Origin of the sequence: Actinospica acidithermotolerans, assembly GCF_018139625.1 — a bacterium.
GTDB lineage: Bacteria > Actinomycetota > Actinomycetes > Streptomycetales > Catenulisporaceae > Actinospica > Actinospica acidithermotolerans.
In genome coordinates this window covers 1-57,671 of record NZ_JAGSOH010000009.1, presented here as the reverse complement: position 1 = coordinate 57,671, position 57,671 = coordinate 1, and the positions used below count along the sequence as shown (strand labels likewise).

The window sequence follows — 57,671 nt, the reverse complement described above, 5'->3', positions numbered from 1 at the left end:
TGCCTGGCCTCCCTCGCCCTGCCGGTCTTCGCCACCCACATCGACACCGAACATCTCACGCCGCCACAAATCGCTGCAGCAGTCATCACGCTGGCTGGTTTAGCCGATCCGGAAGGCCGGTTGATATAGATGACGGTGTGTTGATACTTCTGCCTCCACCCTCAATGCGGAGTGCGGATGGTCGGCTTGCCGCGAGTCCTAAGGTTGACTACCCGACCGGTCCACTGCTCTGCCGCGAATGCAGCGTAAGTCCACACATGGTCGGCCTAACACCTATCTAATAGGCTTGAGCGTACCTCCGGCGATGCCGCCGGTTTCACTACAGCGGACGGGCATGATGTGACCCAAGTTCGAGCGCTGTGCGAGCGCAGGCGGCACTGGGAGCCCGTGCGAGCGGCTATCCTCTGTGTATCTCGGCGATCAACATCTACTGGAGGCGTGACGTGGCTGGCGTGAAGCAAGGCGATTGGGTGGCCGTCGCAGCGGACCAGGTCATCGCCGAAGGCAAACGCCGCGGGCCGGACACACCCCTCGTCTGCGCCTCAGGGATCAGCCCGTCAGGGCCGATTCACCTGGGCAATCTACGGGAGATCATGGTTCCCCATTTCGTCGCGGACGAACTGCAGCGGCGGGGCCTGGAGTGCAAGCACATCCTGTCGTGGGACGACTACGATCGCTTACGCAAGGTGCCCGCGGGCCAGCCGAGCTCTTTCGCTGAGCACATCGGTCGACCGCTGACATCGGTGCCAGACCCATGTGGCGAGCACCCGAACTGGGCCGAACACTTCAAGGAGCCCTTCCGCGCCGCACTCCTGCAGCTCGGAGTAGAGGTGGTCGAGGTCAGCCAAACCCAGATGTACACCTCCGGTGCGTATCGCGACCAGATCCTCCACGCGATGCGGAATCGTGCTCAGATCGACTCTGTCCTCGGCCGCTACCGCACTGCGAAGAAGGCCGGCGACGAGCCCGAGGGCGACGACGACGAAGCCGAGGGTGCTGGCGCGGGCATCGAGTACTACCCGTACAAGCCGTACTGCTCGACCTGCGGACGCGACACGACAGCTATCACTGCCTTCGACGAGAGTTCGACCTACATCGAGTACACCTGCCAGTGCGGTCACGCGGACGGATTCGCGCTCAATCGGGTGAACGGGGGCAAGCTCGTCTGGAAGGTCGACTGGCCCATGCGGTGGGCGTACGAGCGAGTCACCTTCGAAGCCGGCGGCGTCGACCACTCCTCCCCAGGATCCAGTTTCACCGTCGGCTCGCAGCTCGTAAGAGAGGTCTTCAACGGGCGGCCACCCTCCTATCTCGGCTATTCCTTCGTCGGAACGAGCGGCGGCTCGGCCAAGATGAGTGGCTCGGTCGGCGGCGCCCCAACACCGACCAATGCACTTCAGATCATCGAGGCCCCGCTGCTGCGCTGGCTCTACGCCCGTCGCAAGCCCAACCAGGCGATCACAGTTGCATTCGATCAGGAAGTCAGCCGCCTGTACGACGAGTGGGACGCCCTCGGCCGAAAGATCGATGCTGGCACGGCTGAAGCAGGGGACCTGGCGGTGCGCGCTAGGTCGATTGGCTCTGCGACGCGAACTCTACCGACCACCGCGAGGGCGCTGCCCTTCCGGACTCTGGCTTCTGTCGTCGACATCACGACAGGCGACGATCAGCAGACTCTACGGATTTTGAAAGACCTCACGGTCGATGACCCGCTTCAGACGCTGGATCAGGCACGCCCGCGCCTTGACTGCGCACAGGCATGGATCAGTAACTACGTCCCCGCCGACGAACGGACCCAGGTCCGCTCAGAACCAGACGCTGCCCAGCTTGACCGACTGACCCGCGCACAGCGCGAATCTCTCAAGCTCCTGCTCGACGGTCTCGATGAGCACTGGTCACTTCCTGGGCTCACCGCCCTCGTCTACGGGGTTCCGAAGCTCCAGGCGGGGCTGGCCTTGGATGCCGAGCCCACCCCGGAGCTGAAGGCCGAACAACGCGCACTGTTTTCATTGCTCTACATGCTGCTCGTCGGGCGCGACACGGGACCCCGACTGCCCACACTCCTCCTGGCACTCGGAATCGAACGTATCCAGAAGCTCCTCACTGTGCCGTAAGGCGGCCACGATACCTGCCTGAATGCCATCGGCGCGTCATGCGAGTGTGCCACGGACGAGGAGAAGAGCCGACGTGAGCGAACGCCTCGGAGCACAGCTTCCGCGGACTCGACGAGGTTTCACTGGCCAGGTGATCTCAGCATCCGCGACGGCTTTCGAAGCGCTTTTGCGCTCTGGAGCCATCAATCTACCCCAGCAAGTCTCGATCGTCGTTGAACCTCATCTTTGGGCTAGCGCAAGAGCCGACATTGGAGGTGAGTGGCACGCCATCGGCCGAGCGCTCGTGCTGGGGCTGCTCAGCGACACCATCGAAGTTCATATCTGGTGCTCCAGCACTGACAGCAAGGTCCCCCTTGACACGGAAGCCGAGGCGGAATTTGTCCTTGCCTACGTAATGGATGAACTAGTCCCGCTCCTCGGCGGATCCAGCGTCAACGCAGCGGTCGCCGACCTCTCTATTGACCTGGGACCTCCGATCGGCCCGTTCGGGGAGTGCTGCCTCTAGGCGCCACAAGACTGTGGCCGGGTCCAGTTGGACCTTCCGCTGATTCCGCCAGGCCTTCGTTCGACCTTCGCCGGTGGCACTCTTGGCTTGAGGAAACGGCGGCCGTGCTCGGGCGATGGCCTGGATGGAGAAGCAGACAGTAGTCTGTGATACTGACGACCTGAACCGGGGCCTTAGGTCGAGGACGAGCAGGGAAGGGTGCGGCGAGTTCGACAGATGATCAAGCCGCGCAGAACCAGGCTCGCCCGCCGACGACGCACTGTCGGCCTGTCCCAGCAGGACCTTGCAGATCGCCTGCGGGTGGATGTCCGGTCCGTCGGCCGCTGGGAGGCAGGCACTGGCGAGCCCCAGCCCTGGTTGCGCATCAGCCTGGCACGTGCGTTGGAAATCACGGTCGGCGAGCTCGACCAACTGCTCAGCGAGAGCCAGCATGTAGTGCCGGAGCTCGTTGCCGCACAGCCGATCGAACTCTCCCTTAACACCGATCACAACACGCGCAACCCGATCGGCACGACAACCACGGGGGGCGGACTGGCCGAACTCCGGATAGCGCTCGCGAACTCAGTATCCGGTGGTTCGCTCTCGAACGCTCTGCTCTCCGATCTCGAGGAGACCGTTCGGCGGTATGGACTGGTCGCCAGGGGCCAGCCCGCCAGTGTGCTGTTTGCAGATCTTACGGCTGACCTTGCCGAAATCCAGGAGCTCTTCGCTCGGCCCCGTCCCCTTTCAACAGCTGCCACTCTAACCAGAGTCGCGGCACAGATGTCAGGACTACTGTGCCTCACACTGATTAAGCTGGATAGGCGCAGCGACTTCCGAAGCTGGGCCCGCGTAGCTAGGAATGCCGCGGTCGAAGCCGGCGAGCCGGAGACCCTCTCCTGGGTCCTGGCCCAGGAGGCCTACGGGCACTACTACAGCGGCGATCTCGGCGAAGCCCTGATAGTTGCCCGCGGTTCCCAGGACGCGGCGGGCGCAACGGCCAGGGTCGGCTCTGTGCTCTCGGTGGCCCTCGAAGCGAGGATTCTCGCCGCCCGGGGCGACGTACATGGCTGCGAGCGCGCTCTCGGAAACGCCGAAGACGCTCTGAGCAGGTTGGCGCCGGAGTTCGTCAACGACTCCGCGTTCGGCTACGACGAGGGCCAGTTGCGCTTCCACCAGGGAAACGCCTACACCCATCTCGGCGACACGGCCAACGCGTGGCGCGCATCAGAACAAGCTCTCGCGCTGTGCAGCCCGGACGACTACATGGACCGCACCTTCGCCCAACTCGACCACGCGTCCTGCCTAATCCGCGCGGGTGACGCAGGATCGGGCCTCGCGTACGCTGTCGAGGTCATGAGTGGCTTGAGTGACGCTCAACGCGCGGGGATCATCAACCTTCGTGGTCGGCAGTTGCTCGAGGCTATTCCCTTGGCGCGCCGCCACGCACTGCCCGCTGCTGCGGAACTTCGAGACCGACTGATGACCCCCGATGAGAACGAGGTGTTCGAACCATGATCACTTTGACCGCAGCCAGTCCTGAGGACGCCGCGCAACTCGCTGGTCTCATGGACGAACTTGAGCAGTTCTATGGCGGAACACCCACAGAGTCGCTGGACGAGAAGGTGGCACAGATCTCCGAGGCGCTGTTCGCGGATCGGCCGGCGGCCGAGGCGATGCTTGCTTGGGACGGCGACAAGCTGGCCGGATTCGCCTCATATTCGTTCCACTGGCCGGCCTCCGGCTTCACGACCTCGCTCTTCCTCAAGGAGCTGTATGTGGCCCAGGCATACCGACGCACCGGCATCGGCAAGCAACTGATGGCCGCCCTGGAGCAGGTTGCAAGGGCCAAGCGATGCAGCCGCTTCGAGTGGGGAACCGATAGTGACAACGAAGCGGCGCAGCGGTTCTACGAGTCACTCGGAGCTATCCCGAGCACCGGCAAGATCTCGTATCGTGTGACTCTCTAAGGGCCAAGTCCTTAGCCACTAACCGGTGAACCAGCTTGACGCTCGCTAGTTGCCTTGCTGGGTCTGGGATGCGCGGGCACGGTACGTCCTCAACCGGCACAGAGGGCGAAGACGATCCCTGCGACCACGCCGCACGTAGCCCCCGCCCATACCTGCCCCACAGTATGATCGCGGACGCGTACGCGCGACCAGCTAATCCAGACCGGCAGAATGAAGGCTAGGAGCACCCCGCGGCCACCGAGTCCGAGTGCCCACCAGATCAATACGGCGCCAGACGCTACGGCCGCGTGCACGCTCGCTTTCCACCGGAAGATCCCGGTCACCAAACCGGTGAGTAGGAGCGTGAGTATCATCACCGCCGCGAGCAGTGCCATCGCGCCTTGCCGGCAGGCTGCCGCCGCCGCGCAGTAGGCCAGGACGGGCAAGATCGTCACCGCGTATTCGAACCGGCGGTCGACTCCGCGCGCGTGGCGGTCGCCGAAGCCGCGGTGGGCGACGATGAGCGACTGGGGCAGCACGGAGGCGACCAGCGCGAGCGCAGCGCCCCACCAGGGATGGTGGGCGAGGAATCCGGCGGGGACGGCGACGAGGATCACCAGAACCCATGGGGCTCCTAGCTCGGTGCCGATGCGGGCCAGGACGGCGAGGGTCTTGTTCATGGCGTGAGGGCTTCCGTCGGCTCGGTGGTCAGTGCGTCGGCGACCAGCGCCAGGCGCTTCGGATCGGCGAACCAGGCCGGCAGAGACCATCCGGTGTGCACCTGCGGCTTGCCCTGCAGGCGGGCGTGTGCGGCGTTCGCCAGTGTTCGCGCGACCTCGGCCTCGGTGGCCTCGGTGGTTGCACCGTCGCACCACGGGAGCAGCAGACGCGCGGCGTCGCGCAGTTCTACCAGCCGTGCCGTCACGTGTTCCTGGGTCGGAAGCAGCGGTGCGGACTCCGACGCGTCGAGCATGCGGGCGAGAGGGGCGAGCTGCTTGATCTGCTGGCGCCTTTCGGGCGCGCGCACGGCGGTCTCGAGCCCGATCCCGGCGACCGGGGTGAGGATGCCGGCGACGAGGAGGAGTCCGGCCACGAGCGTGGAGTAGGTGCCCACCGCGATGATCCAGGGGGTCGCGGGGTGGAAGCGGTCGATGACGAGGTTCGCGAGGACTGCGAGGACGTAGACCAGCGCGAACCAGGCCGCCGCCTTGATCATGCGGAGCCCGGCCCTGACCGAGGGGCGTGCGGCGATCTTGACGGCTCGGACGCTCAGGGCGCGGATGTCCCACAGGGCGACCAGGAAGTATCCCTCGTAGATCGCGCTGTAGAGGAGGAAGACGCCGTCCTGGCCCCACCTGCTGGCGTAGTCGACGGCGAAGGGCTTGCCGGCGAACTCGATCAGGAACGTCGCCGTCATGGCGATGAGCACCGCGGGCAGCAGCGCGGTGCGCCACCGGGCGGCGGCGGCTCGTTCTTCGGATCTGTACGCCGCTGCGAGGATCAGCATCTGGACGCACCACGCGAGGATCATCCCGGCGCAGTCGCGCAGAAGGACCTCGATGTTCTGCTCGGACGGGACGGCGTGGCGCAGTGCGGCGTCCACGCTGTTGTCCAGCAGCAGGAAGCACGTGCCCAGAACGGTCATGACCGCGAACATCAGGCCGGAGCCGGGCCGGCCGTGGCGCCACCATCTGGCTGGGCCGGCGAGCGCTGCGGCCCAGGCGATTGCGGCCACTGTCAGGGTGAGTATGTCCACCGTTGTCCTCCCCGTTCGGATTGCTGCTATTCGATGCCGAAGGCGCGACGACGCGTTCGGCGAGTTCCTGCGCGTCCTGGCCCGCGTCCGCAACGGCGTGGGGGCGTCGGGCCAGGGCGATCCGGACGGCGAGCCGGCGGGCGAAGGCCTCGGCCTCCTCTTCCTGGGCGCTGTCGCAGGCAACGCATCCGCGCAGGAACGAGCCCTCGGTCTCGAGGGCCCTGTCGAGCACGTCCTGCCCGTAGATGGAGGCGAGGATCGGATGGCTGGTGGCGTCGGGCCCGGCCTGGGGGATCTCGACGTGGCCGAGCACCAGGTGTGCCACCTCGTGCAGAGCGATGTGCTCCTGGTGCGCGACGTCGGCGTCCTCTGGAACCTGCACCAGGTCCAGGGCCTCGCCGTCGATCAGCATCCGGTCCACGCGGCCTGAGGGGCCGCGTGGATCCATCGGCACCGGCGCCATCATCGTCAGTCGCCCGGTGAGCTGCTCGGTCTGCTCGACGATGTGCTGCAGAGCCAGGCCGGCGTCCGGGGGAAGCGGGAAGCGGTCGGCGGCCAGGCGGACGCGCCTGCGGTGATACCAGTCAGGAATCCGCATCGTCGTCCCGGCCATCGTGCGGGGCCGGATGTCGGCGATTGGCCAGCAGACGCCGGCCGATGCGGCCGGCCTGCTCGAGCTGCCGGATCATCTCCTGCTTGACCTCGGCGTCGGGCTCTTGGTCGTAGCGCATGGCGAAGGCCAGGAAGTGGGCGCCGCTCCTGCGCTGGGCGAGGAGCTCCTGCAGTTCGAGATCGAAGTCCTTGCCGAGGTCGGTGTCGCTGGTCAGCACCTCCTCCGGCGCGCCGAACAGGCGCGCGATGGCGCGCAGGTCCTCCTCGGTCACGGCGTCGGTCTCAGGCTCGGTTTGCGCGTCCTGGGCCGCGATCGCCTTGCGGTCGGCTTCCGTGCCCACCATGAGGTAGTCGCCGGGGGCGGCCGGGAACAGCCCGTGTATGGCGCGTGCGTGTTTGAGCGTGGGCTCAGTCTCGCCCCGGCGGGCGTTCGTGATCGTGTTGCGGTGGATGGGTGTGCCCATCGCCGCGATGCGTGCGGCCGCCTGTTCGTTGGTGTAGGGCAGGCCGGTCTCCGGGTTCGGGAAGAATTCGAACAACCTGTTGAGACGGTCCTTGACGGTGTCGCTGTTGAGCCGTGGCGGCTGTCCGCCTGGAGGCGCTGTCACCTGCCCCTCCACCCCCCATCGCTTATCAGAAATCTGACATACAGTCAGTGTCCAGATTTTGACACAACCCGCTGTTGACTGTGGCGCACGGTGACGAACTATAGTACTAATGTGTCGTGGGCACAAAAAGTTGTGCTCGGGGAGGGGCGCGACGCATGCGCTCTTTCACGACGCCTGTTTTCCCGCGGTGGGTGGGGCAGATGCGTAGATTTGCCGCGTCCACACGTGGTCGGGGAGCACCATGGAGAGAGGGCGAACGTGCACGTAGAGGCAGACGACATCCGGCGGGCGTTGGAACGGGGTAGCGGTGTTTGGCCGGTGAGCTCGCGGCAGGCGGCGGCGGTGGCTGAGGCGCTCGCGGCGAGGACGACGGTGTCCGGGCCCGCCGCGCCCGAAAAGCTTCCCGCATCAGAGGCGGCCGAATTCGCTCTGGCAGGCTGCTAGCGGACGTGCCGGTGATCGGGATTCGCGACTCGACCTCCAGCGCACCACGCTGAATGAGCACCACATGCGCATCGCCCGCTCCGTCTCGCCGGAGCGGGCGATGCGCATTGTGATACCTGAGATAGACGGTGATCACGGCTGTCCCGGCACCGTTCACCGCACGCTGCGTGCCGCAAGACCCGCGGACGGCGGGGCCGGTTGCCACGGAGCACGGTGAAGACAGAGCAGGAAGAAACCCCTGAGGGTCGCATTCGGCGACGCGCGTCCAGCCGCGGCCGAAGGCGAGCCGTCGAACGCCCGTCCGCGCCGGCGCACAGTTGATCGCCGTGGCGCTACCCGGACGCCAAGCCGACGGCGGGCGCGGATTTCTGTACCTAGATTAGTACATTGTTGGCCCCTATGTGAGTGGGCGGGGTACCCGGGACCAGCGGGTCCCGCCCACTCGTGGACTGCCCCCCGGGCGGGGTAAGCGCTGCCGAAGGAGCGACCCAAGGCTTCACCGTAGCAGGGTGCACCTGACCGCGTCTGCTCCGTTACGGCGTGCTTGCGAGCCCAGCATGCTGCCGCCCGCCTCAGACCACGAAGTGCGCCGAGGTGCGTGGCGAACGGGACGCGGGCCACGGGGCCGCGCAACCGCCACGGCCGGTCGCCGCGGCGGGGGCATCCGCGCGACTCGAGTTCGCCGCGCCGCTGGCGGTGGATCGGCACCCGCGTCGGCGCGGCGATCGCGGCTTCCCGTCTGGCCGATTCGGTGGCTGCGCAAGGTCTACGCGGCCGCCGTCGGTTCGCCGCGGATGGCGTCTCGGTCGGCTCTTCCACATCTCCCCTGCCCTGTGGCCAGGGATTCTGCACTGGGGACTTGTCATAGGTACCAGCAATGCATTGTACTGTGCACCTGGAGGTGGAGCCGTGATCCATCCAATGCCCGAGCGCGCATCCGTGGCCCCATGGCCGAGCGGGTTCGATTGCCGGCCACGCCGGTACCCGCAGTGGGGCGTGGTGACGAGCCGTAGAACCCTGCACAGCAACTGCCGCAGCCTTCATCCGAGGCGTGCCACCGACCGGGTCGGCCTTGCTCCGCCTCGCCGCGGGGTCCTGCGCGGAGCCGCGCTGTGACGGATGTCCCCGATCAGGTCCGCATCGCGCTCGCCCGCGCGTTCGCCCTCGGTCCGGACGACCAGGAGCGCAGGCTTCAGGGGCTTTTGGAAGTCCTGACTCTCTCGGCTGCGGGAAACCCCGTGCCCTCCCCGGCGACCGTTCGCGCGGGATCTCTGGTACGCGACTCGGACGAGCGCTGGTGCGCGGCGCTGCTCGTCGCCGAGCTCGGCGTCTTCGCCGGCGTACCGGTCGACGACGGCCTCGTCTTCCTTCCCTGGCACAACATCACGGCGTTCGCGCCCCCCGGGGCTCCCGGGCAGTGCGACCCGGCGCCCCGGCCGAAGCCTCCCTTTTCCTAAGGCCTTTTACATCCTCGGTGCGCGCCGGCGACAGCGCGCCATTGCCCCGCTGGTCCGGCACGCCGTCCGCCTCCTCGGCCGTCCGGAAGTCTGCACCAGCACCGTCGCGCCGACGGCTCCTCGCCGATGCCTCGGCCCGGGAACGATCTACGGTAAGGAGAAGCAACCGTGTCGCACTCCCCCACCATCGCCGCCCGCGGCTTCGTGCACGGATACGACCCCGCCTCCCGCGTCAGAGTGCCGATGGCCGTGGTCTGCGATGCGGAGCTGACCCACCAGGCCGTGCGCGTCTGGATGAAGGTACGCAAGCTCTGCGCGACCGACCAGGGCTGCACGCTGCCGGTCTCCACGCTCGCCGCTCAACTGTCCGTCAGCCCTCGGACCGTCGACTCCGCGCTGGGCTCTCTGGCCTCCCGGGGCCTGCAGCGTACCGAGCAGCAGGTGACCGCGTGCGGGTCGAAGGCGGCGTCCCGGTGGGCGCTGCTGCCCAAGACGGCGGTTCCCGGATTCGTGGACCTGCCCATCGGGCTCGTCGACCGCCTCGACGCGCCGAAGCTGAGGGTGCTGGCCGTGATCGTCCACCAGACGGCGACAGCCGGGGAGGCGACGGCCGAGACGGTTCGCCACCGGCTGGGCATCTCGAGCGAGCAGGCACGCGAGCACTGCGCCGGGCTCGTGGCCTTCGGCGTGCTCAAGGTCGAGTCACGGGCCGGGCGCGGAGGGCGCAACCTCTACCGCCCGATCCACCTCCAACCCCCGCCGCAGGCCCTGCCCCGCCCGGCGCCCGGACCGGGTATTTCCCGCGCGCCGGGTGCCGGGGAAACCTGCGCGCCGGACCACCGTGGAAACGGCGAAAACTGCGCGTCGGCACCGGGGGGAAGCTGCGCGGCGGGTGCCGGGGAAACCTTCGTCCCCTACAGGAAGACGATGGGGGAAGGAGAAAGAACCAAACCGTGCCCCTCCCGTCCCGCCGAAGGCGCAAGTCCCGATACGGGCGGCCGCACGCGGCCGGGACGGGAGGAGCTCGAGCCGGCGGACAACGAGGAGCGCCCGGGCGCGCGTCCCGCCGGGTCCCGCCCGGGGCAATCCTGGGACCGGCTCGTCGAGGGCGCCGTCGAGCGCGTCCGGCGCGCCGAGGCACCCGGGCGCAGCGACGTCGCGGCCGCCCTTGCCGGACTCGGCCCGCTCGACAGCTCGCTGACCGGCTGGCGAAGGCTTCGCGTCGGCGTCCGCGTCACCGAGATGATCGAGGACGAGCGGCTGGAGCCCGAACGGATCGCCGCCCGCATCCGCCGGGCCCTGGACCGGGTCTACGACCGCGGTGAGCAGGTCCGCGACGTCTACGCGTTCCTGATGAAGCTGGCCCTGCTGACCCCCTACGGGTGCCAGGACCCAGCGTGCGAGGACGGGCGGCTCTGGCCGGACCTGGTCCCGTGCAGGGCGTGCCTGGAGCGCCGCCGGGACAAGGCTGCCGACCGGGGCCGCTCGGCGTCGGCCGACGCCGGCCCGTCCTGCCGGGTGGGCGAGGGCCTCGGCTCGGGACACGGCGCGCCCCAGCCGGTCGGAAGCCCTACGCTGGCGCATGAGAGCTTCATGAATGCGCGCGGGGGAAGGCGGGCGCACGAGGCTGTTCCGCCCGGATCCGCAGGGCGATCTGCGAGGGGCGTCGAACTCGCGGGCGCGGTGGCATAGCGCCGGGGCCCGGACGTGATGCAAGCGCACGGGCGGGGTTTTTCGCACTCTGTAAGAAACTGGTCCCGGAACTAGCTGAATCGGGAGGGCGGTCCGCTATACAGTTCACATAGCAGTACGCAATGGATGAGCCCTGCACCTATGAGCCCCGTCGAGACCCGGCCTCGCACGCCACGCCTCCCCCGAGGGTGTGCGAGCCGCCGGGTCCGATCTGGGCGCTCATGTGGCCACAGCGGCATTGCAGAACTGGCCATGTAGTACACGTCGGCCCGACCAGCCGGCCTGAAGGGGTAAGCACGATGCGGCCTTACGGCTACACGACGAACCAGCGCACGGAATGCATCGACGACGAGCTGGAGAAGGGGCGCGCGGCAGCCGCGCAGTTCCTCGACCAGGACGGCACGACGCTGCGCGGGCTTGTCAGCGAGTGGAACGTGCGCGGGTACAAGACGGTCACGGGCAGAGACTGGACCGAACCGACGATGCGCCGAATGTTCCTCAACCCCGCCAACGCCGGGCTGCTGCCCGACGGACGGCCGGCGCCGTGGCCGGCGATGTTCGACCCCGAGACCCACCGGCGGCTCGTGGAGAAGCTGACCGACCCGGACCGGCGCAACGGCGTCGACCTGGAGGGGCGGGTCTACCTGCTCACCGGGGACGAGCGCGCCGTGTGCGCGCTGTGCGGAAAGGCGCTGAGCGCGCACCCCACCACGCCCGGAGTCCGCTCTTACGCGTGCATGACGGGCAGGCGCACGGGAGGCTGCGGCAAGATCCGAGTCCAGGCCGACGGGCTCGAGAAGCACGTCGCGACGCAAGTGCTCGCCCGGATAGCCAAGGACATGGACGGCCCCGGAGCGATCCTGCGGGCTCACGAGAAGCTCGGCATCGACGCTGCCCGCGCCCGCGAGCAGGCCCGCAGCGCCCAAGAAGCCGCCAAGACGATGGCGGGCGAATTCGCCGCCGGCAACGCGTCGAAGGAGGCCTACCTCCAGGTCGCCGCCCACGCCGAGCGTCTTGCGGCCGAGTCTGCGGACCTCACTCGCCTCGCCGCCGTCGAGCTTCCGACCACAATCGACGACATCGCGAACTGGTGGAACCACGCCAGCGTCGAGGACCAGCGCGTGCTCGTCGACATCTTCATCGAGCGGGTCTACGTCGGTTCAGCGACGGCGCGCGGCTCTCGGACCTTCGACGAAAAGCGCGTCACCATCGCCTGGCGCTAGACCGCCGCGGATCCCGAGAGCCGGCCGCACGGCATTCACCGGCCCAAGCGGAGGGAGCGGAGAACGCGGCGCTCCCTCCGCTTGGGCCGGCTGAAGCCGCGGCTCGCCGCGCGGCGCCGGGCGAAACCAGTCGTGTCCTCGGCGGCCGTGGACCTAGCCTGGAGCCGGAACAGGAGGAACGACGGCGTGGACATCCAGGCACCCGAGGAGCTGTTCAAGGAGTTGCAGCGGCCGGACGAACGTTCGCTGCGCTCCACGCCGCTCGGGGCGGGTGCCGCGGCGCGCCCGGCGGAGGCGGCCGCCTTCCTTCAGCAGATGATCGGCCACATCGACCTCGTCGAGCAGGTCCCGGACCGGGTACGCGAGACGTTCGAGCAGGTGCGCACGCTCTACTCCCGCGGCGTGCTGCTCTACGACCTATACGCCCTCGCCCATGACCGGGCCCGCCTGGTGGTCGAATACGCGCTGAGGGAACGCTTCATGGACCACCACGACGGGTCCGTCACGTTCCTCGACGCGCACCACGCCCCGCACACGCTCACCCCGGCCGGCTTCGCGGACCTCGTCGAACAGCTTCCCACCGACCTGCTCCGCAAGCCCCACTCGTGGAGGCTGAGGCTGAGCGACGGGACGACGATGTGGTTCAACGGCAGGTTCGATTCGCTGGTGAAGTGGGCGCGCGCCGAGGGTCTGCTGCACGGGCAGCGCAACCGGCACCACGAGTCGATCCTGAAGGACGCCCGGGACCGCATCGCCCACTCCTCCGGCTACCGGCTGCTCACCCCGGACCTGGCCGCGCAGGCGATCGGTGAACTGGCCGAGATCGTCAACCGGCTCTGGGGTTCGTTCACGCCCGGCGGGCGCTTCTACCCGGCGCCCGCCACGCGCGAGGTGGTCGCGATCGGCTGGGGCGACGACGGCAGGATCATCACTTGGGCGCCGTTCGCCGAGTTCAATCCGGCGTTCCCGCCCGAGGGGCTGACCTACGTTCTGGTGAGGGCCAAGGCGAACGACGACGAACTCGCCCACTACGACTCCCAGTACGAGACCACCTACGTCCCCTGCGACCTGCTGTGGGGACCGGGCCCGTGGCCGGAGGCGGCCGCCTGGTTCGAGCGCGAGCAGCCCGCCGGCGACCAGGTCGAGATCCTCGACCGGCTGTTCCTGGTGCGCCACCACGAGCAGCGCCTGCACCTGCCACGCACCCCGCAGATCGCGGCCGGCCTCGAGCAGGGCGAGCGGGAGGGCACCTGGTACCTCGTGCGCGCGGACGCCCCCCTGGACGCCTTCAACCACCTGCGATGCCTGCTGGCCTGCGGATCCGGCTGCGCGCTGGCGGATCCGTGCCGTCGTGGGCCCCACACCGCGACCGGACCCTGCTCCGGCGCGCGCTGCCCCGTCGACACACTGCACACCGGCACATTGCAGGAAGGCCTCGAGCACCTGCCCGGCACGCCGCCGAGACCCCGAAGCAACCCGGATGTACGGGTCTCACGTCGAATGCCGCGCTACAACATCATCGAACGCGGCACCTGGCAGGTTCCGCTCGACTGACCGGACACGACGCTTCGCGGCCGCCGAGCCGGGCGCTCAAGATTCATCCTGTGAGTCCGTGCCGACGCCTGCCGACTGGTGGACCTCGGAGGTCCAGTGCCGATCCGGGAGCTGTCGCGGAACCTGGGCGGCCGGTGGACTGTACTCGGGCTCAGGGTGCTCGATGACGTGCCACACCGCATCGATCTGAACGGCATCGACGTCGCTGGTGACTTTCTGGAGGCGGTCGCGCAGCCAGGCTCCCACAGCTGTCCGCTGCTGGTCGGAGGCCTGGCTCCAGATCGAGGTGCGGGTGTGCTCGCGCGCGCCGGCAGCGGCTTCGAGGTCGTGGCGCGCGGCGTATTCCAGGTCTGATGTGATCCGGTGGTGCGCCTCGCACCATCCTTCGAAGGAGATCTGGCGCAGGTCGAGCATCATGCGGGTGTGGATCAAGGCGCGTGCGCACATCACGCCGATCCATGCGCGGGCAAGATCGTCGCGGACGTCCACCCCGCTCGCGGCCAGTTCGGCCCGCCAGCGCGCGTCGATCTCCTGGAACGCACTAACGGCTTCGGGGTTCGTCGGCGTAGTGGCCTGGCGGCGGGCCGCCGTCCGGTAGACCTGGCGGGTTCCCTCCAGCGTGGGGCCCTGGCCGCGGTGGTAGCCGGATGGCCAGCCGGCCAGGGGCCCGTCCTGGTCGGTGGCGAGCTCGCAGGGGCAGAAGATCTCCGGCCGTAGCTTTTCGCGCTCGGCGCGGGTGTGCTGCCAGTCGGCCGGGTCGGCGGCGAAGTGGTGCTCGAGGAACTGGCGGGCGGTGAGCGGCCACGGGTGTAGCAGCGGCTGGCGTTTGTAGGATTCGTAGGCGATGGTTTTGGGTTCGGTCAGCCAGCGGACCATCGCGCCCGCGGCGCTCGACCCGGCGTTCTTCCGGCCGCCGCCGTACCGGCTGGCGGCGCCGAATCCGTACTGGGCGGCAGACCACGCCACCGCGGCGAGCTGGCCCGGGTCGAAGGCGGGACGTTTGCGGACGACGGCGTCCACCACCTCCTCGTCCTTGACCTGTGAGGCGGGCGGGCAGCCGTAGCGCCAGCGCATCATGGCGCCCAGGAATCCGGCGGCGTCGGCGCCGACGATCCGGTACCAGGCGTCGACCACCTCTCCGGTGTGACGCACCGTCCGCAGGTTCCGCGCGAGCCATCCGGCACTGTGCGCGGGGCCCTGGTCGGTCCACGGCGTCGTGTAGTGGGCTTTAAGGGGGTGCCATCCGGTGACGGCGCCGGTCTCGTCCCAGGCGAACGCGTGGGACGGCGACCTCGGGTCCACCGTCAGGTACCCGCGGCGCACCAGGTCGGCCAGGAGGTTGGCGTCTAGGCCGGCGGTGCCGATCAGGGTCGGCTCGCCCTGGTCGTAGGTCAGGAAGTCCTCGACGCGGATCACCGTGCCCTCGCCGCGGTGCGCGGTGAGCAGGGCGAGCAGACCGTAGCCGGCGACCAGATCCCCGAGAATGATCTCTGCTTCGTCGGCGCGTTGCTGGTCGGCGAGCAGCTCACGGCACCATCGCTCGATCTCCGCGCGCCCGGCGGTGCGGGCGGTGTCGGCGGCCGCGCAGGCGTTGCACGGGCTCGCGGGGCGGCCGGCGACGCGTAGAGCGACGTTGCGGCTATCGAGCAGGGTCGTCTTGCCGCACGTCGGGCAGGCCAGCGCCGGGTCGTAGGCGCGCGCGTGCAGCCTCAGGTGCCTGGGCAGCGTCGTGGCCGAGCGCACCCCGAGACGCTGGGCGATGGGCGCGGTCTGGTGCACGTAGCGGCCCCGTTCATCGCGCGACCAGTATTCGACGGCGGCCTGGTGAATGATCCCGTCGTGCCCGTAGAGCTCGATGACGATTCCGCCGGGCGCGGTCACCACCTCGACGTCGGGATCCATCTCGAGGACCGGCGCATGTCGGCGCAGTGATGCGGCAACGTGCTCGAAGTCCCGATCCGGCTCAACCTCGACGTCGGCCTCCCGGGCCTGTCTCTGGGCCGCGGCCGCGGACGATCGGGCGCTGGGGGACCGCTTCTTGCTGGAACTGCGCTTGCCCATCTTCAAGGAACTCCGGGTGAGGCCGTCGGGATCTTCTCTCGCACGTCGCGGGGCGGGTGTGCCGCCCTCGTCCGGCTCAACATGATCGCTCCGCAACGGCGGCCACGTTGCAAAGGATCGATCTGAAGGCTAGTGCACGATATACCTGGTTCGGGCCCAGGCGTATATCTGATCCCTGTGACGCTGTTCGGGGTCTGAGCCGTCGAGGCTCGGCGGGTAGTACCGTGCCCGGTGATCCGCCTCGAGATACCAGAGTGCGAGCACCGCTCTGGCCGGCGAGACTTCGAATACATCGAACGTTTCGCCGGCACCGGACTGCGGCATCTGCTCGGGGCGTAGGAAGCCGCCGGCCGGGCGCAGCGGGCGTCGGATCCCGCGGTGCTCGCAGGGGACGGTCGGGGTGAAGGCTTTGATCGCGCGCCGTTCGATGCTGGCCGCGTCCCATCCGGTGGGTGTGGGGAACACGGCGAGCAGCTGCCATCCGCGTCGAACGTGTTGGGCGATTCGCCGGGCGGAAGGCTCCAGGCAGGCGCCGACCTTCACCGCGCCGAGGTCCTGGTGGCCGACCACGTACACCGCGGCCGGCGGAGTGTGACTGATTCCCACCGTACGAACGTAGTGGTAGTCCGGGCCGGGCGCCCGGTTTTCGAGTGATCCGGGCAACCTCAGGGTTCTCACTGCCAACTCGGGTGGCAAATATCAGTCTTGATTCCCTCAAGCCTCGCTTCACGTCATGGCCCCGATGGCGCGAGGCCGGTCCGCGGCAGATTCCGCGAGCGCTCGCGTAGAGTTCGCTTACCCGATCAGCGGCCGGTCCGCGCTGGGGAGGGAACGTGCCCGGCTCGAACGGGTGGCCGGGGTACACGATGTCCCGCACCGCGAGAGCCGCGAGCAAGGTCATGGGGACGGAGAAGGAGAAGTCGGATGGCGGCGTCGAACACGAGCGAGGAGACGAACCTCGCCCCGGGTGGTGCTGCCCCCGGTCCGCCGACCGGCGCGCAGATGCTGCCGGGCGGGATCGGTTTGGAACTGCTCGGTGCCGACGATGCGATGCACCGGGCGGCGGCCGCCTACTGGGAACGCGACGCCCGCGGACGCTGGGTCCACGCGGCGGGCGAGATCGCTGCCGACATCGGGGTGGAGCACGCCACCGTCCTCGCGGCCGTGCTGCGGCCCCACGCGCTCGCCCACGATGCGGCAAGTACCTGCCTTTCCTGCGGACGAGTCCCTACGGTGACGAGCAGATCCGAAGTGCTCAGCCCGAAGCAGCGCGCCACAGCCGTGTGCGAGACGTGCTCCGCAGCGAACGCCGGCACGCGGGAGATCGCCAGACGCTCCGCCGTTGCCGAGTGGTGCCGGGGCTTCGACCGGCCCGCGCCGTCCTCGATCGAGCAGATCGCGGCCGGCGAACCGCTGTTGGCGTGGGCCATGCTCGCGATCTGCGCGAGCCACCGCGGCCAGGACGAGGTGCTGCGTGCCGAAGACTGGGCGCGCGACGGAGAGGGCGAGCAGGGCCTGTACGGCGAGCGCCACCTCGACGAGCGCCTTCTGCGCCGCCTCGTGGCCGACGGATTTCTTCGCCCCGATCCCAGCTCGCCGACCACCGCACTGACCTGGGATGCCGAGACGCTGCCCGGCCAGTGGCATCCGGCGCAACTGCACTACACCCTGCCGCAGTCCGCGATGACGGTGCAGGAGACGGCAACGGCGCTTCGCGACGCCCTACGCTCTCGTGTCTGGCACGAGGCCGAACTGCTGGACCTGTGGCATGGGATCGTCGCCGCCGACGCCACGGCGAACCTCAGCAAGCTGATGGCCCACCGCTACGGGCAAGCCCCGCTGCCGGCGCACCACGCCTTCGAGCTGTACGGCAAACTCCTTCCCGCCGGCACCACGCTGACGCCCGGTCAGCTCACGAGCATGGGGTGGAGCGCCGCGAAGCACGGGTTGGCGTGGGACAAGCGCACTCCCGGCACCAATCCCACGCGCGCTGCCAAGGCCGCCGCAACCTCCATGGCGTCGTGGATCGAGGAACCCGGCCGCTACCCGCACGAATCCTACAAACGCGCCGTCCTGACCAATCCGTGGTCGAAGATCGCCACCAGGTTCTTCAACTTCACTCTCGGCCACGTCAGCGCAGCCCAAGACTGCCTGGTCGACCCACAGCGGCTGACCGGCGAACACCTGCACCTGCGGGACCAGCCCGGCAGCGCAGCGGACACGCCGAACTAGAGACGAAGCCCTCGCGCACCGCCGTCCGCAGGGAACGGGCCGCGGACGGCGACGACGGCCGGCGTCTTTCACGCTCGCAGCGCGCCGCCCGTCAACGTACTGCCGCGGCTGCCGCGGGAGGCTCGTCGTCGGGGTCGGTGAGGAAACCCCGCATCGGCCCCTCGAGATCCGGAAGCGGCTCGTCCAGACGCGCATGCTGAGCCACGAGGGACGAGGCGCCGGCCGGCCGCTGGCCGGCGTCGAGCGACTCAAGCATGCGCGCCCGCAGCAGATCGGCGCGCTGGTCCGCTGGCAGCGATCCGAGGTCGAGCGCGTGCTCCGCGCAGATCGCGGACCACAGGTAGCCCGCGATCGCCGCGCGCAGCACACGGAAATCTCCAGCGTGTTCGGCCTCGATGAGGGCGGCCTCGATGCCGGCGTCGAAGGACTTCACATCCGCATGCCTCGCATACAGCGCACGAACAGTGAACAGCGGAGGCATGGGCTCATCCGGCCGCGTGCCGGGATGGTTCGGCGGAACGGGGATCACAGCGTCTCCTTGCGGTCGCAGGACGGCCCGGTGGTCCTTCACCGTAGTCGCCTTGGCCGGACGAATTCAGGCGATTGCGCGTTCGCAGTCACGAGCCCCGCGGTGGCGTCCGAACCCGGGGACCGCGGTCACCGACCGCGTCTCGGAAAGACCCGACCTGCCTGATCACGCGCCGCCGGCCGACGGCGCGCCGTACGCCATCCGATCGAAGATCACCGGCAGGACCCAACCGGTGACGTGGTCGTGGAGGCGGGCGAGCAGGTCGACGGCGTCCTCGGCCGTCGGCTCGGGCCCGACCGCGCGTGCCGGGTCGTCGATGAGGGCCAGGTTGAACTCGTGGTTCACGTCGCCCTGGCCTTCGTCGCCGCCTTCGACGTAGAACAGGATCGAGCCGTCCATCATCGTGCCGTCGCCCGGAAGCAGCCGGCGCTGCGTCGGTCCGAAGCTGGTCCACCAGAAGACGTCGGGCCACCAGGTCACCACGGCCAGCCGCCGGTGCTTGTCGATGTTCCACAGAACATCGAGCCGGTGCAGTTCGCTCAGCTCGAACGCCAGCGTGTAGTCCAAGTCCATGTCGGCGCCCTCGTTCAGCAGCATCTCCACGTTCACGAAGGGCTGGACCGCGCGCAGCGCCGCACGGGCCCGGTCGTCGTAGAGGGGACCCCGCGCCTTCCTCGCGTTGAAGAACTTCACGTCGAAGTCGTTCGGGGTGGAGCAGATCGGGAACTGGGGCGCCCGCTCCTGCTCGGCAGTCAACGTCCCGCCGCCGCCGAGCCGCGCGATCTCGTACGCCACGCTCTCGAGTGCGGCCCGCAGGTTGCTCAGGACATCACCGATCGTCGCGTTGATCACCGTGGGAACCGGCTTCAACAGGCGCAGCCGGTAGGGCACGCGGCCCGAGGTTTCGGCCGGCTCGGCCGTGACCGCGTACGGAACGGAGGCGCGATACTCCCCGACCAGCCGGTCAAGGTCCCGGAGGTGGGCCGCCGCGCGATGTGCCTTCACCCACCATGCGGAGTCCTGGTCGAACCATCCTGTTGTCCCCTGATCCTTCACGGCCCCATGGTGACACCGCCCAGACCCGCCGAGACACCGAGATCGCGTACTTCGCATCTCGGGCTCGGGCCGGCGGCCGGTCGCGCGCGAGGATGTCGAGTTCGGCCGGGTCGGGAGCCGCAGTGCGCGGGCCGCTGCCGCGAGCGCGCCCGCGGCGATCCCGACCGGCCCGCCGGTCGGGATCGCCGAGTTCGTCACCGTCGTGGGCCAGGCGGCAATCGGCCTCCAGGGCGGCCTTCTGCCCGAGGGCCGTTGCTATTCACGATTTCACCGGCCGACTACTACCCGACTTACCCGGGACATTGATATCCGCGGACTCGCAGTATGTGTATTCCTCGTCGTTTTCTGCGCCGATTCTTCGCCACCGGCTTCGCCGCCGGCGGTATAGTCGTGCGGGCGTCCGCGGCGCCTTCGCGACGCCGCGTGCCGCGCATGGTGAGACCCCGCCCGATTCCCTGAACAGGTTCTGGACGGGGCCCACCTCCGGTCGAGGTTCAGTCCTCGCAGGCAGGGCCCTGGTGTCGGTGTCGCCCGATGCCCGGGCCCTGCTCTCGTCAGCGTCGCAGCAGGTGGTGGGCCAGCGGGATGAGCCACGGGTCGACGACGATCGAGATCGCGACGACCCTGTCTCCGCTGCGGCGCACCGCGCGCGCCAACGACGAGGACTTACCCGCGACCCGCGCGGCGAACTTCTTCCACGGGATCACGCCGTGCTCCTTCATGGCAGCAAGGGGTACCGTCCGGGATTGGGCGGCTGTTCCCCCGGCGGACAGGTGAAGCGAAAGGCATCATCCTGCCGCCTGGCGCATTCGCGCCGACAGAGACATTACCGCCACCGGGCCCTGACGGCCTCCGCGCTAATACACGCTTATAACAAGTTATTAGTGCCTTGACAGGTCACGAGCGGGTAAATCACTTTTGGAGCCGCGTTCGCCGCCTGCTCATCGCACGGCGCGCGCGCCGTATTCAACCCTTGATGTTTTAGGCGTGCGCCGAAGCGGTCGGACCCGGGGGCTCGAGCATGCCGACATCGCGTCGGCATACCCCGCGTGTTACCAGTCCACGAGTCGCCGCAACGTCCCTGCGGGCCCCGCAGCCTCCGCCGCGGCCGGTCCCGGAGGAGACATATGCCCAGGGGGCCTGCCATGGGCGCTCCGCCGGGCCCGCTCGACGGAGACGTCGCCGCTTACTGCATGCACACCGCAGTCGGCCGGCGCTGATCCGGGTAGCGACGAGGTCGACCGGCTACAGGATCGTCGGCGCCGCCCCACCGGAGCTCGCCGACCGCCTCCGCGAGGGACCGCCGGAAACCTCGTTCGAGCCGCGGCTGTCGGGCCCGTCGATGCCTTCAAGGTCCAGCGCGGCCTGAAGGTTGCAGCGAAGATGCCCGACCGGATGCCACGAGCGAAGAGCGAGGACCGAGCCGTCGAGGTGAATGTCGTAGCCGTCTTCGACCTCGACGGCGCCGCATCCGGCCACGCCGATCACCGGGTGGGTCAGCATGGCGGCCACATCACGCACGTACGGATACGACGACCAGCGCAACTCCCAGACGGATTCCTCACCGTGCAGCCGGCGTTCGACCCTGAACATGCTGCTATCCCGTACCGGACGCTCGAGCGGGTCCCAGAACCAGTAGCCCATCGCCCAACGCCCCAGCGGGTCTCGCGCGTTCAGGCGGACCGCGAGCCCGGCCAGCAGGGTCTCGATCTCATCGGTCATCGCGGGAATCGCCGCAAGCGCCTCCTGCTCCGCCGCTGTCAGCGCGTGGGCGAGCCCGTGCGACTCGAGCCGTGACCGGCGGGGCGCCGGTGAGCCTGCGGGAAGCGGCTTCTGCCGGCCGGAGGGCCGCTCCGTGACGATCAATTCCGCCCCGGATTCGACGTCGATGACGTGGCGGGTCTCGGAACTGAACTCCTTGGCCGGGTCGTAGCGCAACCCGGGAACACGTAGTGAGCCCGGACGGGCTGCGACCATGCGGGAGGCGACGTTGACCGGAGTGTTGGAGATGATGACCAGGGCGTCGTAGCGGGGTGAGAAGGTCACGTTGTAGCGCGTGACCGAAGGGCAGCCCCAGCCGTACTCGGCGAAGGCCCAATCGTGGTCGTTGAACAGTCCCAGGGCCAGGATCGCGCGTAGTCTGCGCTGCCTCGCCGTGCAGTGGTCCAGGCCGGGCGAGCCGTCCCGCGCGGTGCCGGCCCGCGCCGCTACCCGGCTCTCCCCCGTGAAGGAACTGCGCAGATCGGCGTAGGCACGCCGGTTCGATCGCATGGTGGACAGCCTCTCCACTGCCCGGCCAGCATCTGTCGCACCACTCGAGTGGTTGAATCCAGGTTGAAGTGCGGAGTGGGCGCACCACGCCTCTGTAGCAAGCCGACCCGTCGCGCCGGGGCGATCGGTGGCGTAAGCGTTCCAGGCCTCCGCGACCCGGCGTTGACCCGACGGTATCGGTCACGGCCGCCCAAACGTCGCATCCCGCCGTCTGCGGCGTGTCGCCTCGAGCCAATAAACCACCAGGGGCACGCGGGAAACGATCACCGGGCCGAGCAGTCGCACCGGCCCAGGACCATCCATCTACCCCGGCCCTAGCCTCGCCCACCGAAGAGCCCTGCCGCTCGGTGTGACGAAATTCCTTAGACTTAAAGCAAACAGATTTACATGAATGCTGCAGCGTTGACGTGCTCTGATGCTGAGTGGTTCGCGGCATGCCTAGTCTTGCGCCATGACAACAGCCACCTTGATCGCCATAGCAGCGATCGGCCCGATACTGGAGACGATCCGCGCCGTCGTTGCGCTCTTCGTAGCTCGATCGGTCATCCTGGCGCTACGTGACACGACCACGACGACCGCGGCCACGATGGCGCCCCAGATCATCGCAGCATGCAATCCGCGGCGGGCCGGCCTGGGCACCACGCGGGAAGAGCAGACGTGACGGACATGACGGCCGCGATTCTCATTGGCCTGCGCATGGGCCCTGACATGGGCGGTGACCGCCGAGTACGGCTGTACATAAATAGCCGAATATACGACATGCCGGAGGAGCGGCTGGTCAGATGGCTCGCCCGGTTCGATCGTTCTCGGTCACGGGACCTGCTGGTCTACCGGGAGCGCCTGCACACGGCGTTGGCGGCAGCCGACAACGTGGTGTTTGGATTCGCCGGCGCCGTCCCGGGCGACATTGATCGAATGCGCCGGGATCGCACGACCGATAACCGATTGCTGGCACTGCGCATCGAGTCCTGGCCCCTGACGTGCGCAGTGTGTGGCAAAGAGCTTACGCCGCTGCACAAGGGCCGGGGGCGACCGAGGACGACGTGTTCACAGCCGTGCAGACAGGAGAAGTATCTGGCCCGCGCCCTGAAGTCATCCCAGCCGATGGCTGGACGAAATCGCAGCGCGCCATCGGGCGCCGGCCGCTACCGTAAAGGTCGTGCATAGGTTGTCAACGCAGGAGTGCGGACCCGACGGGGCGGCCGCATGATGGCCGGTCAGCCGCTGTTCCCCGAGCCGGCTTCGCCGCGCGTGGGTCCGCTGGGATACGTCGAGGCGCCGGTCCGCTGGTTCAAGACCTCCACCCGTCCGCAGGCTGTCGCGTCCCGGGCAGCGGTCAACGCCTGGTACGCCGAGTTCCCGGACGATCCTGGCCGCAAGCTCGCCAAGAGGCTCAGGAGCAGCGATGGCGTCGCGCACTTCGGGGCGTTGGACGAGCTCTACGTACACCACCTTCTGCGCCGGCGCTTCGACGACGTCCGGTACGAAGAAGACGGTAAAGGCCCTGACTTTCGCGTCTACGAGCGCGGGGTCTGCGTCGCCGCGGTCGAAGTCCTTTCCCTGTTCGAGCCCCCGGATTGGGCCGCGCCGCAGACTCGGCACGGCCGCATCGCCGACCAGCTCAACAAGGCCGTCAAACCCACGGCGGGCTACTTCGTCAGGTTCGAGGTCATCCGGGGCCAGCGCGACCCCTCGCCCAAGGCGTTCGCGAGATTCATCGAGAACGAACTCGAGCAGTTGCCCCCGCCCGAGCAGGTGCCGCATCAGGCGTCACCGCACCGCGCCTGGGCGCATTGGCCCCGAGCGATCTACCGGGAAGAGTCCGGCACGCAGATCGCCGTCACCTTCATACCGATGAAGCCGGAGGCGCCCTCGCGCACCAATCCCGACGCGCGCCTTGCCTCAAGCAACGCTTTCACCGGCGGAATCGTCCTGACAGCGCAAAGGCTCAAGGAGCGGGTCAGGGAGAAGGCCGGCGGCCGGTACGACATCACCGGCATCCCCTACGCCGTGGTCGCGGGCATCCACGACTTCCCCGACGAGGAAGAGATCATCGCCGGGATCTTCGGGCGAACCTGCCCGCAGGGCCGGGACAACACCGGTCTGTTCGGCATCGACAGCGAGAGGCCGGACGGCCGCTACCGGCGACTGTCCGCGGTCATCGCCCTGACCGGCCTGCCCCTGTGGGACACGGCAGCGCACGACGTGGCGCTGCTGCCCAACCCCCATGCAACGCACCCGTGGCCGCTGGACGCAATCCCCGCCCGGAACCTCGCACCCGAATACGAGAACCGGCCCGCGGAACCGGCGCCCTGAGGCCGGCCGAGGCGGCTACGCCGGTCCGGCAACCAGCCGCCTGGTCGGCTATGAGGATCAGTGGCTTGTGTCCGGTGGCGCGGTAGAGGTCGGCGGCCAGGCGTTCGAGCGCGAAGGTGACGCGGCACTGGCCGTTTGCGGCCTACGCCTCAGAACTCCACGCAGCGGGGTCTCGTCCATCCACAGCGCGCGGGAGATCACCGCGTTTCGGACGACGTTGGTCGCCTGCTCGAAGCTTGAGAACACGCCGCGATGAGACAGTGCCCAGAGCGCTCGGGCCCACGCTGCCGCTTCTACTGCTCGGATCCGTGTTGATGCGCCAACAGGAGGTTGTAGACGCTGACGCGGTCCTCGTGGCTGAGCTCGCCGCCCTCGGCGACGGCGACGAACACGTGCATGCCGGCGTCGTCCTCCGGTGGGTCGAGTTCCACCACGCGACCGCCCTCCGGGACCATCGCCGCCAGCATCGTGCTGACGAGCTCAGGAGAGAGCTCGCCATCGACGATGAAACTGAACTCCGGCTCAGGCTCCTCGATCGGCATCTACGTACCGTCCTGCCGCGCCGCCGCATTGTCAACCACCGAGTGCAGGTTTGGTTCGGTGAGCCAGGTGACCGCTGTCACTGGACTCGCCACTCCCTCTTGAAGCCGGGACGACGATCGAATAGTTGGGCCATGCGCAGCAGAGGCTCGCACTCTTCGCCATCGATGCGGCAGACCATCATGGGTATCGTCTCGTTCCCCTGCTCTGCAGCCGCGAGCACAGGCTTGTGCTGGGCGGCAGTCCAACGCAGGTAGCCGAGGAAGCCGAGTACCTGGACCGGGTCGTTCCGCACGGTGAAGGTAGCGATCTCCGGCGTGCTCGCGTCGAAGTCGACTCCCGGACCTGCAAGGACCCGAGTCGCCATATCCGGAGCAGAGCTGACGTGCCACGACGCCGGCCACTCGCCCACCTCGCTCTCTGGCACCGCGTGGGCGACCTTCCCGTCCTCAAGGATGCACATGACGACGAAGTCGTACAGATCTTGCAGCGGAACCACCACTGCCCCCTTCTTTTTTGGATCTTGAGTTACCGAATTCTTCACCGCGGCGGTGAAGAACCTACCGAAACCTGTCGCGTACCGCTGACGCCCCAGCGCGGTCCCACGTGCCCGACCTCGGCAGCCGCGGCACCGCCCGACGTCATCGAGGCTTTCAGGGCAAAGCGCTGAAATGCTGAAGTGGCGCTGCTGTACTCGGAGGCGCCGCGAGGTGGGGCGGTGGCCGCCGTTTTCTCATGCGTGCTGAGTGTCCCTGCGGTCCAGTCTGAAGCCATCGCGAAGGTCGCGCCTCTCGACTCAAGATTCGTCTGCCGCTCGCCAGGCGTAGGCTGTAGGTCCAGCAATAGCCGAGTATCCGTGACGTGGCTGGAATGAGTAGGAGCGGAACGCTCGGCCGCAACCGCGGATGCCAGGTGAACAGATGGACCTGCAGTCAGCGAGAGACCTCCAGGCCGAATTGCTCAGCATCGGTATGCCGTATGAGATCGCCCTCGGCATCGCCCCGATCAAGGGGGACTACTTCGAGCTGGCAGTCCGCGTTCAGCATGAAACCCCCGAAACGGTCAAGGTCCTCGCCTACATCGAAGACCAGGCTCGTGGCGAAGTCGATGTGCAGGTCATCGGTACCCCGCAGCTCCAGTGCAGCTGCGAGCCGTACGCGCCCGGAGCCTCCTGCGGCCGCGAAGACGCAGGTGTCGGCACTCTCGGACCGCTGGTGACGGTCCAGGGGACCGAGTACGTCGTTTCGAACAACCACGTGCTGGCCAACAACAACCAGGGGCGGCCCGGGGACGAGATCTGGCATCCGGGCGCGCCGCACCTCGCCTCGGCGGACCATGATCCGCCGCAACGAATCGGCACCCTGGCTGGCTTCATCCCGCTCAACGAAGACGGACCGAACACGGTCGACGCCGCGTTGTGCACCCTGGACGACGGCATCGACTTCTCCTGCGAGATCAGCGAAGTCCTGGACCCGGGAGAGCTCGTGCGGGGCATACGAGTGGCGAAACGCGGCTGGGCGACCGGGCACACCGAAGGCCACGTGACCGCCTTCGAGATGAACAACTTCCACATATGGTGCGAACCTCTCGGGCACGTGCTGTTCGCAGACCAGATCCAGATCGAGCCGGACAGCGGCTCCCTGTTCTTCAGCCTGCCCGGCGACAGCGGGGCGCTGGTGTACGAGCCGGAGACGAAGCAGGCGGTTGGGCTGATTTTCGCGGCGACCAGGGCTTCCCTTGAGCCCGGCCGCAGTGCAACATATGTAAACCCGATGCCAGCAGTCCTGGACCAGCTCGGAGCCGCGCTGACAGCGCGATGACCCTGGAGACAACATGGCAGACCGCGAAGCAGCACGAGCAGCAAGCCGAGCCCTAGCCAGCCGCTTGCGCTCCGACATGCGTGTCAACGGCGTCGGCATCACCGGCGACCGATTCGGGTTCGCAGTCAAGGTCAACCTGGTCGACGGCCTCGACCAGCCGGAGTTGCCCGCCGAGATCGACGGAGTGCCGGTCGAGACTGAAGTAGTCGGGCACAGCTTCCTGCTGCTGCAGTAGACCGCTCCGCCGATCCTTTCCGCCAGCTCGAGGGGTCAGTAGCCAACCGCAAAACCGGATCCCGACCTCGGCCTTCATCACCCGCGGTGGCCCGTTGCTCAGTCCTGCGCGTGCAGGCAAAGTGGCCGCCGTACCCGTCCGCAGCGGGCACCTCGCCGCTCCCCCGCCGCCCGCTGACGGGCCGCGGAAACAACACAGTGGACCGCGAACGCCACTCAGGGTAACGTCGCGGATCGGATGATCCACTCACTGGGGGCGATATGACGATCAACCAGCCGGGCAACAGCCCGTTCATCAAGCATCGCGCCATCGACCCGGCCGAGGTGCCGGTCGCCGAGCCCGGCCTGACCGAGGACGGGCGGGCGAAGGTCTCGCTCACCATGCCGACCGCGACTGCGGCGGCGATGACGGCGCTGCTCGAAGGCCGGCCCGTCGACCCCGCCGAGCTCCCGCGCCTGCGAGCGCTGATGGACCAGATCCTGCCCGCCTCCGCAGCCGCACGGCGCCTTGCCGGTGAAGACCCCGGCGCCGAGCGGGTGCCCGGCGCGGCCGAGTGACACGGCGGCCGTGCTGGTGAGCGAGACACCCGCGGGCGAGCGGGCCAGGGCGCTGGCTGCCGGGGCCGGGCAGGTCGCGTTCGCGCAGCGCTGGACCCACCGTCGCCGGACGTTGGTGCGCCGCCTGACCGGCGGCAGGCTCGGACGGGCCGCGCCCGAGGTCGTCGAACTCGAGTCACCCTGGCAGGACACCCTCTCGTTCGAGCGCGGCGGCGAGGGCTGGCGGGCCCGGAGCGCGAATCTGGACGGCGAGGAGGCGTTCGGCGTCGACTACAACGTGTGCCGCCGGTGCCGGGCCGGCTGGGTCGAGCAGCCGTTCACCTACCCGCCCTACCAGCGCTGCGGCCTGGCCTCGGCCGCCCTCGCGCAACTGCGCGCCGAGCACCCCGGATACGCATGGTTCACGCTCGGCGGGCATGAACACCCCGCCCGCCCGTTCTGGGACCGGGTCGGTGCCGCGGTGCCCGGCGGCTACCGGCAGCGCGCGCTGTGCCCGCACCTTGATACATGAACCGGCCCGCGACGCGAACACACGGGGTAGTCTCGATGCCCGTGGACGTCGACACCGTGGAGCAGATCCGTCGCCTGCGTGACGGGCTTGTGCGCAGCGTTGTCCTGCTGATCGCGTGTATCGCCGTGACCAGCGTCGCCGCGATCCTCGCGATGCTGCGCAGCCCGGGGCACGGCGGAGTGATCGTCGCTCTTGCGGGCGTGGTCGACCTCGCAGCGATCGCGGCCGCGGCTGTGATCAACGCCCGGGTTTGGCGGCGCAACGCCGAGTTGGCCGACGCCCTCCGGGAAGCTCACACCTCCCGGCACTAAACCCGATCACAGATCTCTGACACGAGCGTGCCGCGATCTGCCGCAGAGGCAAGGCCGCAGTGCACCGCGGGGTGCGCTGCTGCGGTGGAGCCGTGTATCCGGGGCGGGTTACTGCTGCGCGGTCGTGGTCAACTGGAGGTAGGACGGGTATCCGGCGGCTGCGGCCCGGTTGATCGCTTTGGTGGCCAGTTCGATCTGAGCCGGGTCGTCCGAGTTCAGGGCGGCGGTCCAGATCTCGGTGATCTGCTCGTCGCGTCGCCCGGCGGCCAGGCCCGCCGAGGAGCTCAGGTGCTTGGACCACTCGTGCAGCAGGTCCAGGACCGCGAGCGGCTCGGTGCGGTAGGCCTCGACCAGCCACTGCCAGGCGCGCGGCTCGCCGGGGAGGTCGCCCGCGGCCGCCAGGATCCGGGCGAGCCGGGCCAGTGCCTCACCGGTGGGCGCGGTGCGCAGGCACGTCGGCGCCAGGGTCAGCAGTTCCAGGCGCTCCGGCCCGGTCAGGACGGCCCCAGGCTGCGGGCCGAGTGCGTCCAGGCGCCAGTCGACGTACCGGTTGAACAGGTCGCGCTCGCCGTCGGCCTCCAGCCGTGCGGCGGCGAGGGTGAGGGCCAGGCCCCGCCGCGTCTGGCCGTCGGTGCGCGGGTGGCGCCACCACCGCTCGGCCAGGCCTCCGGGCGCCAGGTCGAGCTCGTCGTTGAAATACAGCCGCAGCAGGCGGATGCCGAGCTTCTGGTGGTCGGCGGCGGGCAGTTCGACGTTCAGGGCCTGCTCGAACAGCGGGAGCATGACCCGGTCGGCGGGCAGGTCGTCGCTGCGCAGATAGCCGGTGAACCCCGTGGTGCCCGGCGCGAGGGCGGCGAGGCGCTCGCCGGCGGCCGGATGGCCGAGAACCCGCAGGGTGGCCGTCTCGGCCCCGACGGCCTCGGCAACCGGGCCCGGTTCGGTGCCGGGATCGAGCCCGGCCAGCGCGTCCACGGCGGCCTGAGCCTCCTCGATCTCGGCCTGGCGGGCCCAGGAGGCGAAGGCGGCCACCGCGTGCACCGCTTGGCCGCGGTGCGCGGCATCCGGAGCGGGCTCGGAGCTCGGGTCCGGGCTGAGCGCGCCGGCGAGGATCGGCCAGACCCATCCGGCTGCGTGGGCCGGCAGCGCACCGATCTCCGCGGCGGTCCGCAGCAGCACGACCGCCTCGTAGCGGGCCGTGCCCCGGGCGGCGGCCGCGGCGGCCACCAGCGGCTGCAGCCCGTCCCAGTCGAGGACCGCGCCGCGGCGCAGCCCGTCGCCGAATCCGCCCAGGGCGCACGCGACCAGGTGCGCCTCGGCCTCGGCCAGTTCGGCCGCGTCCGCGCTGTACGCCGCGGCGCCTGCCGCCACCGCGGCGCGCAGTTCGCCGCCGAGGCCGGAGGCGGCGCTGAGGGCCTCCAGCGGATCCTGATCCTGTCCATCCGCCGCCTCGGCCGCGGCGGCGAGCCGGTCGGCGAGCTCGCGGGAAGATTGGGCACCGGCCAGCTCCGCGGCCTGCGCCGACCGGGCGAACCCGCCGACCGGTCGGATCCGCGGCCGCTGGAACGGCGCGGTGCCGTGGGTCTCGACCAGGTTCCCCAGCACCTCGCGGCCAGCGTCGTCCAGGATCGCCGCCGCGGCGGCGTACCGGTCCAGCCGCCACGCGGTCTCCAGCAGCGCGAGCACCTCCGCGGCCAGCTCCGATCCGCCTTGCTCCAGCCTCCGCTCCTGCCAGGCCGCCGTGTCCGGGCCGGCCTCGATCGCCGTCTGCAGCGTCGCGCGCTCGGCCGGGGCGAGCAGCTCGGCGCGGGCCTGGACCAGGCGCAGGAACTCGGTCTCGGTCGCCCGCTCGTGCAGCAGGCCCGGGTCGGAGATCACCTCCCGGACCAGGTCGGGCACCGCGGCCGCGAAGGGCTCGAGGCCGAGCAGGTGCAGCCGGATGCGGGCGAGCAGCCCGGCCGGCGCGAGCGGCAGGACGGCGAGGATCGCCTCCACCTCGGTGCCGGCCTCCGCCAGGCGCACGGCGACGTCGCGCGCCGCGGCCACCAGCCCGACGCGCGGGTCGAACAGGGGCTCGGTGGCCTGCGCGTCGGCGACGGCGGGCAGCCACACCGTGGCGATCTCCGCGTCCCCGGCCGACTCCGCGACCAGCGAGGCGAACAGTTTCAGGGCGTCGATGCCCATGGTGTCCACGAGCACGGGCACATGCGTGCGCAGCACCTCTCCGTACTCCCAATCCCCGATCCGCGTGCTCGGCGCGCCGTATCCGTCCTCGGCCGCATCCAAGGCCAGCAGCGCGCGCAGGACCTTCGCCGCGGCATCGCCGTGGCCGTCGGCCAGCACCGCGGCCGCGGCGGCGTAGTGCTCGGGGCCGAGCACGTGCGGCGCGGCGAGCGCCCGGACGAGCTGGTCGGTCAGGCGTACGGCGCGGTCGGGCTCGAGCAGCCGGGCGATGCGCGCCAGGTCCATCCCGACGCGGGGGTTCTCGCTGTCCGGGATGCCCTGCGCGGCCTGGACGATCTCGACCTGAACACTGGCGCGCCGCGCGGCCTCGTCGGGGTCGGTCTGCTCGGTGATCTGCGCCTGTTCGGCCATGCGCACCAGGTACGCCGACGCCGGCCACCACGGCACGCCGCCGTCCTCGAGCAAGCCCGGCGGATTCCTGAACACCTTCGCCGTGTGCAGCGGCGTGATCCAGGCCGGACCGGCTTCGGTGAAGAACACCTGCTGGGTCAGCGTGTCCTGGGGGAAGTCCTTCGGCAGCGCCTGGGCGTGGGTCTTCGTCGGCGCATCCAGGGCCAGCAGCGCACGCAGCCGCTCGTGGACGAACGTCCCGTACCGGGTGGCGTGGGCGTCCAGGGCCTCGTCGAGGATCCGCTCGAGCAGGTCGACCCGCTCAAGAACCTCGGCATCGACCGGCCGCGGCGGCTCCAGGTTGCGCCGGTGCGCCCACCCATGCAGCTCCCCGGCCAGACCGGCCCAGCCGGCGACCACCTCGGCAGCCAGATCGAGCCCGGCGGCGATCGCCCGGATCTCCTTCCTCTGGTTCTCCCCGCTCCCGGCCAGTTCGAGCTCCGCGATCCCCGCCGCGACCTCTGCGCGGCGTGCCTCGGCCTGCTCGCCCGCCACCAGCGGGAGGTCGGCAAGCATGGCCAGGATCTGCGCGCGGCGCCGCTCGCCCGGGCCCCCGTCCGGGTCGGTGACGGCCTTCGATTCGCGCAGCACCTCGCGCAGCGCCGACTCGAGCTCGCGCATCATGTGGTGGATGAGCATGAAACCCGAGGGCAGCTGCTCGGCCGCGTCGACCAGAGCACACAGCGTCTCGAAGTTCGCCCTCGGCCCCGCACCGAGGCGCTCGAGATGGACCCGGATCCGGGCTCGGCGCGCCGGATCGGGCAGAGGCAGGCCAGGAGCGCGGAGCGAGGTCTCGTGCACGGATCACCGATTTCAACATGACGCTGCAGGGACCTGACCAAGCCTAGCGGCGCGGAACCGGTCGAAGCTCGCCGCGTTCCGACCCGCCGCCCGAACCTTGGCCATGCGCGCGACGATGCACTGTGACGGCCGGGGAGGGTGACGCGGCCGCGGCCGTCCTCGACTTGGACGTTGCGGTCCGGGAGGGCCCGCCGAGCCTGGACCGGACGGCGAAAGCGCCGTCGACTGGATCTCCACCATGGAGGCGGCAAATCCGCAGCTCCGGGGCCACCTTTGGTCCAACGCTTCTCCAGCAGCAGTGCCACAAATCGTGAAAGCGCAGCCCAGGGCACCGCGGCGCGATGGCGGCGGCCAGTACGCGCCCGTCGCGTGCGAGGCGCTGGGCGGCGCCGTCGCAGGCCGGACGCCAGCGGCGCAGGAAGTCGCTGTGCCGGATCGGCTCCCCGCGTCGGTTGGCAAACAGTAGATCAACCCCACCGAGGGCCGAGCAGTGCTCGGCGAGCAGGCCCACCAGGAACGGGGGCAGATCGAGCGCGCGCCCGTAGCCGCCCTTTGGCGGCCCGAAGAAGCGGCGCGCGTGCACGTCCTCGTGTACCGCGCCGGCCGCCGCATCCACCTGGTACCACCCCGCGCCGGCGAGATCCGTCCGGGCACGCTCGCTCGGAGCGCCGGGCAGGTGCAGGAAGCGGCTGTTCATGCCGCACACCTCGCCCCACCGCATCCCCGTGAAAAACGCGATCAGCGCCATCAGCGCCTCTGGCCGCTGCAGACGCGCGCACACCGCAAGCACCTCCTCGGCGCCTACGGCGAAGCCCGGACGGACAGGCGCGCCAGCGCCGTTTCGCCGCTGCCTGAGCCGTACCGCGGGCGCGACGGGGATCAGCCCTTCGGCGGCGGCGTCCACGAGGAGGTCGCGGATCACGCTCAACACCACCGTGACGGTGGACGGCGCCAGCCCCTGGGCGCGCAGACGACGAGCGAAGCCAGCCAGGTCAAGCCCGGTGATCCCGGACAGCGCCCGCTCCCCGAAGTATGGGTGCACATGTCGCCGGTACTGCTGGGCATAGGTCTCCAAAGTGGCCGGCGCCAGGTCCTGTGCCGGGAACCAGCGCAGCCACCACTCCCCCACACTCAGCCCAGGCTCAACCCGAAGGCCAGGCCACAGCCGTGCGGAGGCCTCCCGCTCATCCGCGTACTTCTGCGCCGCGCGCTTGGAGGCGAAGCCCGACCTACTCGTGTACCCACTCCCCTCACCTGTTGGCCAGTGCGCCCGCCACACCCGCCCGCACCGCTCCACATACGCCATGCCACAGCCGCCTCAATTCGCCGCCGACCTCCACCCACTCGCAGTCTGATCTCCGCGAAATCTGATCGTCTACAGAACCTCAGGGGCGGCCAGGCTCACGCAACCAGCACTAATGGCGGGCTTCGCGGACCTCGATGTACGTTCCTTCGGGTTGCGGTGCTTGCCACACAGCGTGCTCAGCGGCGAACGGGTGCCAGACGGCCAGAGCCTCGCGCATCGCCTCCACCCGAAGGTTCGGCCGCCGTGCGGCCAGAGCACCACGCACGTCCCGCGCCGTCTCGCGGTACACCAGGCTCGGATCGATCGGCGTCGCTGTACTCACGCGGGCAGGCCGGCCACTGGCGCCCGCTCCCCGACCACGACTGAGCCGTCCATCTGCCCCGCAGCACAGCCTCGCTCTGGTGCACGCGCTCCATGCCCGGGCGCGCACCACCGGGTCCGGATCCTCGTTCACGCGCAGCGCCTTGGCCCACTGCCCAAACCGGATACGCCGGTGACACGCGGATCTCGTTGTCCATGCCGGCGTGGCGGGCCCCGTCCTCGCACCCTCCGGGTCCCAGCCCGGTGCTCTACCTCATTGAGCTACACGCCGATGATGATCGGCATAGTAGTGGCCTCGCAAAGCAACACATCAGCGGAGTAACCGATGCTCGCCCTATGGCGGACCGGGGCTGCGGCGCACCCGCTGTTCTCACCCGGGTTTTCCCGCTGCCAGACCTGCTTCCTATGACTCGAGCTCGCGTAGGCGCCAAGAGGTGAGCGAGCAAAGGTCGCGTCCGCGGGCGATCCGCGAACCTGGCATGATTGGGTGGCCCCGCCGGTACGCAGAGTGCACCTGGTCAACTCATCCAGGGCATGCTGACGACGTGGGATTGCTTCCGGGCTGGCTGGGCGCGGTATCGAGGCTGTGAGGCCTCAGTGGGCATGGTCGTGAGAGAGGGAGGGCGCGCAGTTGCCTGCGGGGCGAGACGGACAGGGCCGCGGCCGCGCGGCCGGGGGCGGTGTGCCGGATCGGCTTCAGCGCCGATGGGCGCAGATCGGGCCGAGCCCGTACCCGTGGGAGCAGGAGGGGCTCGACCACATCCGGGGCCTGATGCCGGAGCAGCCTCCGTACCGCGCGGTGGCGCTGTTCACGTTCACCGCGTTCAGCGGCCGCATCAGCGAGTGCGACCTGTTCATCGCGGTGCCCGGCGGCCTGTACCTGGTCGAGTTGAAGGGCCACCCGGGGCGGGTGGTCAACCGCGGCTCCCAATGGATCTTCCATGCGCAGGGTTCCGACCAACGGTCGCGCACCTTGACTCTGCACAACCCGCTGCACGCGGTCGACATGAAGTCCAAGGACCTGAAGTCGCGGCTGCAACGGGCCGCCCAGGATCTCCGCCTGAACCTCACCATGCCCAGGATCGAGCCGGCGGTCTTCCTCTCGGACCAAGGGCTGGTCTCCGAGCTCGACAGCGTGGAGCGGCTGCACGTCTACGGGCGCGACGATCGGCAGACCGGCTTGCCGGGGATCTGGAAGGACCTGCTCGCCCGGCCGCCCGCGCGCGCCGGCCGGATCGACGACGAGTTCACGAAGCATCTGCCGCGCCTGTTCAACGCCATCGGCGTGTCCGCTCCGCAGGCGCATCTGCGGTACGGAGACGACTGGCGGCTGGCGGGCAAACCGCTCGACCAGGGCCCGACCTGGGAAGACCGGCTGGCGACGCGTCAGGGCGCGATCGAGGAGACCGGGCGGGTCCGGATCTATTTGACCGAGCTGGAGGCGAACGACAGCGCCCGGACCGCGGTGGCACGCGCTGCCGAGCGGGAGTACTACCTGCTTCAGGGCTTGCGGCACCGGGGCATCGACGAGGCGCGGGACATCAGGCACCACGCCGGGGGCCCGTCGATCCTTTTCCGGCACGACACATCGGACCTGCGTCTCGACCAGTACATGGCGGTGTTCGGCGACCGTATGACGTTCGAGACGCGGCTCGGGCTGGTGCGGCAATTGGCCGAGGCACTGCGCTATGCGCACCGGCACTCGCTGTATCACCGCGCCCTCGCGGCCCGGTCGGTCTACGTGTCGGCACGGTCTGACGGCTCCCGTCCGACGCTGCGCATCGTGGACTGGCAGACGGCGGCGCGGGACTACGCCCAGTCCATCGCCACCCGGCTCAGGTCGCTGGGCCGGGACGACGCCACGGACGCTCACCTGCGCGACGAGTCGGTGCTCTATCTCGCGCCGGAGTTCAACTCCGAGTACCCGGATCCCATCGGCATGGACGTGTTCGGGCTCGGCGCCGTCAGCTATCTGATTCTGGCGGGTCAGCCGCCCGCCTCGACCAAGGGCGCGCTGCTTGAACGCCTGCAGGCCGAGCGCGGTCTGCACCCGGCCGCGTTGGTCGACGGGCTCGAACCGGCGGTCGACCGTTTGGTGTACGACGCGACCCGGCACGACGTGGACGACCGGCTGCCTGATGTGGACGCGTTCTTCGCGCTGCTCAAGGACGCCGAGGCGGGCCGGTCGCGGACCACGACGTCCGAGCAGGCGCCCACTGAGTACGCCGATCCGCTCGAGGCCGGGCCGGGCGACTGGCTCAGTGAGGATCTGTGCGTCCGGGAGTTGCTGGGTACCGGCGGGACCGGTCGGGCGCTGCTGGTCGAGAAGCTGACCGAGGCGGAGGACGGGCAGACGCGGGTCACCGAGCATGTCCTGAAGGTCGCGCTGAACCACACCGACGCCCGTGATCGCCTGTGCGCCGAGGCCGAGGCGCTGGAGAAGGTGGGTGGCGGCCAGATCGTACGGCTGCTCGGCGGGCCGCGTGAGCTGGGTGCCGGCAGGCATCCTGTCATCGACATCCAGTACGCTGGTGACCGCTCGCTCGCGCGCCTGCTGCGCGAAGAGGGCAAGCTGCGCTACGTCCGATTGAAGAACCTCGCTGAAGACCTCTTCCAAGCGCTGCTGTCGCTTGAGCGCAACGAGGTGGTGCACCGCGACATCAAGCCGGACAACCTCGGCGTATACAAGCTCCCGCGTAACGACGAGCGGGTGCTGCTGCTGTTCGACTTCTCGCTGGCAGCGTGCAGCCCGTCAGATACGGCCTCGGGCACGAGCGGCTACCTCGACCCGTTCCTCGGCAGCGGCGGTTCGCGCCCCCGCTATGACGAGCACGCCGAGCGGTACGCGGTGGCGGTGACGCTGCATCAGATGGCTTCGGGCGAGAAACCCGTGTGGGGTAACGGGACGAGCGACCCGAAGTCTCTCGACGACGAGCTGCCCAGCATCGCCACCGAACTGTTCAACCCGCAGCTGCGCGAGGGGCTGACGAGGTTCTTCGAGAAGGCCCTGCACCGGGACGCCGACCGTCGCTTCGACAGCGCCCGGCAGATGTTCGAAGCCTGGAACCGCGTGTTTATCGACGCGGAGCGCACCGGACCGACGAGCGAGACGGATGGCGAGCCGCGGCTGGTCCGCTCCGTGGAGGACCTCGAGGCGCAGCGCGACGCAGCGAGCGAGGCCGCCGAGCCGGCCACGCCGCTGGATGCCGCGGGTCTCTCACCGGCCGCTATCGAGGTGGCACACAGCCTCGGCGCGTCGACGGTGGGCGAGTTGCTGGCCGTGCCGCAGTACCGGATCAACCGGGCGCGCGGGGCGGGCACACTGGCGAAGCGGGAGCTGAATCGGCGTTACCGGCAGTGGGCCCGGAAGTTCCGCAGGCCGGCGGGCGCCGGGAGCAGCGCGCGGCCCGATTCCGACGCGCTCCGGGCCGGGCAGCAGCCGGGCGCGGAAGAGCTGTCGCAGGCGGCTGACGCGGCGGCGGTGGAGCGGCTTCCGGTTGACGCCATGGCGAATGGCCTGATCGAGGCGGTCGAGGGCACGGTGCTGCGGCGCCGGGCGGGCAGCAAGAAGATCCCGGCGATCCGTGCGTACCTCGGCTTGCCCGCGGAGCCGGGCGCGCCGGGCGCGTCCGCGCCGACGCTGTTCTGGCCGACGCAGAAGGAAACGGCGCTGGCGCTCGGGTTCGCTCAGTCTGCCTCGGTGAACCAGTATCTGAGTGCGGCCGTGGTCGAATGGGCGCGGCTGGAGTGGATGGCGCGGGTCCGCGACGAGCTCGCGGAAGTGCTCGCGGCGCAGGGCCGCGTTATGGCGGTGCGGGAGCTAGCGTCCGAGCTACGGGCCCGCTTCGGCGCGCGAACCGAGGATCGTCGGCAGGCCTTGGGCGACGCCCTTGCGGTTACGCGCGCGGCGTTGCTGGTGGAAGCGGGCGAGAACGAGCCGCGCTTCACCGAGTCCCGGCGTGGCGGGGGCGTGTTCGTAGCCTGCGAGTCTCTGCCGGGGTCGGCCGTGGCCCATCCGGCGAAGGACGAGTTGGTCGATTACGCAGTGCGGCTCGGGCTGTGCGCCGACGACGCGATCCGCGCCGAGCCGCTGCCGGGGCCGAAGGCGGTTCGCGAGCTGCTGCGCTCCGTGCGTGAGCCGGAGGGGCAGATAGCGCCGTTGTCGGATGCGCGGCTGGTCGCGCTTGCCGCGGCCGCTTCGGCGAACGCGCTCGCCTCCGCGCGTGCGGACCTCTATCCGCGGGACCTGGGTCTGGCGCGTGCGCTCCGGATTTCGCAGGCTGCGGCCGGAGTCGGTTACGAGCCGGGGGTCTCGGTCGGAGATCTGCTGGAGCGGGTGCTGGTGCGTTTTCCCGAGCTCGACTTCGGCGATGTGACGCCGGTCGAGCTGGGCGACGCGCTCAAGGAAGCGGGTTATCCGCTGCGATTCGACACGGGCAAGCAGGTGTTCCGGGGCCCGGAGCGTTCCGCGATGCAGTCCACCCAGCTGGCCTCGGGTACTGCCGTGGACGCTGCGGCCTCGGGTATGGCCGGCGGCGCCGCTTCCGGCGCGGTCGTGGACGCAGCGGTCAAGCGTTTGGGTGAGGCCGTCGAGGACGGCGGGTTCCGGGCGTTGACGGTGAGTGTACGTCACCTGCCGGGCCTGTCCGCGGCGATCGAGCGCCGCTTCCCGTCGTTGATCTCCGTGGACGGCAACGCCGAATTCCTCGCGTGCTTCCGCGAGCTTGCGGCCGAGCAAGGCCTGGAGTGGGAGCGAGTACTCCGCGTGGACGCCAGGCTTCAGGTCAGCGCCGGGCCGGAAGGCCGGGGAGAGGCCCCGCGGTCGTACGCCGAGTACGTTGCGGAGGTCGCGTCGAGACTGCATGCGAAGTGGGCGGAACTTGCCTCGAGTCAGCCGCGATCCACGGTGCTGTTGCACAACGCGGGCCTGCTGGCTCGATACTGGGACATCGCCGGGCGCGACCTGGTCGTCGGGCTGCAGCAGAGCGCGCGCAGAGCAGCCGAAGCGCCGCGCGGCCTGTGGCTGCTGTGCCCGGCGGAGAGCGCCAGGAGTAGCCCGAACCTGGACGGACGCTTGGTGGAGACGGTTGTCGCGGACGGTGAGTGGATCGTGCTCGGCAGCGCTGCTGTCGAGGAGCTGAAGTGTCAGGATCAGGGCGCTGGGCAGGGATCGACGGTGGAACGGAGCGGGCACGAGTGAGCGGGCGCGGAACGAAGAAGGGCAGCGGCGGCACTCCGGACCTGCTCGCCGACCTGCGGGGCCAGGTCGCTCTACTGGAAAGCGATCTGCGTGCACGGGTGTCCGTCGAGGGCAGCGGGAAAGACGGCAAGCTGCCGGCCGAGGCGGACCTGCGCAAGGAGCACGACGAGGCGTACGCGGCAGGACGTACGGCCGCTACATACGAGTCATGGCTCGACGGGCAGATCGCGCAGTCGGCGGTGGCTTGGGTGCTCGGCTGCGTGTTCGTACGCTTCGCCGAGGACAACGAGCTGATCGACTGGCCGTTCCTGGCGGGCCGGGGCGAGCGGGTGACGATCGCTGAGGACCGGCACGGAGAATACTTCGCCGAGCACCCGGAGAAGAACGACCGCGACTGGCTGATCGCGGCCTTCGACCACTTCGCGGCCCAGTCGGACGCGGCAGCGGAACTTTTTAACCGTGAACACAACCCGCTGTGGCGAGTTACGCCGTCCTTCGAGGCGGCAACCGATCTGATCAAGTTCTGGCGCAGGCGCGGGCCGGACGGCGATGTCGTGCACACGTTCGTCTCGGGCGGGAACGACGAAGACGGCGACGCCGGCCTGCTCGACACGCGATTCCTCGGCGACGTGTACCAGGACCTGTCCGAGTACGCACGGAAGACGTACGCGCTGCTGCAGACGCCAGAGTTCGTCGAGGAGTTCATCCTCGACCTGACGCTGGAGCCCGCGGTCGAGGAGTTCGAACTCGAAGGACTGCGGACGATCGACCCAGCGTGCGGCTCCGGGCACTTCCTGCTGGGGATGTTCCACCGGCTGCTGACGAAGTGGCAGGAGCAGGAACCGGCAACGGACCGCGCCGAGTTGATCCGACGCGCGCTCGGAAGCGTGCACGGCTGCGACAAGAACCCCTTCGCAGTGGCGATCGCCCGGTTCCGTCTGCACATCGCCGCGCTGAACGCGGCCGGCGCGACGAAGCTGGCCGAGGACCACGGCTTCCGGCCGATCGTGGCCGTGGGCGACTCGCTGCTGCATGGCAAGGACAGCGCGGGCGAGCAGGATGCGCTGTTTGGCGCGGATGGGGAGGCTGTTCAGCGCGCGGCGCATAGTTACGCGACGGAAGACGCGGCCGAGTTCGTGGAGAAGTTCGACCTGCTAACGCGCGGCACGTACCACGTGGTCGTGGCGAACCCGCCGTACATTGTCGTGCAGGATAAGGCCGAGAACGCGAACTACCGGGCAGCGTACGGCGAAGTTTGCAAGGGAAAGTATTCACTAGCAGCACCGTTCGCGCAGCGCTTGTTCCAGCTGGCGGTCCACGGCGGCGGGCTGCGTGAGGGGTCCGGGTACGTCGGCCAGATCACGGCGAACTCGTTCATGAAGCGCGAGTTTGGCAAGCCGCTCATCGAGAAGTACTTTGCGCAGAAGGTCGAGCTCTCACATATCATTGACACGTCGGGAGCGTACATTCCTGGGCACGGCACGCCCACGGTGATCCTGATTGGCCGGAACCACATGCCGGACAAGCTGAAGCCGATCAGGGCGGTGCTCGGCGTGCGCGGCGAGCCGGGAGCGCCGGAGGATCCGGCCAAGGGCTTGGTGTGGACTGCGATCGTCGATCAGCTTGGTAAGGCGGGGAGCGCGTCCGAGTGGGTCTCGGTTGAGGATTCACCTCGCGAGCGCTTCGAAGAGTACCCATGGTCTGTAGGAGGCGGCGGAGCAGGGGAGCTATTTCAGCGAGTCGAGGGTGCTCTCCATCAGAAGCTGGGTACCATCACCGCGCACATGGGATTCGTAGCAATTACGGCAGAGGATGAAGCATTCTTCCTCGATGTAGCTACAGTGCGACGACTCGCCATCGAAAGCGGCCGCCCAATGGTAACCGGGGACGGAGTGCGCGACTACCACGTGACCGTGGATACCATTTCAGCTTGGCCCTACGGGGAGACGCTCGCCGTGCGATCGCTCGACGATCTTCCCGCATTTCATCGTTTCGTTTGGCCAAGAAGGCGAGTTCTTCAACGGCGCAAGCGCTTCGGCAAATTGATTGAGGATATCAACACGCTTTCCTGGTATGAGTACGGCGAGCTGTATCGCGAAAAGCTGAAGGCTCCCCTGACGATCATGTTCGCTTTCGTCGCCACACACAACCACTTCGTACTTGATCGCGGTGGGAAGGTGTTCAACCGCTCCGCACCTGTGATCAAGCTGCCGGAGGGGACGAGCGAGGAAGAGCACCTAGCGCTGCTTAGTGTTCTCAACTCCTCGACTGCCTGCTTCTGGCTGAAGCAGGTTAGCCAGCCGAAGGCAGGAACGTCGAACTCAAGCGGTGGTGGTGATCGCTGGAGCCCAGAGCCGTGGTACGAGCGGTACGAGTTCACCGGCACGAAGCTCCAGGAATTCCCGCTACCGGCCGAACTCCCCCTCGCCTACGGCCGCGCCCTCGACCAGCTCGCGGAGCAACTCACTACCTTCGAGCCGTCGCACGTCTGCTCTGCCCCCCTCCCTACGCGTGCCGCTCTCGACGCCGCCCACGCGGACCACGACCGCACCCGCGCCCAAATGATTGCTCTCCAGGAAGAGCTCGACTGGTACATCTACGGCACGTACCACCTCCTGACCGCCAAGGAACTCGCCGCGACGACGGTCGCAAACTTCGAAGACGTTTCCGAGCTCACCCTCGGCGAGCGTGCCTTCGAGATCGTCCTCGCGCGCAAGATGGCCGACGACGAGGCGAGCACTCAGTGGTTCGCCCGCCACAACTCCGCCCCCATCACCGAGCTCCCCGCCCACTGGCCCGCCGACTACCGTGCCGTCGTCGAATCCCGCATCGCGCTGATCGAGTCCCGCAGCGACCTCGCGCTCATCGAGCGTCCCGAGTGCAAGCGCCGCTGGGCCACCACCCCCTGGGACAAAAAGGAAGCCGACGCCCTTCGCTCTTGGCTCCTGGACCGCACCGAGTCCGCGGACCTCTGGTACGCCCTGCGCGAGGGCTTCCGTCAGCCGCGTCCGCTCACCATCAACCAGCTCGCGGACCGCCTACGTGCCGACGACGACTTCACCTCCGTCGCCTCCCTCTACGCGGCTCATCTTGGCAACCCGGACATGCCCCTGGAACGCGTCCTCGCCGACATCCTCGACGCCGAGCACGTGCCCTACCTCGCGGCTCTGCGCTACAAGGAGGCAGGCCTGCGGAAGCGTGCGCAGTGGGAGCGGACTTGGGAGTTGCAGCGCGAGGAGGACCGGACCGGCAAGCGGCGCGACATCCCCGTTCCGCCGAAGTACACCTCCGCCGACTTCGTGAAACAGAGCTACTGGTCCAATCGCGGCAAGCTCGACGTGCCGAAGGAGCGCTTCATCGGCTACCCGGGAGCCTCGCCCGACGCCGATCCAACCCTTCTGCTCGGCTGGGCCGGCTGGGACCACAAAGACCAGGCGCAGGCCCTGGTGAACCTCGTCAACGATCGCTCGGCACAGCTCGCCTGGGGTGCCGATAAAATCGCTCCCCTGCTCGCTGGCCTTGCTGAGATCCTGCCCTGGATCAAGCAGTGGCACGGGCAATACGACGAGGAGTGGGGCGGCGTCCCGGCGGAGGACTTCGAGGCCTTCCTCAACGAGCGGCGCTCGCGATTCGGAGTGGGACAGTGACTGGTGGGACTGGAGCAGTGGGATCGAACGGGACAGTGGGATCGAAGACGCTTCGTGACGTCCTGGAGATCAAGGACTCCGTCCACGCGGGCGATTTCAAGGTCGAGTTGACCGGCGCCATCGGCGATGCGGCCGGCATGGTGAACGACTACGTCGTCACCGACCAGCTGCGTGACGCGTTCCGTCAGGCTCTCGACCTGATCAAGGTCTCGGTCGATCGGCGTGCGTCCAACGCCGCGTATCTGCATGGCTCCTTCGGCGCCGGCAAGTCGCACTTCCTCGCCGTTCTGCACGCCATCGTCAACAACGATCCGGTCGCCCGGGCCAAGCCAGGCCTGCAACCGGTGATCGCGGACCACGACTCGTGGCTGCGCGGTCGCAGGTTCCTGATGGTGCCGTACCATCTCGTCGGCTCGGCCGACATCACCTCCGCGCTGCTCGGGGGCTATGTCAAGGAAGTCGCGCGCGTGCGTCCGGATGCGCCGACTCCCGCTGTCTACCGGGACGAGTCGCTGATCGCGGACGCCCGCAAGCAGCGCGAGTTCTTCGCGGATGACGCCCGGTTCGCCGCCTGGCTGGAGGGCGGCCGGCCCGCCGCCGCTGCCGCGTCGCAGAGCACTGTGGACGACGATAGTGACCTCCCGCGGATGAACAGGCCGGAGGAGGATGCAGGCGCGGACTCCGTGTGGACCCCGGCCGCGCTGGACGCCGCCTTCGCCGCTCCCCCGGGAGATCCTCAGCGGAAGAAGCTGGTCACTGCGTTGCTCGACGGGCCGCTGAGCTCCTACCGGACCGCGATGCACGGCGCTTCCGGCGGCTTCGTGTCGCTGGAGGAGGGCCTGTCCGTCATCTCGCATCACACGAAGTCGCTCGGCTACGACGGTCTGATCCTTTTCCTCGACGAGCTGATCCTCTGGCTCCAGGCTCACCTGACGGAGAAGACCTTCGTCAATACGCAGGTGCAGGAGCTCGTCAAGCTGATCGAGTCCGGCAACAGCGACCGGCCGGTACCGATCGTGGCGTTCATCTCCCGGCAGCGCAATCTGTCCACGCTCATCGGTGAGGACATTGTCGGCGCGGACGTGAAGAACCTGGAGTACCAGGTCAACTATCTCGCCGAGCGTTTCGACGTGATCAACCTGGAGGACCGCAACCTCCCGGCGATCATCAAGGAGCGCGTGCTGCGCCGGCTCCCCGGTGCCGACGTCGAACTCGACGCCGCGTTCGCCTCCGTCGAGTCGGCCAACGCACAGGACCGGGACACGCTCCTGGACGCGCACGGCGCCACCCGGGCCGACTGGTCGGACTTCCGCACGGTCTACCCGCTCACCCCGGCACTGCTCAACGTCCTGGTCGCGCTCTCCGGCGCGCTCCAGCGCGAGCGCACCGGCCTCAAGCTCGTGCACGAACTGCTGCGGCGCAACGCGGACATGGAGGTCGGCCGGCCAATCGCGCTCGGGCATCTGTGGGACGTGCTGACCGAGCGCACGGGCGCCGCGTTCACCGACCACCTCAAGGCACAGGCGGAACACGCCCAGACCTTGCACGGCCGGATCCGGGACACGCTCAAGCAGCGTTACGGCTCGGAGACCGACGTGCGCTTCGTCCAGGACGACCTGCTCGTCAAGACCCTGCTTCTGTCCGCGCTCGCGCCCGACGTGCCCGCCCTGCAGCGGCTGACCGGGCCGAAGCTGGCCGCGCTCAACTACGGTGCGCTGCGCTCACGCGTCGCCACGGCCGGCGCGACCGCGGTGGACCGGATCAAGCGGCTGGCCGGCGGCTACGGCGAGATCCGCTCCGACGGGGATCAGGCCAATCCGGTCTTCACCGTGCACGTCTCGGACCTCGACGTCGAGCCGCTGCTCGCCGCGTGCGACGATAGCGACAAGCCCGGCACCCGCCGCGTCTGGATCAAGAACGTGCTGTGGGAGGCTCTCGGCGTCAAGGAGGACAGCGCCGCCGCCCCCGACGAGCGCACGCTCATCTGGCAGGGCACGAAGCGCACGGCCGAGTTCGTGTTCGCCAACGTACGCGATCCGCAGGCCATCTCCCGCGGCCAGTTCGAGCCGTTCACCGAGGGCAATATCAAGTTCGTCGTCGACTATCCGTTTGACGATCACGATCACGGCCCCAACGACGACTGGCAGCGTGTCAGGGATCTGTCCCGTGACGGCTTCCAGGCGCCGACGGTGGTGTGGCTGCCGCACTTCCTGTCCACCTCTGTGACCAACGACCTCGGGCGGCTGCTGCGCATCCAGGCACTGCTCAAGGGCGACCGTCTCGACGAGGTGGCCGCCACCTGGTCGATCGACGACCGGATGCGCATTCGGACGCAGCTGCGGGTCAACGAGTCCAGCCTCACCCAGCAGCTCGTCGACGCGCTCGAACAGGCCTACGGCATCAGGAACGCCGAGGAGGCCAACCTCGGCGCGCAGCTCAACGACCGCGCGCACGTCTACTCGCTCCTGCCCGATCACCAGCTCAAGCCGCTGCGCAAATCCGAAGGCTTCCAATCGGCGATGCTGCGGCTGGCCGACGACATGCTGGCCCGGATGTACCCGCAGCACCTGAACCTCGACCCGGCCGAGAAGGGTGATCTCGTCACGCTGCCGCAGCTCAAGACCGTGCTCGGCATGGTCGCCGCCGCGGTCGAGGACGGGAGCATGCGCACGGTCGTGGAGAGCACGAAGATCCCGCTCGCCAAGCGGGTCGTGCACGGCCTGCAACTCGGCGAAGTGCACGACGGCCCGCTCATCGTCACCACGGACTGGCGGCGCAGGATCGACCAGCAGGCCGCGAAGAACGGCGTCGATGCGAGCTCCGACCTGAAGGTGGAGCAGATCCGCCGCTGGATCGAGGAAATGGGCTACACCGGCCTGGACCGCAACGCCGCCAACATGATCATCGCGTGTTACGCGCTCGTCGCGGACAAGACCTGGCTCTACCGGCAGACGCCCGTGGCCGAGCCGCCGGAGCTCGACCAGATCAAGGACGGGTACGCCCTTCGTACCCAGGAGCTGCCGGATGAGCAGCAGTTCGCGGCCGCGCTCGCCAAGGCCGGCGCGCTGTTCGGCACCAAGGTCGCGCCCGTCCGCAACGCCCGCAACACCACCCAGCTCGCGAGGGCCGTACGAGCCCAGGCCAGGGCGGCCCAGCAGGCGGTCAACGACCTGCGCGGCTCCCTGTCCGCCGAAACCCACGCCCGGCTGCTGGGGCTCACCGTGGACAGCGCACGCGTCGTCGCCGTGCGCGAGGCAGCCGAGCTGCTGGCCCGGCTCGCCCGGCACGAGAACGACACGGCTCTGGTACGCGAGCTCGCCGCGGTGCAGTACTCGTGCACCGATTCGGTCATCTCGAAGACCATCAGCACCGCGAAGTCCGTACTCGACGCCTTGGATGCGCAGGACCGCGCCGAGTGGAAGATCGTCGAATCCGTGCACGACATGGCCCAGCGGGCGGACGACCTTGGCGAGCAGTCCAGGGCGCTGATCGAGCGGCTGCGTCTGGCCGCAGCGAGCGACGAGTTCACCCGGCCGCTCGCCGAGGTTCTGCACGAGGTCGGCGGCCGCGGGCTGACGCTGCTGTCCGAGGCGCAGCGCCGGGCCGCGGTAGCGCTGCCGCAAGCCGGGGGCGCATCGGCCGACGCCGCCGGCTACGCCCCGGCCGCTGAGGTCGAGGCACCGCCCGCCGGGTCCCGGCCGACCAGCGCGGAGCAGATCAGCCTGACCGAGCACGGCGTGCCAGGCGACCAGCCGATTCCCGAGCGCCCGGCTCCGAAGGCGGCAACCCGGCCCACCGGCCGCATCGTCGTCGCGCCGTCCGGGGTCGGCGCCGGCTCGGTCGAGAGCGCCTGGGAGTCGGCGGTCGGCCAGCTGCTCGAGCAGGCTCGGGACTATGCCGCGGCGAATCCCGGCGTGCGGATCGAAGTGTCCTGGCAGCCCATCGACGACACACCCGACGCGGCCACGTCGGGCGAGGGCGGCCAGTGATGTCCCTCGATGCGGCCACAGCGCCTCCCCGGATCAGCCGCGGCACGCTCGAATCCCTCGTCCGCAAAGAGCTGCGGCGCAAGCAAAGCCGCCGCCTGTTCCTGGTGTACGTCGATTACCCGACGAGCCAGTTCTCTGTCGTACTCGAGGACGAGGACGAGGGCGCGGGCAGCGAAAGGTACGCCGTCAGCGTGGTCGCCTGCCCGAGCGTGCTGGCCGTCGCCGACGCGTGGGAACAGTTCCAGCGGGAGGGCGAACGCACGCCCGACGGCGCGCCGCGGGTACTGGTGATCGCCACCGACCTGCCCGCAGCGGAGATCGGCTGGAGCCTTCGGGCGCACGCCGCGTACATGAGCACCATCGCGGTCAATCCGGCAGAGCTGGTGCGCGAACAATTCGGCGTCCGGGAACTGGACTGGCGCCTGGCCCGCGAAACCTGGCTTCTCGACGCCCTGCTGGCCGCAGAGCCCCAGCACGGATGGGACACCGCGTCACCAGGGGCGAGCCGTGGCTCCCTGCTGACCCGGGACAGCGCGGTCGCCGCGCTGCTGGCCGTCCGGCTTGGCCTCGGTTCCCTGGACGGCGGTGGCGGCGCGCCGGACGCGGGCGCCGTACTGGAATGGTCGCGCGGAACAGGCCCGGAGTGCTTCGCCGCGTTGCCTGAGGCCGAACGCGCCGGTGTCAGCGCGTGGCTTGCCGAGGCCACCGGTCCGGTCGCGGCAATCGTGCTGCGCCTGGCCGAATTGGGCCGGGCGCGCGACGCCGTCGCCCTGGGGTTGTTGTGCACCGCTCTGGACGCGCGACGCGGCTCGGCCGGCCTGAGCGACGCGCTACTGCTCCTCGGCGCGCTCTTCGGGCCGGGCGCTCCCTCCGCGGCGGAACTCGGCACATTCGCCCAGGCCGCCGAAGGCACTGTGCACCGCTGGATCACGGCTACCGAGGGCGGCGGAGACCGGACCGGGGACCTTCGCAGTCGCGTTTTGGACGCCGTGACCCGCGCCGAAGCTCTCGCGGCGGGCTATCCGCAGTTGCAGGCCGCGTTCGCGGCGAGCGCGACACTGCCGACCGGTTTCGAAGCGCGCTTGACCGCGTTCGCCGCCGCGCTGACGGCGGATCAGGAAGCGCACTCCCCCGCATCGCTGGAACGGGCGGAGAAGGCGCATCGGACGCTCGCCGGGCACCGGCTCGCGATCGTCCACCCGCGGCGCCTCGCCGTCGCGGAGATGGCCTTGCGCGCGTTGCGCTGGCTGCACACGGCAGGCACCGAGGCGCAGCCCGCGCATGTCTCCGGCTGGCTCTCCCGTCACCTCACCGACCTCGGCTGGCTCGACCGAGCTCTCACCGTCCTGTACCACGGCGACCCCGATCCCGGGCCTGACACGGCCGCCGCCGAAGAGACCGCCGCGGCGTACCGGTCGGTATACGGACGCGTACGAGCCCGCCGCGACGCCTTGGACCGGAGCTTCGCGTCTACTCTCGCAGCCTGGACCGGCGGCGAGGATGCACCGAGCAATTCCGGCACCCTCCTCGTCGAGGAGGTCCTCGACAAGGTGGCCGCGCGTTTGGCGACCGACACCGGGCGACCTCCGCTCGTCCTCGTGCTCGACGGCATGTCCAGTGCCGTCGCGACCGAGTTCGGCGAACGTCTGACCCGGCGCAATGTCTTCACCGAAGCGGCGATCGCGCCTGCGGCCGGGCACTCGGCACGGATGGCGGCGGCGGCCGTCATCCCCTCGGTGACCGTCTACAGCCGCACGTCGTTGCTCTGCGGCGCGCGTCAAGCCGGCGGGCAGCGTGAGGAAAAGGACGGGTTCGCCGCATTCTGGCGGGCGCGAGCCGGCCGGGAAGCGCTTCTGTTCCACAAGCGGGACATCGGCGACGAACTGGCCGGTGGACGGCTCAGCCCCGCACTGATGTCGGCGCTGCCCGGCGAGGCAGTCATCGGCGTGGTGCTCAACGACGTAGACGACGCGCTGGACAAAGGCGCGCGCGGCGACCGCACCGCTTGGACGCTCGAGAACGTCACCCACTTCGAGTCGCTTCTCGACGCCGCACGCAGCTTCGACCGGCCCGTGGTGCTCGTCTCCGACCACGGACACATCCTCGACCGCTCGACGGCGAACGACGTGCCCACGCGTACGTCCAGCGCGGACAAGAGCCAGCGATACCGCTCCGCTGAGGCCGAACCCGCCTCAGCCGACGAGATCCTGCTCAGCGGGCCGCGCGTGATGGACTGCGGCGGCACACTCATCGCCGCCGTCTCCGAACAGGTGCGCTACACCGCACGCCGGGCCGGATACCACGGCGGCGCCGCACTCGCCGAGATGACGGTCCCTGTGCTCGTGTTCCTGCCCGAAGGCATGCCCGTGCCCAAGGGCTGGACCGCACTCGCACCGTGGCGGCCCACGCCGCGATGGTGGAGCACCCTGCCGGTGGAGACCGATGCTTCCGGCGCAGCCGGCACCCCCCTCGCTGCTCCCGTTCCCGAACCGCCGAAGCCGGCCGGGCCGCGCAAGTCGACGAAGCCGGTGCAGCACGAGGCGCTCTTCCCGCTCCCCGCCGACGATGCTGCTTCCGCACCTGCCCAGACCGCCGAGCCCGTTAAGAACCGTGACGCCGCGTCCGTCGGCGCGGCGGTCGTGGCGAGCGCGGTCTACCGAGACCAGAAGAAGTTCGTCCTTAAGATGAAGGACGAGGAGGTGATCGCCGCCATCGACGCGCTGCACGGCGGCGACAGGACCCTCCCGGCCTCGGTGCTCGCCGAGATCGTCGGGCGCAGCGGCACATCCTTCGACGGCTTCCTGGCAAATCTGGAGCGGCTGCTGAACATCGACCAATACCCGGTTCTGTCCAGGATCGACTCGGGTCGCACGGTCAGACTGGACTTCGACCTGCTCGCAGAGCAGTTCAGCCTCGGCCGAATCCAGACCGGCCAGCTCTAGACTGAAGATCGATCAAGACTCGGGAGGCTGGATGGCGGCGGTCAGTGCGGCGCGCAGGCGGCAGGTCATCGACTCGCTACGGCGCGGAACCGTACCCGAAGCCGGGCTCGACCTGTTCGCGGTCGGACTCGACCGGTTCACCGCGAGCCTCGATGAGGAACTCGCCTCCGTCGCGCGCGGCGCGGCGAGCTTCCACGCGATCCGAGGCGAGTACGGCAGCGGCAAGACGTTCTTCGCTCGCTGGCTCGCCGAACGGGCGAAAAAGGCCGGACTCGCCACGGCGGAGATCCAAATCTCCGAGACCGAGACCCCGCTACACCGGCTCGAAACCGTCTACCGCAGGCTCACCGAGCACCTGAGCACAGCGACCCACCAGCCCAGCGCGCTGCGTGCCGTCATCGACGCCTGGTTCTACACACTGGAGGAAGACGCCGCCGAGGACCTGGCAGTGTCGGGCGACCAGGGCCGCCTCACATCCGCCGTCGACGCCCTACTTGAACAGCGGCTAGCCGACGTGTCGCTCTCGGCGCCGGCGTTTGCCGCAGCGCTGCGCGGCTACCGGGCGGCGCGGCTCGCCGGGGACGCGGCCACCGCAGAGGCGCTGATCGCGTGGGTCGGCGGCCAGCCCTCCGTGGCCGCGGCCGCCAAGCGCGCGGCCGGCCTGCGCGGCGAGATCGACCACACCGCGGCGTTCGGATTCCTGCGCGGCCTGCTCACCGTGCTGCGCGAATGCGGGCACCCCGGCCTCCTGGTCGTGCTCGACGAGATCGAGACACTCCAGCGCGTGCGCACCGACGTGCGTGAAAAGGGGCTCAATGCCCTGCGTCAGCTGCTCGACGAGATCGACGCGGGCCGTTTCCCCGGCCTGTTCCTCCTCATTACCGGCACCCCGGCCTTCTACGACGGGCAGCAAGGCGTGCAGCGGCTCCCTCCGCTCGCCCAGCGGCTGACCACTGACTTCACCACCGACCCGCGTTTCGACTCCCCGCGCGCCGTCCAGCTGCGCCTGGCCGGGTTCGACCTCGAACGCCTCGGTGAACTCGGCCGCAGGGTGCGCGACCTGTACGCCGACGGCGCCCGCAACCCGGACCGGATCGCCGCGCACGCCGACGACGCCTACCTCGACGCACTGGCCCGCGCCGTCACCGGCGGACTCGGCGGCCACGTCGGCATCGCGCCGCGGCTGTTCCTGCGCAAACTCGTCGGCGATGTGCTCGACCGCATCGACGAGTTCGATGACTTCGACCCGCGCAAGCACTACCGGCTGACCATCGGCGCGGCGGAGTTGACCGAGGTGGAGCGCAACGCCGCCTCGCCCGCGTCGTCCGCGGACGAGGTTGCGCTGGACCTGCCATGACCGTTGAACCCGGCCGGCTCGAGGCTGCCAACGCACCCGCGGCCGGTGGCGACGAACCTTTTACCGCGCTGCACCCGGTCATCGCCCACCACATCGTCAACACACTAGGATGGCAGGCGCTGCGCCCGCTGCAACAGGCCACGATCAGACCGTTGCTCGAGGGCGAAGACGCCGTCCTGCTCGCACCCACCGCCGGGGGCAAGACCGAGGCCGCGTGCTTCCCTCTGCTCTCGGCCATGGAAGCAGGGCGCTGGCGCGGGCTGAGCGTGCTCTACCTGTGCCCGATCAAGGCGCTGCTGAACAACCTCGAATCAAGGATCGACCGGTATACCGGCTGGATCGGGCGCCGTGCCGCTCTCTGGCACGGCGACGTCGCAGCCGGCGCCCGCCGCGCGATGCTGCGCGAGCCACCGGACGTGCTACTGACCACGCCCGAATCCCTCGAAGCGATGCTCGTGTCCGTCAACGTGGACCATCGCGAGCTGTTCCGGAACCTGCGCGCCGTCGTCGTCGACGAGGTGCACGCCTTCGCCGGGGACGACCGCGGCTGGCACCTGCTCGCAATCCTCGAACGCCTCTCCCGGATCGCCGGCCGTCCGATCCAGCGCGTCGGGCTGTCCGCGACAGTCGGCAATCCACAAGAACTCCTGCACTGGCTCCAGGGCTCCGGCGCGCAAACCAGGCCCGGCTCGGTCGTCGCCCCCGACCTGGCGGCCGCCGACTCCGCCAGTCCCACCGACGCCGGGCCCGCGACGCCACCACCCGGCGACATCGAGCTCGACTACGTCGGTTCCATCGAGAACGCCGCACTCGTCATCAGCAGCCTGCACAAAGGCGAGAAGCGACTCGTCTTCTGCGACTCGCGCCGCCAGGTCGAGCAGCTGGGTGAAGCACTGCGCGCGCGAGAGGTGACCACGTTCCTGTCCCACGCGTCCCTTTCCGCGGACGAACGCCGACGCAGCGAAGCAGCCTTCGCCGACGCCCGTGACTGCGTCATCGTCGCCACATCGACACTCGAACTCGGCATCGACGTCGGAGACCTCGACCGCGTCATCCAGATCGACGCGCCCACCACCGTCGCCTCCTTCCTCCAACGCCTCGGCCGCACCGGACGCCGCCCAGGCACCGTGCGCAACTGCCTGTTCCTCGCGACGAGCGAGCACGCGCTCCTGCGCGCCGCCGGTCTGCTGCTGCTCTGGGGGCGGGGCTGGGTCGAACCCGTCGTCCCGCCAACAGAGCCACTGCACCTGGTCGCGCAGCAGTTGCTCGCCTGCTGTCTGCAGCAGGGAACGATCGGCGACCGGCTGTGGCCGGCCGAATGGAACGGCCTCGCCCCCTTCGACGCGAGCGCCCTACCGATCCTCGACTACCTGCGCGCTGCGGGTTTCGTCGATGAGGACGGCGGACAGCTGTTCATCGGCCCCGAGGCCGAGAGAAACTTCGGCCGCCGCCACTTCATGGAACTGACCGCATCCTTCACCGCCCCGCCCCAGTTCACCGTCTTCGCCGGTCGCGCGGAACTCGGCCAGATCGACCCTGCGCTGCTCACCGAGCAGACCGAACAGCCCCGCCGACTCCTGCTCGCCGGCCGGAGCTGGCAGGTGACCCACATCGACTTCAGCCATCGGCGCTGCTTCGTCGAACCCGTAGACAGCGGCGGCCGCGCGAAGTGGGGTTCGGGCGGGTCGGCAGGCCTGTCCATGGCCCTCACCCGCGCGATGCGCGACGTCGTCCTGGCCCAGAACCCTCCGGTAAAGCTCACTCGGCGGGCCGTCTCCGCGCTCGCGGACATCCGAGCCTGCCACGGCGATCGTGTCAGTGCGGAAGGCACTGTCGTGGAGAGCCTCGACGGAAAAGCACGATGGTGGACCTGGGGCGGTTTCCGCGTCAACCTGACGCTGCAGGCGAGTATTCGAGAGTTAGCCGACAACGTGCTCGACCCCGAATCGACGCCGAGCGACCAATGGATCCAGCTCTCCCCCGGCGTGTCCCACGATACTTGGCACACCGCGCTGGCAGCAGCACGCGAGTCCACGCCGAAGCGCCCCACCCCCGACGAACGCGCGATCAGAGGTCTGAAGTTCTCCGCGGCACTCCCGAACGAGGTCGCGCGGTACGTTCTTGCCACGCGCCTGGAGGACGGTCCCGGCGCGCGTGCCGTCCTGACAGAACCCGTTCGTTGGCTGCACGACCACCAGTAGGCGGCTCGTCTGACCGTGTGGCGATCATAGCTACTGTAACGGCGAGTACCGGCCGGGCAAATCCGTCATTCCTCGGCGAGCGCGTACGACGTGCCTCTCACGCTACCGAGCAATCGGCGACGGGTACCTGCCGACGCGCGCGTTGTTCCACTCCATCAACCCGGACTTGAAATGGCTGAAGATGTGCTGGTGGAAAGTGATCCGCTCCCCCGGTGCCTTGCTGTAGTGGCCCCACTCCTTCAACTCGTCGTCGGTGGCGTGATAGATGCACCAGTTGAACTTGTCGTACAGGGGCGGCTCATTGAAGACGAACCAGAAGTACGGGAACACCGCGGAGAGATGGGCCATCTCCTTACGGAGGGTCGCTGTACCCGGGTCCTTCACGTAGGTCTCGGGCGCTTCCTCGAGGAGCCGGGCCACCTCTTCAAAAAGGCCATGCACGATGTAGCAGACGTACAACGCTGTCAACAGCCGAGCCTCGGGAGCGTAGGTTTGGTCATCACCAACGGCCGGCCGGGTGGCGTGAACGTTGCTAACCTCGTGGAGGTCCTGCGCCGCGTGGTGGGTGGGATGCAGCGTCTTCCCCAGGAAGGTGTAGTGGGCCTCGATCCTAGCGATATCCCCGGAAGTCACGACGCCGTTGAGCTTTAGGTTCTGCAGCAGCGCATCGTACGACAGGTAGTAGCGGTACTGGCTTGCGGCCTCTGCCTTAAAGCCTTTCACAGCCTTCTTAGTCTCCTGGGAACGCTCGTAGTACTGGAAGTAATGCTCGTCCTCCAGACGCATGACCTCTGGCCGGAATCGCTGGAACGAAAAGTAGTGGATCGGGATGAGGTAGCTCGGGTCTTCACTGTCGCGCACGCCCTCGAAGACGTACATGATCTGCTTGGTGTGCTGATACTGCTCGACCGACAGCGGGACGGCCCTACCCGCCGCCCTCGCCTGGGCGACTTCGTCCTGGCGTTCCCTCAGCTTGGCCTTGAACTGCGCGGCTGTTAAGCCGCTGCTGCTCAGGTCCTCCAGCTTGATTAGCTTGCGACCACGGCACATGAGGATGAAGAGCAGGTAGTGCTCGAAGAGCGACCGACTCAGGCCGAGGGCATCGGCTACCAGCTTGTTCTCCACCAACAGTAGGCAACTGCACGCAGTCTCGACCCGGAAGTTCACGAAGCCGAAGGCGTCCATGTAGAAGGTGCTGGCCATGTTGTAGCGCAGCTCATCCCCCACCGTCCGATAGGCCTTAATCAGCTCTCTGGTATAGCTGATGACTCGCTTGGTCTCAGCATCGACCGCATCCACGTAGACCAGGTTGTACACTCTGCCCTGCCCTCCTCGAAGTACCGAGAGCAAGCGTAGCGAGGACGCGGCCAAGAAGAGGAGTTTCGTTTCAAGGGCCTCGGACCGGACGAAAAAGCACCGAGGAGATTTCTGCCTCGACGTGGCCTACGCTCGCAAAGGGCTTCAACGCGATCAAGCAACATGAGGCCTGTCTGAACAGTGACATCTATGTGACTGGCGGAGTAGGAACCCTCCGGTCTCTTGCTGCACGCCCCGTGTCCTAGACGGGCTGCTTCAAGCAGTCCCGCCGGCCGCGGGGTTGGTCGGCTCGTTCCTCGGCCTCACTCCCGACGCAAGGTGTTTACGAACGTTCCTAGGCCAGAACTCGGTTGGTAGTACACCCAACTTATGGCCTCGACGGTCTGCATCGTGTTGATCAGCTCAACATGCGACGCTTCGAGGTCGATCCACTTGTCGTCGCCCTTACCAAGGCCGAGGGCATGGTTTGGACCGATCGGTAGAAGTACCGTGTTCGCCTCGTACAGCGCTGCCTTTCTGATCTGCCCGTCCCAGTTGCTGACCGGGAGCGCAGGTGCATCGCCCACCAAGAACTGCTGGCCCGCTGGTGGCCGGGCTATCTCAAGCTTCTTGTTGACGAAGTGGTTCCGGGCCGTCTTGAAGTTCTCGCGCACCCGCTCGGCAAAGTGCCTGCTGAAGATAACCTCTGGAATCTCATGCAGTAGCTCATTGATGTGCTCAAGCGCTTGGTCGCCTACTGGGTACAGGCCGTACCGGTCGTAGAAGGCGTTCACCAAGAGCTGCCGGTGCTGCTCCATCCAGAGCCGCTTCTGCCGCTGCGTGACCTCTTGCAACAGGGCTTCGGACGTGTCCTTGTAGGCCTTGCTCCTCGCCCAGTGGAGCGCAATGCAGTCCTTGAGCACCTTCACGTGGTCGGGCTTGTCCAAGATGGTTTTGTCGTCCACCGATGTGAAGGCGGCTGGAAGGAAGTCCTCGACCTCTGTCTTCCAGTAAGCCTCGTACTCCTGGGGGTTGTGCGTGATGAAGCCCTCGACCCGTCCTACCGCTGATGGAGGCTTGTCGTACTCCCGCGGCCGGGTGAGGTAGTAGGCCTTCAACTTGCCTGAGGTGGAGTCGGCGAAGCGCGCCAACAAGCACCGAGTGACCGTGTGCAAGTCCTTCGGCGGGTTGTTCTGTGGGCCGCCAGGCTGAGTGTTCATGATCTACCGACAGCCCCTACGCGTCGAACTCGCCGTTCTTCATTGCAGCCCGGAAGGCTGCGAACTCGGCGTCGGTGAAGATGTGGGGTTCTTTTCAGGCTCACGGGAGTTACGGACAGCCCACTCGCCGGACGGCAGGTGCGCTCCTCTATGCAATTGCCACCCGGCGTGCTGGAGTACGACGACTTACGCCACACCGCACTCTTGAGGTCGTCCTGGTTCACCAAACCCCTCCATCGCCGCCCTGACCATCTCGACTGAGCGGTTCGGCGACAGGGCCGTTGCGCGCATCAGATCAAAGCTGAGGTTACAGGCTGCGACGCGATGAGGTGAGTCGATGACGCCAGCGGTACCGCCGTGGCTCTCAACGTAGCCAACGTCCACCGCATGGTCGTCACCGCCGTTCTCGCTGCTCCACTCGGCGCTCCGGATCGTCTCGGCGAGCGGAATCGTGCGAGAAAGATCAGGCCGAGTACCGCGCAGAGGTCTCATTATTGCGGGATCGCGAGCCACGGTCTCGACGCGGCGTGTAGGTTCGGAACGTGCTCGATGCCCCGGGCGACTTCTTCGCGGCCAGATACGTCTCCGGCCCCTCCTCCGACGCGGCCGAGACTGCCGGGGACGTCCTGCTTCCCGGCCGTGACATCACCGACTACGACCACGAGCCAGCCGCGGTGCCGCTGCTGCAGCTCCGCCCGACCGGAGGTCTGCTGCTTCTCGGCGAGCCCGGCATGGGCAAGACCCGCGCCCTCGAAAACCTCACGGCCGCGTGGATGGAGTCTGGACTCATCGCGTCCGCGCCCGTCCGCATCGACCTGGACACGGTCACCGGAGACACCTCGTTCGAGGCGCGCGTGGCAAAGCGTTTAACCCGGCGCCTGACGCGCGAATCCGAGCCGGTCGACCCCGACACGCCGCCCGTCCTGTGCGTGCTCGACAACGTCGACCGCTGTGGGCTGCGGCCGGCACAACTCGTCGAGTCGCTCACGGATCTCCTGGACACGATCTCGGCAAGGCTCTGCCTCGTCCTCGCGTGCCGAACGACCGACTGGCCCCCACCACGCAGGGAGAATCCTTCGACCGAAGCAACCTCGGCCGAGGCAGCCTTAGGCGAGCGCCTGCCCGGCTTCACCACCAGGCACCTTCTGCCCCTCAGCCCCCGGGAAGTGGCCGAACTCGCCCTCGCTCGCAAACTCGACCCCGAGGTGTTCCTGCGCGAAGTCCACCGAGTCGCGGCGATGCCGCTGGCGTGCATCCCACAGACAGCGCAGATGCTGGCAGACAGGTTCGCCGACTCCGGCAAACTCACCAACGACCCGTTGGAGCTGTTCGAGACGGCGCTGCTCGAACTAGCCCGCGATCCCGACCCCGACCGGGCCGGAGGGCCACCGCGCGGCACGACTCGTCCCGCCGGGCTCGCCGCACACCGCCTCGCGGTCAGCGCGAGGATCGCCGCATGGACCACCCTGTGCGAGCGCCCCAGCATCCAGACGACTGACGCACTGGGCGAGGACGGCGACCTCAGTCTCGTCGAGTTCCTCGGCCAGGAGCCGTTCCCGCACGAGGAACGGCCCGGACTCGAGCAGGTGCACGACGCGCTGTCCAGCACGATCTTCACGGGCCGCGGTCCCTACCGACGGATCCTGCGCCATCCGACGTTCGCGGCGTTCCTCACCGCCCGGTTCCTCACCGATCAGAAGATCGGGCAGGACCGGCTTCGCCACATCCTGCTCGGCCCCGGCGAGGTCACAACGGTCCGTCCCCTGCTGCGAGATACCGCGGCGTGGTTGGTGGCGTGCGACCCGCAGGCCTACGGCTGGATCATGGACGCAGACCTCGAAACCGTCGCCGCGTACCCGTACGCGATGGCCTCGGCGAAACTGCGACCGCTGCTGGCAGACGGCCTCCTTACACTCGGAGGCCAAGAGGCGCTGCGCAGCTACAAGCTCTCCGGCTACGCCCTAAGCAGCCTCGAGCACCCCGGACTCGAGCACCAGCTGCGGACCGCCCTCACACAAGGCCCGCCCGGCCGCACCCGCATCGCCACCGAGATCGCCCTGGCGACAGGCTCTACAGGAGTACTCGACGAACTGGCGCTGGCCGCCCGCGACAAGGCCCAACCGCCCGACGTCCGGGTCGCCGCCGTGCGCACGATCGGCTCGCTCGACCCCACCGGCGCTGCAACACGCCTTCGGCCCGTGCTCCTGGAAAGCGGCGAACACCTCCCGGACGAGTTGCGCGGCGCGCTCCTCGACGCCCTGTGGCCCGGCGCGCTGAGCGCGGACGAACTCGCCCAGGCCATGACCCGGGAGCGCAGCCCCCGCGTCTTCGGCCTGTACGCGCTCTTCATCCACCAACTGCCCGACATGCTCGACGACGCGGACCTGCCCGCGATCCTGCGCTGGGCCGCTGGGCGCACCCCCCGCCC

General features: G+C 68.8%; 43 protein-coding genes (1 of these 43 running past the window's edge). 26 read left to right on the top strand and 17 right to left on the bottom strand.

Going from position 1 to position 57,671, the window contains the following annotated elements; translation table 11 throughout:
• From KDK95_RS05750 to KDK95_RS05730, 5 genes are all read left to right on the top strand, one after another.
• Window positions 1-129, top strand: partial view of an AAA family ATPase gene (locus KDK95_RS05750; protein ID WP_212516961.1) — the 3' portion only. Its footprint begins 432 nt before the window's first position; the window shows 129 of its 561 coding nt (coding positions 433-561); its start codon lies beyond the left edge, outside the window; it ends in the stop codon at window positions 127-129.
• 314 nt (window positions 130-443) lie between these two features.
• Window positions 444-2,114: a lysine--tRNA ligase gene (gene lysS / locus KDK95_RS05745; RefSeq protein WP_212516960.1), complete on the top strand. Its 1,671-nt coding sequence runs from the start codon at window positions 444-446 to the stop codon at window positions 2,112-2,114.
• A 73-nt stretch (window positions 2,115-2,187) separates the two neighbouring features.
• On the top strand, window positions 2,188-2,619 hold the full coding sequence (locus KDK95_RS05740) for a hypothetical protein (protein WP_212516959.1): 432 nt from the start codon (window positions 2,188-2,190) through the stop codon (window positions 2,617-2,619).
• 216 nt (window positions 2,620-2,835) lie between these two features.
• A complete protein-coding gene (locus KDK95_RS05735) occupies window positions 2,836-4,116 on the top strand; it encodes a helix-turn-helix transcriptional regulator (RefSeq protein WP_212516958.1) in 1,281 nt (426 codons plus the stop codon).
• Window positions 4,113-4,568, top strand: coding sequence for a GNAT family N-acetyltransferase (locus KDK95_RS05730; protein WP_212516957.1), 456 nt, complete (start codon window positions 4,113-4,115; stop codon window positions 4,566-4,568). Before KDK95_RS05735 ends, KDK95_RS05730 begins: the two co-directional genes overlap by 4 nt.
• A gap of 89 nt (window positions 4,569-4,657) precedes the next feature.
• On the opposite strand, the gene KDK95_RS05725 is transcribed toward KDK95_RS05730, so the two are convergent.
• Both KDK95_RS05725 and KDK95_RS05720 read right to left on the bottom strand, forming a co-directional pair.
• Window positions 4,658-5,227, bottom strand: a complete 570-nt coding sequence (locus KDK95_RS05725) for a hypothetical protein (protein WP_212516956.1) — start codon at window positions 5,225-5,227, stop codon at window positions 4,658-4,660.
• On the bottom strand, window positions 5,224-6,303 hold the full coding sequence (locus KDK95_RS05720; protein WP_212516955.1) for a hypothetical protein: 1,080 nt from the start codon (window positions 6,301-6,303) through the stop codon (window positions 5,224-5,226). Before KDK95_RS05720 ends, KDK95_RS05725 begins: the two co-directional genes overlap by 4 nt.
• On the opposite strand from KDK95_RS05720, the gene KDK95_RS05715 reads away from it, so the two are divergent.
• Window positions 6,296-6,733 (top strand): hypothetical protein, encoded by a 438-nt coding sequence (locus KDK95_RS05715; protein ID WP_212516954.1) that lies wholly within the window; start codon window positions 6,296-6,298, stop codon window positions 6,731-6,733. The two genes, KDK95_RS05720 and KDK95_RS05715, sit on opposite strands and share 8 nt — an antisense overlap.
• Window positions 6,734-6,887: 154 nt before the next feature.
• Here the strand turns inward: KDK95_RS05715 and KDK95_RS05710 are convergent, their stop codons facing one another.
• A complete protein-coding gene (locus KDK95_RS05710) occupies window positions 6,888-7,523 on the bottom strand; it encodes a hypothetical protein (RefSeq protein WP_212516953.1) in 636 nt (211 codons plus the stop codon).
• A 1,556-nt stretch (window positions 7,524-9,079) separates the two neighbouring features.
• Here KDK95_RS05710 and KDK95_RS05705 point away from each other — a divergent pair.
• The 4 genes from KDK95_RS05705 to KDK95_RS05690 all read left to right on the top strand — a co-directional run bounded on the left by KDK95_RS05705 (window position 9,080) and on the right by KDK95_RS05690 (window position 13,893).
• Window positions 9,080-9,424, top strand: a complete 345-nt coding sequence (locus KDK95_RS05705) for a hypothetical protein (RefSeq protein ID WP_212516952.1) — start codon at window positions 9,080-9,082, stop codon at window positions 9,422-9,424.
• 168 nt (window positions 9,425-9,592) lie between these two features.
• Window positions 9,593-11,116 (top strand): helix-turn-helix domain-containing protein, encoded by a 1,524-nt coding sequence (locus KDK95_RS05700; RefSeq protein ID WP_212516951.1) that lies wholly within the window; start codon window positions 9,593-9,595, stop codon window positions 11,114-11,116.
• 299 nt (window positions 11,117-11,415) lie between these two features.
• Window positions 11,416-12,339, top strand: a complete 924-nt coding sequence (locus KDK95_RS05695; protein ID WP_212516950.1) for a recombinase zinc beta ribbon domain-containing protein — start codon at window positions 11,416-11,418, stop codon at window positions 12,337-12,339.
• A 186-nt stretch (window positions 12,340-12,525) separates the two neighbouring features.
• Window positions 12,526-13,893, top strand: a complete 1,368-nt coding sequence (locus tag KDK95_RS05690) for a hypothetical protein (RefSeq protein WP_212516949.1) — start codon at window positions 12,526-12,528, stop codon at window positions 13,891-13,893.
• A gap of 36 nt (window positions 13,894-13,929) precedes the next feature.
• On the opposite strand, the gene KDK95_RS05685 is transcribed toward KDK95_RS05690, so the two are convergent.
• Window positions 13,930-15,954, bottom strand: coding sequence for a hypothetical protein (locus KDK95_RS05685; protein ID WP_212516948.1), 2,025 nt, complete (start codon window positions 15,952-15,954; stop codon window positions 13,930-13,932).
• 129 nt (window positions 15,955-16,083) lie between these two features.
• Complete coding sequence (locus KDK95_RS05680; RefSeq protein WP_212516947.1) at window positions 16,084-16,560, bottom strand: hypothetical protein; 477 nt, start codon at window positions 16,558-16,560, stop codon at window positions 16,084-16,086.
• Window positions 16,561-16,878: 318 nt separating this feature from the next.
• On the opposite strand from KDK95_RS05680, the gene KDK95_RS05675 reads away from it, so the two are divergent.
• Entirely contained in the window at window positions 16,879-18,186 is a 1,308-nt protein-coding gene (locus tag KDK95_RS05675) for a hypothetical protein (protein WP_212516946.1), read from the top strand.
• 91 nt (window positions 18,187-18,277) lie between these two features.
• Here KDK95_RS05675 and KDK95_RS05670 read toward each other — a convergent pair whose 3' ends face one another.
• The 4 genes from KDK95_RS05670 to KDK95_RS05655 form a co-directional block, all read right to left on the bottom strand.
• Window positions 18,278-18,715 carry a hypothetical protein gene (locus KDK95_RS05670; protein ID WP_212516945.1) on the bottom strand — a complete coding sequence of 146 codons (438 nt, stop codon included), beginning with the start codon at window positions 18,713-18,715 and terminating at the stop codon, window positions 18,278-18,280.
• Between the two features lie 165 nt (window positions 18,716-18,880).
• Window positions 18,881-19,771 (bottom strand): hypothetical protein, encoded by an 891-nt coding sequence (locus KDK95_RS05665; RefSeq protein ID WP_212516944.1) that lies wholly within the window; start codon window positions 19,769-19,771, stop codon window positions 18,881-18,883.
• Window positions 19,772-20,325: 554 nt separating this feature from the next.
• Complete coding sequence (locus KDK95_RS05660) at window positions 20,326-20,493, bottom strand: hypothetical protein (protein ID WP_212516943.1); 168 nt, start codon at window positions 20,491-20,493, stop codon at window positions 20,326-20,328.
• A gap of 523 nt (window positions 20,494-21,016) precedes the next feature.
• Window positions 21,017-22,042, bottom strand: a complete 1,026-nt coding sequence (locus KDK95_RS05655) for a hypothetical protein (protein ID WP_212516942.1) — start codon at window positions 22,040-22,042, stop codon at window positions 21,017-21,019.
• A 451-nt stretch (window positions 22,043-22,493) separates the two neighbouring features.
• Between KDK95_RS05655 and KDK95_RS05650 the strand changes: the two genes are divergently transcribed.
• From KDK95_RS05650 to KDK95_RS05640, 3 genes are read left to right on the top strand one after another with little or no spacing between them, the layout of a single operon-like run.
• Window positions 22,494-22,703, top strand: coding sequence for a hypothetical protein (locus KDK95_RS05650; RefSeq protein WP_212516941.1), 210 nt, complete (start codon window positions 22,494-22,496; stop codon window positions 22,701-22,703).
• On the top strand, window positions 22,700-23,209 hold the full coding sequence (locus KDK95_RS05645) for a hypothetical protein (RefSeq protein ID WP_212516940.1): 510 nt from the start codon (window positions 22,700-22,702) through the stop codon (window positions 23,207-23,209). Before KDK95_RS05650 ends, KDK95_RS05645 begins: the two co-directional genes overlap by 4 nt.
• Before the next feature lie 39 nt (window positions 23,210-23,248).
• Window positions 23,249-24,358: a hypothetical protein gene (locus KDK95_RS05640; RefSeq protein ID WP_212516939.1), complete on the top strand. Its 1,110-nt coding sequence runs from the start codon at window positions 23,249-23,251 to the stop codon at window positions 24,356-24,358.
• Between the two features lie 293 nt (window positions 24,359-24,651).
• Here KDK95_RS05640 and KDK95_RS05635 read toward each other — a convergent pair whose 3' ends face one another.
• Both KDK95_RS05635 and KDK95_RS05630 read right to left on the bottom strand, forming a co-directional pair.
• Complete coding sequence (locus tag KDK95_RS05635; RefSeq protein WP_212516938.1) at window positions 24,652-24,900, bottom strand: hypothetical protein; 249 nt, start codon at window positions 24,898-24,900, stop codon at window positions 24,652-24,654.
• A gap of 77 nt (window positions 24,901-24,977) precedes the next feature.
• Window positions 24,978-25,400, bottom strand: a complete 423-nt coding sequence (locus tag KDK95_RS05630; protein ID WP_212516937.1) for a DUF6221 family protein — start codon at window positions 25,398-25,400, stop codon at window positions 24,978-24,980.
• Between the two features lie 418 nt (window positions 25,401-25,818).
• Here KDK95_RS05630 and KDK95_RS05625 point away from each other — a divergent pair, with 418 nt between their 5' ends.
• From KDK95_RS05625 to KDK95_RS05605, 5 genes are all read left to right on the top strand, one after another.
• Window positions 25,819-26,718 carry a hypothetical protein gene (locus KDK95_RS05625; RefSeq protein ID WP_212516936.1) on the top strand — a complete coding sequence of 300 codons (900 nt, stop codon included), beginning with the start codon at window positions 25,819-25,821 and terminating at the stop codon, window positions 26,716-26,718.
• A gap of 76 nt (window positions 26,719-26,794) precedes the next feature.
• Window positions 26,795-26,953, top strand: a complete 159-nt coding sequence (locus KDK95_RS05620; RefSeq protein ID WP_212516935.1) for a hypothetical protein — start codon at window positions 26,795-26,797, stop codon at window positions 26,951-26,953.
• A 260-nt stretch (window positions 26,954-27,213) separates the two neighbouring features.
• Complete coding sequence (locus tag KDK95_RS05615) at window positions 27,214-27,510, top strand: hypothetical protein (protein ID WP_212516934.1); 297 nt, start codon at window positions 27,214-27,216, stop codon at window positions 27,508-27,510.
• Window positions 27,511-27,526: 16 nt separating this feature from the next.
• Complete coding sequence (locus tag KDK95_RS05610) at window positions 27,527-28,021, top strand: hypothetical protein (protein ID WP_212516933.1); 495 nt, start codon at window positions 27,527-27,529, stop codon at window positions 28,019-28,021.
• Window positions 28,022-28,062: 41 nt separating this feature from the next.
• Complete coding sequence (locus KDK95_RS05605; RefSeq protein ID WP_212516932.1) at window positions 28,063-28,332, top strand: hypothetical protein; 270 nt, start codon at window positions 28,063-28,065, stop codon at window positions 28,330-28,332.
• Between the two features lie 108 nt (window positions 28,333-28,440).
• On the opposite strand, the gene KDK95_RS05600 is transcribed toward KDK95_RS05605, so the two are convergent.
• The 3 genes from KDK95_RS05600 to KDK95_RS05590 all read right to left on the bottom strand — a co-directional run bounded on the left by KDK95_RS05600 (window position 28,441) and on the right by KDK95_RS05590 (window position 33,392).
• Complete coding sequence (locus tag KDK95_RS05600) at window positions 28,441-31,764, bottom strand: hypothetical protein (protein ID WP_212516931.1); 3,324 nt, start codon at window positions 31,762-31,764, stop codon at window positions 28,441-28,443.
• Between the two features lie 43 nt (window positions 31,765-31,807).
• Window positions 31,808-32,893, bottom strand: a complete 1,086-nt coding sequence (locus KDK95_RS05595) for a tyrosine-type recombinase/integrase (protein WP_212516930.1) — start codon at window positions 32,891-32,893, stop codon at window positions 31,808-31,810.
• Between the two features lie 286 nt (window positions 32,894-33,179).
• On the bottom strand, window positions 33,180-33,392 hold the full coding sequence (locus KDK95_RS05590) for a hypothetical protein (protein ID WP_212516929.1): 213 nt from the start codon (window positions 33,390-33,392) through the stop codon (window positions 33,180-33,182).
• A 681-nt stretch (window positions 33,393-34,073) separates the two neighbouring features.
• Here KDK95_RS05590 and pglW point away from each other — a divergent pair.
• From pglW to KDK95_RS05560, 6 genes are read left to right on the top strand one after another with little or no spacing between them, the layout of a single operon-like run.
• On the top strand, window positions 34,074-38,591 hold the full coding sequence (gene pglW / locus KDK95_RS05585) for a BREX system serine/threonine kinase PglW (RefSeq protein WP_307844187.1): 4,518 nt from the start codon (window positions 34,074-34,076) through the stop codon (window positions 38,589-38,591).
• Window positions 38,588-42,238: a BREX-2 system adenine-specific DNA-methyltransferase PglX gene (gene pglX / locus KDK95_RS05580; protein ID WP_212516927.1), complete on the top strand. Its 3,651-nt coding sequence runs from the start codon at window positions 38,588-38,590 to the stop codon at window positions 42,236-42,238. Before pglW ends, pglX begins: the two co-directional genes overlap by 4 nt.
• A gap of 35 nt (window positions 42,239-42,273) precedes the next feature.
• Entirely contained in the window at window positions 42,274-46,227 is a 3,954-nt protein-coding gene (locus KDK95_RS05575; RefSeq protein WP_212516926.1) for a DUF6079 family protein, read from the top strand.
• Window positions 46,227-49,169, top strand: a complete 2,943-nt coding sequence (pglZ, locus tag KDK95_RS05570; protein WP_212516925.1) for a BREX-2 system phosphatase PglZ — start codon at window positions 46,227-46,229, stop codon at window positions 49,167-49,169. The genes KDK95_RS05575 and pglZ overlap by 1 nt, the downstream gene beginning before the upstream one ends.
• 31 nt (window positions 49,170-49,200) lie before the next feature.
• Window positions 49,201-50,526 (top strand): BREX system ATP-binding protein BrxD, encoded by a 1,326-nt coding sequence (brxD, locus tag KDK95_RS05565; RefSeq protein WP_212516924.1) that lies wholly within the window; start codon window positions 49,201-49,203, stop codon window positions 50,524-50,526.
• Window positions 50,523-52,727 carry a DEAD/DEAH box helicase gene (locus tag KDK95_RS05560; protein ID WP_212516923.1) on the top strand — a complete coding sequence of 735 codons (2,205 nt, stop codon included), beginning with the start codon at window positions 50,523-50,525 and terminating at the stop codon, window positions 52,725-52,727. The genes brxD and KDK95_RS05560 overlap by 4 nt, the downstream gene beginning before the upstream one ends.
• 102 nt (window positions 52,728-52,829) lie before the next feature.
• Here the strand turns inward: KDK95_RS05560 and KDK95_RS05555 are convergent, their stop codons facing one another.
• The 3 genes from KDK95_RS05555 to KDK95_RS38130 form a co-directional block, all read right to left on the bottom strand.
• Window positions 52,830-54,044 carry a hypothetical protein gene (locus tag KDK95_RS05555; RefSeq protein ID WP_212516922.1) on the bottom strand — a complete coding sequence of 405 codons (1,215 nt, stop codon included), beginning with the start codon at window positions 54,042-54,044 and terminating at the stop codon, window positions 52,830-52,832.
• Window positions 54,045-54,346: 302 nt separating this feature from the next.
• Window positions 54,347-55,243, bottom strand: a complete 897-nt coding sequence (locus KDK95_RS05550) for a DUF4238 domain-containing protein (protein WP_212516921.1) — start codon at window positions 55,241-55,243, stop codon at window positions 54,347-54,349.
• On the bottom strand, window positions 55,240-55,440 hold the full coding sequence (locus KDK95_RS38130; protein ID WP_372463268.1) for a DUF397 domain-containing protein: 201 nt from the start codon (window positions 55,438-55,440) through the stop codon (window positions 55,240-55,242). Before KDK95_RS38130 ends, KDK95_RS05550 begins: the two co-directional genes overlap by 4 nt.
• A 345-nt stretch (window positions 55,441-55,785) precedes the next feature.
• Between KDK95_RS38130 and KDK95_RS05540 the strand changes: the two genes are divergently transcribed.
• A partial coding sequence (locus KDK95_RS05540) for an NACHT domain-containing protein (protein WP_212516919.1) occupies window positions 55,786-57,671 on the top strand: 1,886 nt, incomplete at its 3' end.

Coding starts and splice junctions, on each gene's coding strand:
- KDK95_RS05730 (WP_212516957.1), top strand. CDS start 4,113: ATGATCACTTTGACCGCAGCCAGTCCTGAGGACGCCGCGCAACTCGCT.
- KDK95_RS05695 (WP_212516950.1), top strand. CDS start 11,416: ATGCGGCCTTACGGCTACACGACGAACCAGCGCACGGAATGCATCGAC.
- KDK95_RS05715 (WP_212516954.1), top strand. CDS start 6,296: ATGTCCACCGTTGTCCTCCCCGTTCGGATTGCTGCTATTCGATGCCGA.
- KDK95_RS05725 (WP_212516956.1), bottom strand. CDS start 5,227: ATGAACAAGACCCTCGCCGTCCTGGCCCGCATCGGCACCGAGCTAGGA.
- KDK95_RS05660 (WP_212516943.1), bottom strand. CDS start 20,493: ATGAAGGAGCACGGCGTGATCCCGTGGAAGAAGTTCGCCGCGCGGGTC.
- KDK95_RS05560 (WP_212516923.1), top strand. CDS start 50,523: ATGACCGTTGAACCCGGCCGGCTCGAGGCTGCCAACGCACCCGCGGCC.
- pglZ (WP_212516925.1), top strand. CDS start 46,227: ATGTCCCTCGATGCGGCCACAGCGCCTCCCCGGATCAGCCGCGGCACG.
- KDK95_RS05655 (WP_212516942.1), bottom strand. CDS start 22,042: ATGCGATCGAACCGGCGTGCCTACGCCGATCTGCGCAGTTCCTTCACG.
- KDK95_RS05675 (WP_212516946.1), top strand. CDS start 16,879: ATGGCGGCGTCGAACACGAGCGAGGAGACGAACCTCGCCCCGGGTGGT.
- brxD (WP_212516924.1), top strand. CDS start 49,201: ATGGCGGCGGTCAGTGCGGCGCGCAGGCGGCAGGTCATCGACTCGCTA.
- KDK95_RS05685 (WP_212516948.1), bottom strand. CDS start 15,954: ATGGGCAAGCGCAGTTCCAGCAAGAAGCGGTCCCCCAGCGCCCGATCG.
- KDK95_RS05550 (WP_212516921.1), bottom strand. CDS start 55,243: ATGAACACTCAGCCTGGCGGCCCACAGAACAACCCGCCGAAGGACTTG.
- KDK95_RS05620 (WP_212516935.1), top strand. CDS start 26,795: ATGCGTGTCAACGGCGTCGGCATCACCGGCGACCGATTCGGGTTCGCA.
- KDK95_RS05635 (WP_212516938.1), bottom strand. CDS start 24,900: ATGCCGATCGAGGAGCCTGAGCCGGAGTTCAGTTTCATCGTCGATGGC.
- KDK95_RS05735 (WP_212516958.1), top strand. CDS start 2,836: ATGATCAAGCCGCGCAGAACCAGGCTCGCCCGCCGACGACGCACTGTC.
- KDK95_RS05625 (WP_212516936.1), top strand. CDS start 25,819: ATGGACCTGCAGTCAGCGAGAGACCTCCAGGCCGAATTGCTCAGCATC.
- KDK95_RS05650 (WP_212516941.1), top strand. CDS start 22,494: ATGACAACAGCCACCTTGATCGCCATAGCAGCGATCGGCCCGATACTG.
- KDK95_RS05640 (WP_212516939.1), top strand. CDS start 23,249: ATGATGGCCGGTCAGCCGCTGTTCCCCGAGCCGGCTTCGCCGCGCGTG.
- KDK95_RS05615 (WP_212516934.1), top strand. CDS start 27,214: ATGACGATCAACCAGCCGGGCAACAGCCCGTTCATCAAGCATCGCGCC.